Annotated in this window: 56 protein-coding genes and 1 tRNA gene (1 of these 57 running past the window's edge); 21 read left to right on the forward strand and 36 right to left on the reverse strand. The window is 65.3% G+C overall.

Features of this window, described 5'->3' with window-relative positions; translation table 11 throughout:
• Positions 1-65: 65 nt before the first annotated feature.
• Complete coding sequence (locus B3T59_RS06970; protein WP_287001829.1) at positions 66-326, reverse strand: hypothetical protein; 261 nt, start codon at positions 324-326, stop codon at positions 66-68.
• A 227-nt stretch (positions 327-553) separates the two neighbouring features.
• On the opposite strand from B3T59_RS06970, the gene B3T59_RS06975 reads away from it, so the two are divergent.
• A complete protein-coding gene (locus B3T59_RS06975) occupies positions 554-2,191 on the forward strand; it encodes a hypothetical protein (protein ID WP_287001830.1) in 1,638 nt (545 codons plus the stop codon).
• Positions 2,192-2,379: 188 nt separating this feature from the next.
• Complete coding sequence (locus B3T59_RS06980; RefSeq protein ID WP_287001831.1) at positions 2,380-4,698, forward strand: helix-turn-helix transcriptional regulator; 2,319 nt, start codon at positions 2,380-2,382, stop codon at positions 4,696-4,698.
• 27 nt (positions 4,699-4,725) lie between these two features.
• Here B3T59_RS06980 and B3T59_RS06985 read toward each other — a convergent pair whose 3' ends face one another.
• Positions 4,726-7,590 carry an AAA family ATPase gene (locus B3T59_RS06985; protein WP_287001832.1) on the reverse strand — a complete coding sequence of 955 codons (2,865 nt, stop codon included), beginning with the start codon at positions 7,588-7,590 and terminating at the stop codon, positions 4,726-4,728.
• A gap of 722 nt (positions 7,591-8,312) precedes the next feature.
• Between B3T59_RS06985 and B3T59_RS06990 the strand changes: the two genes are divergently transcribed.
• Together B3T59_RS06990 and B3T59_RS06995 are read left to right on the forward strand one after the other, a co-directional pair.
• Positions 8,313-8,891: a hypothetical protein gene (locus tag B3T59_RS06990; protein WP_064863144.1), complete on the forward strand. Its 579-nt coding sequence runs from the start codon at positions 8,313-8,315 to the stop codon at positions 8,889-8,891.
• 275 nt (positions 8,892-9,166) lie between these two features.
• Entirely contained in the window at positions 9,167-9,475 is a 309-nt protein-coding gene (locus tag B3T59_RS06995) for a hypothetical protein (protein WP_287001833.1), read from the forward strand.
• A 42-nt stretch (positions 9,476-9,517) separates the two neighbouring features.
• On the opposite strand, the gene B3T59_RS07000 is transcribed toward B3T59_RS06995, so the two are convergent.
• From B3T59_RS07000 to B3T59_RS07040, 9 genes are all read right to left on the reverse strand, one after another.
• Positions 9,518-10,021, reverse strand: a complete 504-nt coding sequence (locus tag B3T59_RS07000) for a hypothetical protein (protein ID WP_064863142.1) — start codon at positions 10,019-10,021, stop codon at positions 9,518-9,520.
• A gap of 160 nt (positions 10,022-10,181) precedes the next feature.
• Positions 10,182-10,598, reverse strand: coding sequence for an Rv3654c family TadE-like protein (locus B3T59_RS07005; RefSeq protein ID WP_064863141.1), 417 nt, complete (start codon positions 10,596-10,598; stop codon positions 10,182-10,184).
• Positions 10,595-10,972, reverse strand: a complete 378-nt coding sequence (locus B3T59_RS07010; RefSeq protein ID WP_064863140.1) for a TadE family type IV pilus minor pilin — start codon at positions 10,970-10,972, stop codon at positions 10,595-10,597. Before B3T59_RS07010 ends, B3T59_RS07005 begins: the two co-directional genes overlap by 4 nt.
• 1 nt (position 10,973) lies before the next feature.
• Positions 10,974-11,207, reverse strand: a complete 234-nt coding sequence (locus B3T59_RS07015; RefSeq protein WP_064863139.1) for a DUF4244 domain-containing protein — start codon at positions 11,205-11,207, stop codon at positions 10,974-10,976.
• A gap of 83 nt (positions 11,208-11,290) precedes the next feature.
• Complete coding sequence (locus B3T59_RS07020) at positions 11,291-11,899, reverse strand: type II secretion system F family protein (RefSeq protein WP_064903301.1); 609 nt, start codon at positions 11,897-11,899, stop codon at positions 11,291-11,293.
• On the reverse strand, positions 11,896-12,726 hold the full coding sequence (locus tag B3T59_RS07025; RefSeq protein WP_064903303.1) for a type II secretion system F family protein: 831 nt from the start codon (positions 12,724-12,726) through the stop codon (positions 11,896-11,898). The genes B3T59_RS07020 and B3T59_RS07025 overlap by 4 nt, the downstream gene beginning before the upstream one ends.
• Positions 12,723-13,937, reverse strand: a complete 1,215-nt coding sequence (locus B3T59_RS07030) for a TadA family conjugal transfer-associated ATPase (RefSeq protein ID WP_287001834.1) — start codon at positions 13,935-13,937, stop codon at positions 12,723-12,725. Before B3T59_RS07030 ends, B3T59_RS07025 begins: the two co-directional genes overlap by 4 nt.
• Positions 13,934-14,995, reverse strand: coding sequence for a septum site-determining protein Ssd (ssd, locus tag B3T59_RS07035; protein WP_064903305.1), 1,062 nt, complete (start codon positions 14,993-14,995; stop codon positions 13,934-13,936). Before ssd ends, B3T59_RS07030 begins: the two co-directional genes overlap by 4 nt.
• A gap of 1,187 nt (positions 14,996-16,182) precedes the next feature.
• Positions 16,183-16,938 carry an oxidoreductase gene (locus tag B3T59_RS07040; RefSeq protein WP_287001835.1) on the reverse strand — a complete coding sequence of 252 codons (756 nt, stop codon included), beginning with the start codon at positions 16,936-16,938 and terminating at the stop codon, positions 16,183-16,185.
• Between the two features lie 105 nt (positions 16,939-17,043).
• Here B3T59_RS07040 and B3T59_RS07045 point away from each other — a divergent pair, with 105 nt between their 5' ends.
• The 6 genes from B3T59_RS07045 to B3T59_RS07070 all read left to right on the forward strand — a co-directional run bounded on the left by B3T59_RS07045 (position 17,044) and on the right by B3T59_RS07070 (position 23,102).
• Positions 17,044-17,523, forward strand: coding sequence for a GyrI-like domain-containing protein (locus tag B3T59_RS07045; RefSeq protein WP_287001836.1), 480 nt, complete (start codon positions 17,044-17,046; stop codon positions 17,521-17,523).
• A 173-nt stretch (positions 17,524-17,696) separates the two neighbouring features.
• Positions 17,697-19,649 carry an acetate--CoA ligase gene (gene acs / locus B3T59_RS07050; protein ID WP_064903311.1) on the forward strand — a complete coding sequence of 651 codons (1,953 nt, stop codon included), beginning with the start codon at positions 17,697-17,699 and terminating at the stop codon, positions 19,647-19,649.
• A gap of 197 nt (positions 19,650-19,846) precedes the next feature.
• Positions 19,847-20,509 (forward strand): HEAT repeat domain-containing protein, encoded by a 663-nt coding sequence (locus tag B3T59_RS07055; RefSeq protein ID WP_287001837.1) that lies wholly within the window; start codon positions 19,847-19,849, stop codon positions 20,507-20,509.
• Positions 20,472-21,497: a MerR family transcriptional regulator gene (locus B3T59_RS07060; RefSeq protein WP_287001838.1), complete on the forward strand. Its 1,026-nt coding sequence runs from the start codon at positions 20,472-20,474 to the stop codon at positions 21,495-21,497. Before B3T59_RS07055 ends, B3T59_RS07060 begins: the two co-directional genes overlap by 38 nt.
• A 105-nt stretch (positions 21,498-21,602) precedes the next feature.
• The gene (locus B3T59_RS07065; protein ID WP_064861919.1) at positions 21,603-22,136 is read left to right on the forward strand and encodes a phage holin family protein; all 534 of its coding nucleotides are present in this window, start codon (positions 21,603-21,605) and stop codon (positions 22,134-22,136) included.
• A 3-nt stretch (positions 22,137-22,139) separates the two neighbouring features.
• Entirely contained in the window at positions 22,140-23,102 is a 963-nt protein-coding gene (locus tag B3T59_RS07070) for an alpha/beta fold hydrolase (protein WP_287001839.1), read from the forward strand.
• Between the two features lie 99 nt (positions 23,103-23,201).
• Here the strand turns inward: B3T59_RS07070 and B3T59_RS07075 are convergent, their stop codons facing one another.
• Genes B3T59_RS07075 through nth form a run of 4 tightly spaced genes read right to left on the reverse strand, consistent with a single transcriptional unit; the run spans position 23,202 to position 26,681 of the window.
• A complete protein-coding gene (locus B3T59_RS07075; RefSeq protein ID WP_287001840.1) occupies positions 23,202-24,404 on the reverse strand; it encodes a MarP family serine protease in 1,203 nt (400 codons plus the stop codon).
• On the reverse strand, positions 24,401-25,252 hold the full coding sequence (locus B3T59_RS07080) for an NUDIX hydrolase (RefSeq protein WP_287001841.1): 852 nt from the start codon (positions 25,250-25,252) through the stop codon (positions 24,401-24,403). Before B3T59_RS07080 ends, B3T59_RS07075 begins: the two co-directional genes overlap by 4 nt.
• Entirely contained in the window at positions 25,249-25,995 is a 747-nt protein-coding gene (locus tag B3T59_RS07085; protein ID WP_287001842.1) for a TlpA family protein disulfide reductase, read from the reverse strand. Before B3T59_RS07085 ends, B3T59_RS07080 begins: the two co-directional genes overlap by 4 nt.
• Positions 25,995-26,681 (reverse strand): endonuclease III, encoded by a 687-nt coding sequence (nth, locus tag B3T59_RS07090; protein WP_287001860.1) that lies wholly within the window; start codon positions 26,679-26,681, stop codon positions 25,995-25,997. The genes B3T59_RS07085 and nth overlap by 1 nt, the downstream gene beginning before the upstream one ends.
• A 189-nt stretch (positions 26,682-26,870) precedes the next feature.
• On the opposite strand from nth, the gene B3T59_RS07095 reads away from it, so the two are divergent.
• Together B3T59_RS07095 and B3T59_RS07100 are read left to right on the forward strand one after the other, a co-directional pair.
• A complete protein-coding gene (locus B3T59_RS07095) occupies positions 26,871-27,083 on the forward strand; it encodes a hypothetical protein (protein WP_005171585.1) in 213 nt (70 codons plus the stop codon).
• Positions 27,084-27,319: 236 nt separating this feature from the next.
• Positions 27,320-27,994, forward strand: a complete 675-nt coding sequence (locus B3T59_RS07100) for a Crp/Fnr family transcriptional regulator (RefSeq protein ID WP_005171581.1) — start codon at positions 27,320-27,322, stop codon at positions 27,992-27,994.
• Positions 27,995-28,023: 29 nt separating this feature from the next.
• Here B3T59_RS07100 and B3T59_RS07105 read toward each other — a convergent pair whose 3' ends face one another.
• The 6 genes from B3T59_RS07105 to B3T59_RS07130 form a co-directional block, all read right to left on the reverse strand.
• Positions 28,024-28,911: an MBL fold metallo-hydrolase gene (locus B3T59_RS07105; RefSeq protein WP_231894958.1), complete on the reverse strand. Its 888-nt coding sequence runs from the start codon at positions 28,909-28,911 to the stop codon at positions 28,024-28,026.
• Between the two features lie 83 nt (positions 28,912-28,994).
• On the reverse strand, positions 28,995-30,116 hold the full coding sequence (locus B3T59_RS07110; RefSeq protein ID WP_064861923.1) for a flotillin family protein: 1,122 nt from the start codon (positions 30,114-30,116) through the stop codon (positions 28,995-28,997).
• A gap of 150 nt (positions 30,117-30,266) precedes the next feature.
• Positions 30,267-30,476, reverse strand: a complete 210-nt coding sequence (locus B3T59_RS07115) for a hypothetical protein (protein WP_005208260.1) — start codon at positions 30,474-30,476, stop codon at positions 30,267-30,269.
• Positions 30,477-30,479: 3 nt separating this feature from the next.
• Positions 30,480-31,256 (reverse strand): sulfite exporter TauE/SafE family protein, encoded by a 777-nt coding sequence (locus B3T59_RS07120; protein WP_287001861.1) that lies wholly within the window; start codon positions 31,254-31,256, stop codon positions 30,480-30,482.
• A 19-nt stretch (positions 31,257-31,275) separates the two neighbouring features.
• On the reverse strand, positions 31,276-31,752 hold the full coding sequence (locus tag B3T59_RS07125; RefSeq protein WP_287001843.1) for a RidA family protein: 477 nt from the start codon (positions 31,750-31,752) through the stop codon (positions 31,276-31,278).
• A 10-nt stretch (positions 31,753-31,762) separates the two neighbouring features.
• The gene (locus B3T59_RS07130) at positions 31,763-31,927 is read right to left on the reverse strand and encodes a DUF4177 domain-containing protein (RefSeq protein ID WP_005208255.1); all 165 of its coding nucleotides are present in this window, start codon (positions 31,925-31,927) and stop codon (positions 31,763-31,765) included.
• 43 nt (positions 31,928-31,970) lie between these two features.
• Between B3T59_RS07130 and B3T59_RS07135 the strand changes: the two genes are divergently transcribed.
• From B3T59_RS07135 to B3T59_RS07145, 3 genes are read left to right on the forward strand one after another with little or no spacing between them, the layout of a single operon-like run.
• On the forward strand, positions 31,971-33,014 hold the full coding sequence (locus tag B3T59_RS07135; protein ID WP_287001844.1) for an ArsA family ATPase: 1,044 nt from the start codon (positions 31,971-31,973) through the stop codon (positions 33,012-33,014).
• Positions 33,014-34,123, forward strand: coding sequence for an ArsA family ATPase (locus B3T59_RS07140; RefSeq protein WP_287001846.1), 1,110 nt, complete (start codon positions 33,014-33,016; stop codon positions 34,121-34,123). Before B3T59_RS07135 ends, B3T59_RS07140 begins: the two co-directional genes overlap by 1 nt.
• Before the next feature lie 7 nt (positions 34,124-34,130).
• On the forward strand, positions 34,131-34,943 hold the full coding sequence (locus B3T59_RS07145; RefSeq protein ID WP_287001847.1) for an alpha/beta fold hydrolase: 813 nt from the start codon (positions 34,131-34,133) through the stop codon (positions 34,941-34,943).
• A gap of 14 nt (positions 34,944-34,957) precedes the next feature.
• Here the strand turns inward: B3T59_RS07145 and B3T59_RS07150 are convergent, their stop codons facing one another.
• Entirely contained in the window at positions 34,958-35,269 is a 312-nt protein-coding gene (locus B3T59_RS07150) for a WhiB family transcriptional regulator (RefSeq protein WP_005208251.1), read from the reverse strand.
• 404 nt (positions 35,270-35,673) lie between these two features.
• On the opposite strand from B3T59_RS07150, the gene B3T59_RS07155 reads away from it, so the two are divergent.
• On the forward strand, positions 35,674-38,127 hold the full coding sequence (locus tag B3T59_RS07155) for a penicillin-binding protein (protein WP_287001848.1): 2,454 nt from the start codon (positions 35,674-35,676) through the stop codon (positions 38,125-38,127).
• 155 nt (positions 38,128-38,282) lie between these two features.
• Positions 38,283-39,359 (forward strand): metallophosphoesterase, encoded by a 1,077-nt coding sequence (locus tag B3T59_RS07160; protein ID WP_287001849.1) that lies wholly within the window; start codon positions 38,283-38,285, stop codon positions 39,357-39,359.
• A 187-nt stretch (positions 39,360-39,546) separates the two neighbouring features.
• On the opposite strand, the gene B3T59_RS07165 is transcribed toward B3T59_RS07160, so the two are convergent.
• Positions 39,547-39,620, reverse strand: a tRNA-Pro gene (locus B3T59_RS07165).
• 315 nt (positions 39,621-39,935) lie between these two features.
• On the opposite strand from B3T59_RS07165, the gene B3T59_RS07170 reads away from it, so the two are divergent.
• The 3 genes from B3T59_RS07170 (at position 39,936) to B3T59_RS07180 (ending at position 42,372) form a co-directional block, all read left to right on the forward strand.
• Positions 39,936-40,343: a DUF7144 family membrane protein gene (locus B3T59_RS07170; protein ID WP_064861913.1), complete on the forward strand. Its 408-nt coding sequence runs from the start codon at positions 39,936-39,938 to the stop codon at positions 40,341-40,343.
• Between the two features lie 289 nt (positions 40,344-40,632).
• Positions 40,633-41,265, forward strand: a complete 633-nt coding sequence (locus tag B3T59_RS07175) for a lipocalin family protein (protein ID WP_287001850.1) — start codon at positions 40,633-40,635, stop codon at positions 41,263-41,265.
• A 60-nt stretch (positions 41,266-41,325) separates the two neighbouring features.
• Positions 41,326-42,372, forward strand: coding sequence for an acyl-CoA dehydrogenase family protein (locus B3T59_RS07180; RefSeq protein ID WP_287001851.1), 1,047 nt, complete (start codon positions 41,326-41,328; stop codon positions 42,370-42,372).
• Between the two features lie 7 nt (positions 42,373-42,379).
• Here the strand turns inward: B3T59_RS07180 and B3T59_RS07185 are convergent, their stop codons facing one another.
• From B3T59_RS07185 to B3T59_RS07240, 12 genes are all read right to left on the reverse strand, one after another.
• A complete protein-coding gene (locus B3T59_RS07185; protein ID WP_251722073.1) occupies positions 42,380-43,741 on the reverse strand; it encodes a dipeptidase in 1,362 nt (453 codons plus the stop codon).
• Between the two features lie 31 nt (positions 43,742-43,772).
• The gene (locus B3T59_RS07190) at positions 43,773-44,798 is read right to left on the reverse strand and encodes an AraC family transcriptional regulator (RefSeq protein ID WP_287001852.1); all 1,026 of its coding nucleotides are present in this window, start codon (positions 44,796-44,798) and stop codon (positions 43,773-43,775) included.
• The gene (locus tag B3T59_RS07195; RefSeq protein WP_287001853.1) at positions 44,791-45,783 is read right to left on the reverse strand and encodes an AraC family transcriptional regulator; all 993 of its coding nucleotides are present in this window, start codon (positions 45,781-45,783) and stop codon (positions 44,791-44,793) included. The genes B3T59_RS07190 and B3T59_RS07195 overlap by 8 nt, the downstream gene beginning before the upstream one ends.
• Positions 45,784-45,889: 106 nt before the next feature.
• A complete protein-coding gene (locus B3T59_RS07200; protein WP_251723854.1) occupies positions 45,890-46,981 on the reverse strand; it encodes a helix-turn-helix domain-containing protein in 1,092 nt (363 codons plus the stop codon).
• A gap of 4 nt (positions 46,982-46,985) precedes the next feature.
• The gene (locus B3T59_RS07205) at positions 46,986-47,993 is read right to left on the reverse strand and encodes a helix-turn-helix domain-containing protein (RefSeq protein WP_251723853.1); all 1,008 of its coding nucleotides are present in this window, start codon (positions 47,991-47,993) and stop codon (positions 46,986-46,988) included.
• A gap of 4 nt (positions 47,994-47,997) precedes the next feature.
• Entirely contained in the window at positions 47,998-48,666 is a 669-nt protein-coding gene (locus tag B3T59_RS07210; RefSeq protein WP_064861906.1) for a hypothetical protein, read from the reverse strand.
• Positions 48,667-48,864: 198 nt separating this feature from the next.
• On the reverse strand, positions 48,865-50,277 hold the full coding sequence (locus B3T59_RS07215) for a glutamate decarboxylase (protein ID WP_064861905.1): 1,413 nt from the start codon (positions 50,275-50,277) through the stop codon (positions 48,865-48,867).
• A gap of 74 nt (positions 50,278-50,351) precedes the next feature.
• The gene (locus B3T59_RS07220; protein WP_287001854.1) at positions 50,352-52,316 is read right to left on the reverse strand and encodes a YhgE/Pip domain-containing protein; all 1,965 of its coding nucleotides are present in this window, start codon (positions 52,314-52,316) and stop codon (positions 50,352-50,354) included.
• Position 52,317: 1 nt separating this feature from the next.
• Positions 52,318-53,091, reverse strand: coding sequence for an ATP-binding cassette domain-containing protein (locus tag B3T59_RS07225; RefSeq protein WP_231894957.1), 774 nt, complete (start codon positions 53,089-53,091; stop codon positions 52,318-52,320).
• A gap of 6 nt (positions 53,092-53,097) precedes the next feature.
• Complete coding sequence (locus B3T59_RS07230) at positions 53,098-54,414, reverse strand: metal-dependent hydrolase family protein (protein WP_287001855.1); 1,317 nt, start codon at positions 54,412-54,414, stop codon at positions 53,098-53,100.
• 323 nt (positions 54,415-54,737) lie between these two features.
• Positions 54,738-56,225 carry a hypothetical protein gene (locus B3T59_RS07235; RefSeq protein ID WP_287001856.1) on the reverse strand — a complete coding sequence of 496 codons (1,488 nt, stop codon included), beginning with the start codon at positions 56,223-56,225 and terminating at the stop codon, positions 54,738-54,740.
• 94 nt (positions 56,226-56,319) lie between these two features.
• Positions 56,320-56,562: a hypothetical protein gene (locus B3T59_RS07240; RefSeq protein WP_287001857.1), complete on the reverse strand. Its 243-nt coding sequence runs from the start codon at positions 56,560-56,562 to the stop codon at positions 56,320-56,322.
• Between the two features lie 82 nt (positions 56,563-56,644).
• On the opposite strand from B3T59_RS07240, the gene B3T59_RS07245 reads away from it, so the two are divergent.
• Positions 56,645-57,604, forward strand: a complete 960-nt coding sequence (locus tag B3T59_RS07245) for a GlxA family transcriptional regulator (RefSeq protein ID WP_287001858.1) — start codon at positions 56,645-56,647, stop codon at positions 57,602-57,604.
• Here the strand turns inward: B3T59_RS07245 and B3T59_RS07250 are convergent, their stop codons facing one another.
• Positions 57,605-57,671, reverse strand: partial view of a hypothetical protein gene (locus B3T59_RS07250; protein ID WP_287001862.1) — the 3' portion only. Its footprint extends 473 nt past the window's final position; 67 of the gene's 540 nt are visible here — the last part of the coding sequence; its start codon lies beyond the right edge, outside the window; it ends in the stop codon at positions 57,605-57,607.

Raw genomic sequence — 57,671 nt, forward strand, 5'->3', positions numbered from 1 at the left:
ACTTCTTCCGATGCGGCTGCGCCGACGACAACGGTTGCAGATGACACAGAGGCACCCGCCCAGCCTTACGGCGATAAGTCGGGCAGCGTCGAATCATCCAGCACCGCTGATGATTCGAGGTCCGCTACCGACTCGACGTCGAGCACTGCGGATTCGAAGGGAACCGGCTCGGCTGCCGACGCTGGTGCGGCGGACACCGAGAAGTCTGCGGACTCCGCGGCGTCGAAGTCCGGAGCGGACTCGGCAGGAAGTCCAGCGTCGAGCGACGCGAAATCCGACTCCACAGGGAGCTCGGCGTCGAGCGATAGCTGATCGACACCACTCACGACGCCTCGGCGCCCGCGGACACGTCTCCGCGGGCGTCGGGGCGTTTCGTGCGTCGTGTTCCACGTCACAAGCTGAGTCATGCGGCTACCGGCTTGCGCGCATCCCGTCATTCTGCAGTGCGAACGAGGCACTCTCGACGACGGCGCGTCGGGTGGTGGCGGCGCGCTGCAATCGGGTCGCTCGGGGGCGGACGAGGTTCTGGTGCCGCCACTGACAAGGAGTGACCATGAAGAACGTTGTCGTTCGCCCGGGGGTGGGCGCGTTGGCCCTCACGGGAATGTCCATCGCGAGTGCCGCAGTGATTGCAGCCGTCCCGGCAATGAGCCAGGCCGCAACGGTGGCCGCAACCGAGGGGGCAGCGTCGACGACACAGCTCGCCGCGGACACCGCAACCGTCGGCGCACATGCGGTGACCGCCCTGGCCACCGATGCCGACCCGACGCAGATCTACACGGACGCGATCCAGCGCGCACTCACGAACATCACAACGCTGCAGGCCAATTCGCCCGACACAGCACTGCCGATACTGAGCCAGGTGTTGGAGAACCAGCTCAATCTCGTCAAGGGCGTCGCCGACGGCGCTGTGCACGGCGAGTGGAAGGCGGGCACCAGCCCCGATTTCGCTGCGCTGTGGAAGCAGGCGACCGAGGCAGCCGGCGGCATCGGTCCAGGACTGTCCGGTGCGGCCCAGGACGTGGCCGACGCGCTGCGCAACGACGTCCCGCCGCTACTCGAAGCGGTCACCGAAGCGCTACGGGCGGGCGACATCGAGTCGGCGATGAACAACATGCTGATGGTGGCGGTGGTTCCGATCTTCGCGGCAGTCAACCCATCAGGCCCACTGCTACCTGCGTTGCAGAAGATCCTCGATGTGCCATTCGACCTGGGTCTGTCACTCGTGGGGGCGATCCCCAACGACCAGATCAGCACTGCTCTGGCCGAACCGTTCAACGCAGGCAAGCGGGTCGTCGGCCAGCTCCAAGAGGTCGCTCTGTTCGCGGGCATGGGCATCATCAGCCCATTGGGCGGCGGAATCGGAGCCCTCGGGCACGCGATTCAGACCGTCGCCGACGGCGTCGCAGCGGGAGACGTCTCCGCCGTCGCGACTGCACTGCTGCAGGCCCCGGGTGTCATGCTCGACGGCCTCCTCAACGGCGGCTACGGCCCCAGTGTCGGCGACATGATTGGCCTCGGTGATTATCCGGTGATCAACGGCGGACTGCTGGGTCCGAAACTCGACATCACGTTCGACGACGGCGAGCTCAAGATCTTCCTACCGGGCGCACTCGGTGCGCTCCAGTACATCCAGCAGCGGATCGCCGGAGTCCTGGCACCAGAGGAAGCAACGACCGCCTCGTATACCGTCGACGCGTCGTCGGTCACCAGCGCGCCGATCGTCAGCGCCACGGCTTCGAAGACGACAGAGAAGGCCCCGAGCGCAACGGATCTCGCGGAGTCGACAACCCCTTCGGAACCCTCGGACTCCGAATCCTCCGAGGCAGCGCCGGGTGAGAGCGTGGCGGGTGATGTAGTGGCAGGTGACGCGACGGGCACGGGCGGCGCCTATGCACCTGCCACCGGCGGCCTAGACACGGCTGGAGTGGACACGGCCGAAGCGACAGGCAACTCGCCCGCAGTCGACCCCGGCGCGACGAGCGGCACCGAAACAGGCGGCACGGGTTCTGCCGACACGAGCCCTACAGCCAACGGTTCTGCTGACGCCGGCTCTGCGGGCGCCGACACCGGAGGAGCTTCGAGTTCCGGCGCCACCGCCTCGGCGGACTCCGACTCCACGTCCTCACCGTCGTCGGCATCGGCATCGAGCAGCAACGCGTCGTCGACTAGCGGTTCCGCCTCGAAGTAGCAGTTCCAAGAACAACGCGGCGCCCACTACCACCACGGTCGTGGGCGTCGCTGTGTTCTGCCAGCCGGGCACGGCTTGACGTGCCGACTCCGACTTCGGGCAACCCGGACATCTGGGCGCCGCGTAGGTGAGCTACATTTCTCTTTGTACTCGGAAGTAACTTATCTCACAGGGGAGGTTCAGCAGCAGTGGTGTCACACGCCCTGACGGCGCGCGACCGACTCCTCGGATCACTGGGCGCATTCGTCTCGTCGCCGACCGACCATTCGGTAGCGCTCGTCGGCGAACCGGGAACCGGGCGCACCGCGCTGCTCGCCGCGGCCGAACGTATGGCGTCTGACGCCGGATACCGACTCGCACGACTGAACACGCGCGCAGGCTCCGAGTCGGTTCTGACCGAACTGGCAGCCCACCTCCGAGAATCCGCCACCTCCGAGCACCACTCGGGCATCGTCACAAACGACAACGCCGACGATCCGCGACAGACGTTGCTCAGCCTTGCCCGCCGGCCGCGATCCCACTCGCTTCTCATCGGACTCGACGACGCCGATCGGCTCGACGACGATGCCGCACAAACACTCTCGTACCTGAGTCGACGGCTGACCGGCAGCAGCGTCAAGCTCGTCACCACCTGCGTGCCGGGTGTCGCGGGTCTTCCCAGCCATGCGGTCGACGTCGCACTCGCGGTCCATCCGCTCGACGCAGCGGCGTCTGAAGACTTTCTGCGCCTGCACTTTCCGAGTCTCGATTCCGATGATCGTCGTCGAATCGTGCGTCGCGGAGACGGCCGGCCTCGCGAACTGGTCCGCGCGGGCTATCTCGCCATCGCTTCGACCGAGGCCCCACCATCGACGAGCGACCACACATCACTCGGGCTCGACCACGACGACCTCGCAGACCTCCTACAGCGATCCGCTGCTCAGGCCCTTCGCCACGGCGACTCCCATACAGCGGCACACACATTCCGCCTCAGCGCCGCACACACCACAGAGCCGCCTGCCAAGGCTCGACGGCTCGCCGCGGCGTCGGCCCTGGTATCCGCGGTGAGCGCCGATATCCCCACCGCCAGCGCACTTCTCGACGAAGCGGTGAGCATCGACACCGCGGCGACACGCTCACTCGAGGCGGTCGTCGCGCGCTCGTATCTGTCAGCAACAGCCCCGGAGTCGATCCGCGAAGCGCAACGGACTTTTGCACGAGCGATTCGCGCACATCCTTCGGAACCGGGCGATCGCATTCTCGACGATGCACTCTGGTCGCACTATCAGCTGTGCCATCTCGACGATCGGCCGGAACACTGGTCGGAATTCACCTCCCTGGTAGGCCAGCATGCGGCGATAGCGCCTGAGTGGGCACTGATTGCGGCGCAAACACTTTCACCCGACCGCGCATCGCATGCACACCTCGATACTCGACTCGACCGGCTGATCGACACCCTACAACACTCAGCCGATAGCGCAGATGTGGTGCGCAGCGCATTTGTCGCGACGTCGCGCAGCAGCAGCTACTGGTGGCGTGCCGCGTTGCATCGCGTATGGAGCGACCCCCGCTCGTCGGTCACCTCGTCGGTCTGCGCCGCTTGGATGCTCGGCTCCCACTATCTCGGCGCCGGACGTTGGGACGAGGCACAGCGGATTCTCGACGGCGGGATAGCCCTGTGCCGGAGGTCGGGCTTGCAACTCTACGCACAGGCATATCTGGTCAGCGCACGAAAACTGTTGTCGGCGTACCGCGGAGAGCTGCTCACGCCATCGGTTGCCTCACTCGCTGTACCCGAGTGGATATCCAAGGGGGTTGGCGTCGCCCGACACCATGGGCACCTCCAGGCAGTCACCGCTCTCGGTGCAGGCAATCCGCGGAGCGCGCTACGCATCTTCCGCGCATCGAAACATGGGCCCGCCGACGTCATCACTCGCGGCGACCGCGCCATCATCGACCTCGCCGAGGCCGCCGCCGAATGCGAATCACGGTCGGCAACAGTGGCGGTGGCGCAGGCATTGACCGCAGTCGGCCATGGACCCGATCTCCGGCTCGCTTTCCTGCGCGCGGGTTCGTATGCGATCGTCACCGACGATGTCGAGGCATATCGCTCTGCGATCGCAACGCCCGGCGCAGACCGATGGCCGTTCGACGTGGCGCGAGTGCGCTTGCATTTCGGGCGTCGGTTGCGCATGAACGGCCTCGGTCGCGCCGCGAGAGAAGAACTCTACCAATCTCTCTCGACGTTCACCGTGCTCGGCGCCGACCACTGGTCTGCCCGAACCGTCGATGAACTACGGTTGCTCGGCGAGTCGGTCACCACCTTCACGCCGCCACGTCGATCCCCACAGATCTCCGCCACGGCACACCGCATCGCCGAGATGGCCGCCTCGGGGATGTCCAACCGTGCCATCGCATCTCAGATGGGTATCGCGCCGAGTACGGTGGGCAGTCATCTCTCGCACGTATACCGCACCGTCGGAGTGAGATCCCGTACGGCGCTGCGTGATTGCGCGCTCTTCGCCTGACCTGTCGGTCGTACGATTACCGCGCTCTCATCTCGGGACTGCGAGCACCTCGCGCAGTTCCACCCGCGACGTCACACCCAATTTGGCGTAGATCCGATACAGATGATTGCCGACGGTCCGATGCGAGATGTCGAGTCGTTCCGCGACAGCCTTGTTGGTCAGGCCCGACGCCACCATGTCTGCGATACGTCGTTCATAGGCGGTCAACTCCGAGTCTGCCGCCGTCGCGTTGCGTGTCGGGGCAGTGGCGTCGAGTTCTGCCTCGGCGCGCGTGGCCCACGGTGTCGCACCGAGTTCGACGAACGTCGACAACGCAGCTCGCAGTTGCCTCCTCGCGGCAACGAGCTCCTGCTTGCGTCTCAGTTCCATGCCGTAGGTGTACTGAATACGCGCGTACTCGAAGACCCACTGACCGGAACCGGGTACCGCCAGCGCCTCCTCGAAGAGGCGACCCGAGTCGTCGTCGCTGATCATCGCCCGGCATGCCAGCGTAATCATGTTCAGTCGCGGTGAGATTCGGTCGAGCCGGGCTTCCTCGATGGCGGCGACATGCGCTCGCGCATCGTCGCCTCGACCGGTGCGTGTCGCCGATCGGACCAGATCCAATGCGATCATTCCCGACATCGAGACGTACGGTCCGACCTGACCCACCGGACTGACCGCCGTCGCGTGGGTGTACACCGAACCCACATCTCCGCGCCCACCTGCGACCATCGTCCACAGATGTTCGGCGAACCGGACGAGCACGAAGGCACGCCGCGGTAGTGCCCACGCACGCATGCGTGCCGCGAGTTGCTCCACCACATCGACCTCGCCACGAACCGCGGCAACCATGCCGAGCAGATAGTCGGCGAGCCAGCCGAGGTGATCGTGGCCGTCGACGTCGCAGACCGCCTTGGCCCGCTGAGCCAATTCTGTTGTGGTGGACCATCGCCCACGGTGGAACGCGTCCTGAGCCAGCTGCAGCATCGCCCACACCGCCGCGATCGACGGCCTGCTCGCTACGTCGCGGCGAGTGTCTACGCCGTCGACCAGTTCGTCGAGTACCGCACGACACTCATCGATCCGGTCGAATGTCGCAGCCATCTCGGCGATCTCACCGATCCAGAGCGGAGATTGGTCGACCGACAACCCGGTGATCAGCGCGTCCAGAGTTGTCTGCTGGACGACCGACAACGTCGACGGCCCCTTCCAGAGTGCCGCCACAAGTCCGAGCGCAGAGGACGCTTCGGGAGCGACCTCGTCGACGATCCGCCGATACCCCTCCCACAACTCCACACGCCCACCGAGCCAACACAACTCGCGCAACGCCTCGACGGCTTCGACGACCACCGGATCGTCGGGGTCATGCGGCGCAGTGCGTTCGAACGCATCCATCAGCATCCGGTAGGCAGTGTCGACGTCGCCGTCGTCATCGATGACGATGACCGCCGACGCGGCGAGTGCGTCGGTGATCGAGTTCTCGAAATGTCGCTGGCCTGTCTGCATTCCGACGAACATCTCCGCCGCCGCGCCACGATCGACGCGTGCGGCAACCTGCGTTGCGCGGGCCAGTCGTCGGTGACGCTCCCGGGGATCACCACTGAGCTCGACGGCCCGTCGGAGCCGGTCCAGCCCCGATCGCCACTCGCCTGTGCACAGATCCGCTTCCGCGGCCACTTCGAGTTGAGCTGCCAGAGCGTCGTCGAATGTGGTTCTTCCCGTTGACATATCGAGTGTGATCCCAGCCGAGCACTGCGGAACTCGCGCGAGTGACCGATACGCCGACGATCGCTCGTCGTCGGTCGCCGCGCTCATCAGCGCCGATCCGATGAGCGCTGGGGTGAAGTGAACTCGCGGCGGACGTGCCGACGGTGACTCGCCGTCGGCGACGCTCAGTTCGATGAGTCCCGCCGTGATCGCCGTGGTGACGACGTCCGAGCAGGTGCGACTGCCGAGCGTCGCGAGGAGATCAGCGATCGGAACGTCGGGAGCCAGCGCGTGCATCAACAGCAGGCGTCGCGTCGCGGCCGGAAGGTCGGGAATCTCGGGAACGAGTCTGTCGCGCAACACAGTTGACATCGGGATTACCGGCGGCAACGACGACGAACCGTCGATCTGGTCGTAGCGTAGTTCGGCGGGCAACGCACGCAGGGCGAGCGGATTGCCTTCGGCGAGTGCCAGGACTCGGCGCCTCACGTCGGGCGCCATACTCGGATGGTTCAGCGGGAGCAGCGTCGACGCGGCGTCGCCATCGAGCGGCCCGACATCGATGATCGTGCTCGGGCCGAACTCACACTGCGTGTGCGCAGGAGCGGTTGCCACGATGGCGACACGTGGTATCCGCGCCATCACGAGCGCCTCGAGCACCGCCGCCGAGCTCTCATCCGCGTGATGGAGATCGTCGACGACGATCACGACCGGTGCGCGAGTAGACATCTCGTCAACCAGGGAGACGGCCGCGCTCGCCAATACTGCGGGCGTTGGTGTTTCTCCGGCGTCGAGTCCGAGAGCGAGACGAAGCGTCGAGACATGCTGTGACGCAACCTGTGTCGGCCCATCGACGAGATTCAGCAGAAGCACCTGCAGAAGCGCATTGGAGAGGGACTGCTCGAAGGCGACCGCACGTCCGAGCAACACCGACGCCCCGGCTTTGCCCGCACCATCTGCTGCGGCAGTCACCAGCGCCGTCTTGCCGACGCCCGGTTCGCCGCGGACCAGGACGACTCCGGTGCCACCTGCGAACACGGAGTCAATGACATCGGCGAGTTCACGTTGCTCACGTTCGCGGCCGAGCAACGCTCCGCGACGCACTGGCCCAGGGGGCTCTGTGCGGTCGCCGGAACGCTCCGCGACGCATTCGGCCGACACCCGATCATCTCCCGTGGGCAACACTGCCCGTAACGAACTCAACAGACGAGAGCGGACCGGACCGGCACTCCCCGCAGAACGCCCGACCGCTGGTCACGACTTTATCGTCAGGCCGCTGCACTGGCGTCGGCGGGCATGGAGTCTCTGGACGTGGAGTCTTCGGACGTCGAGTCGACGGACGTGCTGTCTGCCGTGTCACCGATCTGGGTGATGTTGTCGACGACGCTGTTGACCACCTAATCGTGGAACTCGGCAGCACTTCCGGTGATCGCGGTGGGCGCGGCAGGCGCGCTGAGGGCGGCACGGTTCGGCTGCGGCGACTGCGGCGACCGCCGCCGCGGCGTGCGCAGACGGGGCTGTCGCGATCGTGACGGCGCTGGCCAATGCACCTGTCGCCGCGATTCCCGCGCCGATTCGGTTCCGTGTGTGAGAGCGGCTCATGACGTCCGTGTGCGTGACTTCTCCTCGACCCTGGATTTCGAACGGCTGTGGATTCCAACGGCTGTGGATTCGGGCGGTGTCGATTCGATCTGCCGAACGCATGCCGACAACGCTCGCCGCCGAAGTCTCAGAGAACTCTCAGGCAGTATCGGGCGAATGGCGAAAGCTCTGGCAAAACTACTCAGCGTGGACGCCTGACCAGTGACGTCTCGGTGGTAACTCACCCCAGGTCAGGCGCGGGTGAGGCCGGGCCGCGGCACGTCGAATTCGACGAATCCGGCCACTACCGCCTGTCACAGACTGTTCTCAGGGATACTTGAACGATGCATGAGGGGACCCCCGATCGCGTGACTCCGTCGCCGCTCATTACCCGTGCGCGTCCAGCGTTCTTCCTACTGGCGCGTCCGACGGGATCGGCCGACACTCTGCCCGCGTCGATCGGCGAGCCGGACGTGTTCTACTCCGAGGCGCAGGCGCTCGATGCACTCGACATCCACTTCGCCTGGTGTGCCGCCCGTTTCGACGCCGACGTCGTCGACAATGCGCAGTGGTACCTGCAGAGCGCGATGGTCGGTCCACGCATCGCCACGGCGCTCGGCGAGGTCTACCTCGCGGCCGACACCGACACCGGCGAGGTCCACGCCGCCGCAGGTGCGTTCCTCACCGAGGGCGAGGTGGTGCACTGGGCACCATTCGTCGACGCGGTGGCACCACGCATTCCGAACAGCCGCATCTCGAGCACCAACATTCTCGACGGCCCCAGCCCCAAGTCCGGGCCGGGCCGACTCCGACTCGCCTACCGCGGCGACGCCGAGGTCTCGTTCTCCCAGGTCTGGTTCGCCCCGATGGATTCGACACGGGTGTACCCCAAACGCATTCACATCGGCGACGACGCTCTCTGAGTTCCACTGCTCGAGCCCCGTCGACCTCGTGGCGGCCGTTCAGCCGAATGACCTGGTGTCACGTCACCGCGTTTCGCTGCGATAGTCGGTCAGAGGCCCACGCTTCGTCCGATTGAGTCACGATCGCCTGGTGACGTCCTCATCGGATCGAGTACCCATCGGGTCCAGTCATCGAGAGGAGCGGTCATGCGCATCGATCTACCCGAGACCCGACGACAGCGGACACGGCTTGCGAAGGTGTGCGTACCGGCGCGTGGGAGGGTCACACGCGAGACATGAACCTCAACGCCGACGGCACCGGCGACATGTCGGTATCGACCGGCGCCGCCGACGGCGAGAAGTGGGCTCTCACCTGGAGCACTGACTCCAGCGGAGTCACCATGACGCTGCGCGATCAGATCTCGAAGCACGGCGAAGGTCTGGGAGATAACTTGATGCACGCCGGCGTGGTCTATCACGTTGTGCTGGTGAAGGATTCACAAGCCGTCACCTATATGCAGATGGCCGGCTTCACCTCCGCCCAGCACTCACTGACCTGGTGCAACCCGGACAAGTACGGGTACTCGCGGGAGTGCGGAGCCTGATCAGGCCACGCAACATCAGCGACCCTTGCGGGGGATAGCGAATTACGCGCCGCAGTCGCGGGCGTAATCGTCTTTGCGGCAGAACGCAATCGAGTCCTGGCCGGGATGCAGCGACATCAACAGGACCGTGTGTCCTTCTCGTTTACCCAGCGCGCCCTCAAACGACTTTCCGGCGCCCAGTAGTCCATAGCTGCCCTGACCCAGCTTCTTGGTCTGCGTCTTGACCTCAGTCAGGATGCCGCAGTCGGGGAACACCGTGGTCTTCTGCGCCTTCCAGGCCAACGTCCACGTCTCGCTGTTCGACGCACCGCTGCCGAGTGTGATGGTTCCGGAACCGTTGTCGCGCAGATCGATCGCTCGCCCGTGCCCAACCCACTGTCCCGTGTACGGCGCACGATCCGAGCATGCCGAGGTCGGCGCCGACGATGCAGGGGGTGCCGCGTACCGCGGGTCCTTGGTCCCTCCTGCGTGTGCGGCAGCGGGCATCGACAGGACCACCGCGGCAGCACAGAGTGCAGCAGCGCCGGCGGAACGGGAGAACTTCATGGACAACCTCCGAGATTCGGACGAACGAGACAGTGGTGCGCCACTGGACGGTACCCAGCCCGATGCTGCATCGATGTAACTCGATCGGGTGAAAGCCGTCATTTGAGTACGAACGGACTACACGGACCGGCGCCTGACGGTGTCGCGGGTCGGGAAGTAGTCACGGGCCCTCTGCCGGGCCGGCTCGCGCCCGCGCCGACGCTGCTCGGACCCCCAACGCCCCCAGGGACACCGACACACGCACACCGACCACGACGTCCTCACCGACGACCGCGCACTCGAACACCTCCGCCCGCGGCCGCTGCTCGGCGGTGAGCGACTTGGCCGTGGCACACGGGTCAGCCCGCGCCGCAACATGATCGGCCGCCGCGGCCAATGCGGCGAGATCGGCGGCCGACTGCGCCCGATGACGAGCCAGCGTCGCCGCACCCACATAGATGACCAGCACGATCAGGGCTGCGATACCCGCGATTGCCCCGGCCGCGGCCACGGTGGCGTAGCCGCCCTCATCGCGGAGAAGTCGAGTGAAGCGTGAATCCCGCTGCGTCCGCGCCCCACCCGACCGGCGACAGGTCACCGCATCACCCCCGGCGCGACGTCGACCTGGTCGGCACCATCGGGCTCAGGGACGGCGACGGCCCGCGCAGACAATGTCAGACCCGGCACCATCGGCGCTCCGCGACGGACCTCGACGACTATCCGATCTGCCTGCGCCGCAACAGAGATCTGCGCACCCGGCACGATCTGCTCGCCTGCGGCGCGGGCATTATCGTCACCCGCGGCCGTCAGCCGAGCGACCTCGCGGGCGGCGTCGGCACAACGGACCTGAGTGGTTACCGCCATGACCACACCCACCGCGAGAATCACCACGATCACGACAGCCGAAATCGCGTACGCTCCCTCGATCGTGACCATCCCCGACTCGTCGTCGATAATCCGTCGCGGCCGCATCTCAACCCACCGACGTGTTGAGCGCCTTGGTGATGATCCCGGTCAGAGCGCTGACAATGTTGTCGCCACTGACCACCGTGTACAAGATCGCCCCGAACGCTGCGGCCGCAATCGTGCCGATTGCGTACTCCGCGGTGCTCATGCCTTCGTCGTCGGTCATCAATCTGGTCAGGTTCGCGTTGGTACGAACCGTGATTCGTTCGAATCCGCTTCGGGTCGCGTGGAGAATCTTCATGATGTGCCTTTCGGTTGAGGTGAAACTGATTGGTGCTGCACTGCTTTGACGTTGAGAACCCACGAAGAGATCCATCGAGTCTTCTAAAGACCGGAGAGTGTTGAGCCCGCGAGGCCGATCACAACCGGGACGATGCCGAGACACACGAACGCGGGGAGAAAACACAGGCCGAGCGGACCGCTCACCAGCACCCCTGCCCGCTCGGCACGAGCATGCGCGTCGTCGTGCGCTCGACGTCGGGTTTCGGTGGCGAGCTCACCCACCTGGGCCGACAGCGCCGACCCCGCACGAGCTGATCGCCGAGCGAGCATCGACAACTGCTCGAAATACTCGGTGTCGGAGGGTTTTCGGCGTGCTGGTCGAACTCCAAGTGGCGTCGACCACGCACGTTCGGGCTCGGCGCCGAGCTCGAGTAGCTCCGCCGTAGCGGTCAGCGGCTCCGCCAACGCCGTCGGTGCTGTCTGTGCGACGGCGAGTGCGGAGGCGGGGACCGTGAGACCTGCGCGCAGACACACTGCGAACAGGTCGAGGCCCGCGGCGATGGCAAACGGATCGTCGACCTCACGGTGCTTTCCGAGCCACCGCGCTTCTCCCGAGGGACTATCAGGCGGCTCGACGACCCGATACAGCAGCCACCGCCGCGGCGGCAGGATCAACACCGCTGCAGCGAGTAGCAGCAGCGACATCGTCATCCGCGCACCACTTTGTCGGTGATCCGTTCGGTCCACACCACGCCCGCAGCGACCAGCGCCGTGCCGATCACCAGCAGCATGCCGCCGAGACCCCCGCCGAGCAGCACCTGGATCGGGCGCGCGCCCGTCGCCTGACCCAGCCCTATCCCGAGGAGCGGAAGTCCTGCCAGCACAACGGCAGTCGCGCGCGCCCCCGCAAGGCCGGCACGCGTGCGCTCGGTGAACGCGCGTCGCGCGGCGAGGTCGGCGCGCAACGACTCGAGCAACTCCCCCATCGGGACGCCCGAGTGCTCCGCGGTTCGCCACGCGACGGCGATCCGGCGCCAGGACTGATCCGCAGAATCCGAACCAGATCCCTGCCCCCGGCTCTCAGACGCCCCATCGACGACGACGCTCCCCCCGAGTTCGGCTCGTGCGGCCAACACGGTCAGCCCTTCGGCCACCTCCGATGGATCATCCCTACCCTCCGAGATCTCGCGGGCTGCAACGGCACATGCGCGGGCGGGCGGAGCTCCCACCGAAAGCTCGGCGATCACCAGCGCCAGAGCGGTCAACATCTCGTCGCGCTGAACCTCGTGCTCGGCCGCACGACGTCTTCGCCGACGGAGCCAGACGACCAGCGCCACCACGATCGACGCCGCCACCGCACCCGAGATCCCTCCGACGAGCAGCGCCACCAGCGGCGCACAGACCAACCCACAAGCGCTCGGCTGCAACGGTGTCCATCGCGTGGCCGCCGTCCCGGTCAACATCGACACGCGATGCTCGACCCGACTCGTCGGCCACCACATCACCCCAATCGCAAGCGCCGCCAACACGATGCTCATGTGCGCTCCTCGACCAACGCGTCGAACTCCGCGCGGTGCTCGGTGAATCCACTGTTTCGCAGCCAAACCGGCCGGATCGTCACCCATCCATCGGCGTTCCGGGATACCATCCCGACTTCGACAATCCCCCGCGCTCCACCGGCTGTACGGCTGACCCCGACAACGATTCGGACGGCGGCCGCGAGCTGTGAGTGCAATGCTTCTCGGTTCATTCCCCCAAGTGCCGCAAGCGCTTCCATACGAGCAGGAACCTCCGAGGTCGAGTTGGCGTGCAACGTCCCGCCGCTCCCTTCATGGCCCGTGTTGAGTGCGGTGAGAAGGTCGATGACCTCGGCACCGCGAACCTCCCCGACGATGATGCGGTCAGGTCGCATCCGCAGCGCTTGTCGAACCAGGACTCGTACCGGAACCTCGCCCATCCCTTCGACATTCGACGTTCGTGCGACAAGACGCACCACATGTGGATGTGCCGGGGCGAGTTCCAACGCATCCTCGACGCACAGCACCCGATCAGTCGGGGCCATGGCACCGATCAACGCGTTCAGCAGAGTCGTCTTGCCCGACCCGGTTCCGCCGACGATGAGAAAGGCGAGACGTGCGGCGACCGTCGCTTCGAGCACCTCGACCAACTCGGGCGGGACCGCCCCCGACGCGATCAGTCCCGCCATATCCATTCCGGCCGTGCGCAATACCCGCAGAGAGATACATGTACCGTCCGCGGCCAGCGGAGGGATGACGGCGTGGAGCCGCACGGTGAGTCCGCGTCTGCCGAGCGACGTGAGCTGGGCGTCGACCCACGGTTGCGCGTCGTCGAGACGTCTGCCGGCGCCGAGCGCCAGCCGACTAGCGAGTCGTCGAACGGCCGCATCGTCGTCGAAGGTGATACCAGTCGGTTCGAGACCGCTGCCTCGATCGACCCAGACCCGCTGCGGGCCGACGACGAGCACGTCGGCGACGCCGGGCTCGGCGAGCAGTACCTCGAGTCGTCCCGCGCCGGTCAGTTCGGTCTGCAGATGCCGCAGTGCCGCAAGCAGGTCGGTGTCGCCGAGAACCCCACCCGATTCCGCGCGAATCGCCTCCGCGATGACCGCTGCCGTCGGTTCGGCCGACTCCTTGGCGAGGCGCTCACGCACCCGGTCGATCAGAGCGTCGTCGGACGTCGCGGTCACCGCCTGCACGCGTGAACTTCGCTGTGCCGCGGCACTACTCATGATGCCGCCACTCGAGCGTCGGCGAATCGTGAGTACACGGCCGACGCCGCCCGCCCCAACGGACTGCGCGGCGCGACCCGCAGACGTCCTGCTTCGAGACGCATGGCCAGGCGCGGGTCGGGCCGGCACGCGGCGATCAACGGCACACCAACCGCTTCGGCGATCTGCGCTGCCCGCAACCCGCCGGGAGACGGCCCGCGGATCACGAGTTCGACGCGCGGGCACGCCGGCAGCAATCGAGCGATCAGGAGACGTGCGGCGGCGGTACCTGCGACGGTCGGAGTGGTCACCACCACCACCAATTCGGCCGACTCTGCCACTGCGCGCACCACCGGGGTGTCGGCGCGTGGGAGATCCGCGATCACCAGGTCGCCGTGCGCACGACCGGCGTCTACCGCTGCGAGCACAGGGCCACGCGAAAGCGACCGGATGTCGTCACGCCTCCCGGTGACCAGCGCAAGCCTGTCGTTATACCGCGGCAACGCATTTCGGAGCGACGCACCGCTGACCGCACCCTCGTCGAAGGAAAGGTCTTGCCAGCGGAGCCCTTCGCGCGCTTCCACGCCGAGCGTGAGATCCAATCCGGCCCCGAGCTCGTCGATGTCGAGTAGCAACACCCGCTCGCCGCTGTCGACGGCTGCCAGCGCACTCGCCACGGCGAGCGTCGACGCTCCCGCCCCGCCGTGCGCCGGAATGAACGCCAATGCTCCTGCTTGGCGCGATGCCGGCAGTCTCAGTTCGGTGAGAATCCGCACCAGGTGGGACTCATCGTCGGGGAGCACAGCCGAATCGACGGCGCCGAGATCGAGCGCACCACGCCACGTCGCAGAGGCGGGTTCGACGTCGGAGATCAGCACGACGCCTCCGCGCCGTGGCAGCGAGCTCTGTGCGAGCGTGGCGACAGCGGGCGGATCGAGCACGACCGCACGAGTTCTCAACCAATCCCGCCGGCACTCACGCGCGTCACCGGGGATCAGCCGATAGCCCGCTGCGGCAGCGCACCGGGCAACGTCGTCGTGCAAGTGTTCGGCCACAAGGGCGAGGAGGTCGTCGGACATGAACTGAGCATGCGTCGCACCGCCGACCGGTACGCCCTGCTACCGCGATGCGTGGGCGCATCTGGGGACAGAGGCTTGCTTGTGGATGAGCGCCGCACGCGCAACGCAGCTCACCCGGCAAGTGTCGACGCAGCGGGATTTACTATGATGAATTATCGGTGCGATGGTGTACGCTAGGCACGTCTAACGCACCGGATCGACGCGGCGAGACCGTCTTGACGCGGCCAGACCGTCCAGCCCAGAGAGCAACCCAGCCCGGTTGCCGACAAAGAAGAGACCCCCAGACAGAGGACAACCCCGGCCAGGGGGGGAGGGGGCCGGGGTTGTCGCGTTTCAGCCCCGGGGGGTCGGGCTGAAAGGCGCCGGTTCAATAAAGAACCGGGTAGCACCGACTATACACACTCGAACGCCAGGTGAGAATACTGATTGCAGCATTTGCGATAGTTTGCCAAGCGGTCATTCGTCCCAAACGACCGTCGTGATGCGCGAGGCCTGGACCTGCGAGTACGTCGATTCGCCCCTCCGCTGGGCGGGTGACGTTAAAGATGTTTAACCGAATCGGCACGGGTGATGTGTGGGTCGGATGACCGGCGGGCATCTTTCGGCTTGATCCTGATCATCCGGATTCTCGCCCCGGAACCCGTCCGTCGAGCTCGCTTGCGGGAGTTTCCAGAGCGGCTCGCCAAGGGGCTTGATGTGACGCCGATCACGGTGTAGAACGTAAATCACGGAAAACTCGTCGAGCAAAGTCCGATCCGGAAGAGAAGGACCGAACCCCCCGGCGAGCACTCCCAGCACGGGCGGCAAGCACCCACGCGGAGCACGCCGCATGAGGCACAAGTGTTGTGCGCCTGCGACATCGCGGCTTCGAGCAACAACTCCGACAACTGCAGCGCCACGCCTGGCCCGAGAGTTCGTCCGGCACCGACATCGACGGATGCCGTGAGCGGGCCAGAGAGCAAGGGCAGCGCGACGGAGGAGACCTGTTCTCGCAGAACGTGATCCCTCGCCGAGGCGGTGACCACAACCCACCGCAGCACGCTTGGTAACTTGGGTCCGTGCTACGCGGGCGGCAACCTGTCGAGAGACAGGTGGGCCGCCCGCAGTGCTGTCTGGGGCGCAGTGCTGTCTGGGCAAGTCTTCGCCCGCTGGCAGCGTCCGGCCCCCCGGCACCAATCAGGCAGCCATCATCCCGCGCGAGCGGCGTCGGCGATCGACCTCGCCTCGGTCGCTCCGGCCACCATCGCCTCGCAGCAGAACACGATCCACGCGCCGAGCGCATCAGGCTGACCGGTGCCGAATCCCGTTGCCAGCGAGTGATATTCGTCGACCTTCTTGAACCAGGTCACCTCGGGTACGCCGAGGTTGTGCGGATCGAGGCCACTCGACGTCGACGTCAGGCGCGACGCCGCGCGGGCGACGACACCGCTGGCGCTTCCGAAGGCGTCGAGTGTCAGCAGTTCGCCGTGCACCACCGCGGCCAACACCGGTGCAGGCACCGACGTCGCACCGGTGATCAACTGGCCGAGGAGTTCGAGTCGCGTCGCGACGTCGGCTCCCGGTCGCGGGCGGCCGAGCAGGTCGGGGTCGTCGACGAGGTCGGCGGCGGCCAGCATATGCAACCGCGCGAACGCCTGCGCGGGCGCGCGTCGATACACCGCCGTCAACGCATCGAGCGAATCACCATCGAGCGCCTGGGCCACCCGCATCGCGCCGGCCAGGATCGGGTCGTCGAAGTCTCCGTCACGCCTCAGCTCGGCGCTCCCACCGTCAATCGCCGCAGACGATCGGCCGGCCCGCCACGACGCCTCGGTCGCGGTGTTGTTCCAACCACGCAGATTGGCCGGATGCCGGTGCACAGCGCCGAGCGCGTCGCGCGCACGGTCGGCGGCCTCGCGCACGCCGGGCAACTCCGTAAGCGGCGCAAGTGGGTCGGTAGTCACAGTTCGCCACGGTAATCGATTCCTGCGCTGCCAGATTCTGTGCCCCGCGGGCGCTCACCCAACGAACGCCCGGTCGGAGCCATGCAACCGTGACATCGTCGGTCTATGTCCGTCCTCACGCAGCACCCACAGATCACCACCGTCGACGCCGAGCAGCTGGCGCTGATCCGCGCGACCGTACCCTTTGACGCGCTACGCGGCTTCTACGACGACGCGTTCCGCAGACTGCCTGGGGCGATCGCGTCGTCGGGCCTGGCAATCACCGGACCGCCACGTGGGCTGACATTCGGACTCCCTACCGACGCCATCGACGTCGGTGTGGGCTTCCCCGTCGACGGAGTCGTCGAAGCGACCGATGACGTGACGCCGTTCCGAACCCCGGGAGGTCGCGCGGTCACCTACGACCACCGCGGCAACTACGACCATCTGTCCGACGTCTACGCGGAGTTGTTCGCGTGGATTGCCGATCACTCCCTGGTTCGCGGGGATGTCGTGTGGGAGATCTATCTGACTCAGCCGACTCCCGACGCCGATCCAGAGGACATGATCACCCAGATCTTTGTCCCGGTGACAGACGCGGTGTGAACCGTTCGTCGCGCACCATCGACAGCTCGGCGCGCGAGCTCTGCCGCCAGTCCCCCGGCGCCTGCAACGCCACCCCAACGTGACTACCCTCACAATGAGACCCCGGCACGCCCCACCTCACCGTGGGTGGAGTCGCGTGAATGCACACCGAGAGTGAAAGGCCCTGCTCAGAGATGTCCACAGCTGCACACCCCACCGCACAGGTGTATCCGCCGACGCCCGAGTTCGTCGCGCAGGCGAACGGCACCGCCGCGCTCTACGACCATGCCGACGCCGACCGCCTCGAGTTCTGGGCGGAGCAGGGCAGGCGCCTGGACTGGGACACCGATTTCGACCAGGTCCTCGACTGGTCGGATGCACCATTCGCGAAGTGGTTCGTCGGAGGCAAACTCAACGTGGCGGTCAACTGCGTCGACCGCCACGTCGCCGCGGGCAAGGGCGACCGTGTCGCGATCCACTGGGTCGGCGAGCCCGGCGATTCGCGTGACCTCACCTACAGCCAGCTCAAGGACGAGGTGTCCAAGGCGGCCAACTACTTCGCCTCGATCGGCCTGGTCCCCGGCGACCGCGTGGCCATCTACATGCCGATGGTCCCCGAGGCGCTCGTCTCGATGCTCGCGTGCGCACGCCTCGGCCTGACCCACTCGGTGGTGTTCGCCGGGTTCTCCGCAGGCGCGCTGCGCTCCCGCGTCGACGACGCCGAGGCCAAACTCGTCATCACCACCGACGGCCAGTTCCGCCGAGGCAAGCCCGCACCTCTCAAGACCGCCGTCGACGAAGCACTCGGCACCGGCGACGCCGCCGCGAAGTCTGTCGAGAAGGTCCTCGTCGTGCGTCGTACCAATCACGATCCCGATCTGAACTGGGTCGAAGGTCGCGACGTGTGGTGGGAGGACACCGTCGACGAGTCGTCGACTCATCACGAACCGGAAGCCTTCGACTCCGAGCACCCGCTGTTCCTGCTTTACACGTCGGGCACCACCGGTAAGCCCAAGGGCATCGTGCACACCTCGGGCGGTTACCTGACCCAGGCCAGCTACACCTTCCATTACGTCTTCGACCACAAGGAAGGCCGCGACGTCTTCTGGTGCGGCGCCGACATCGGCTGGGTCACCGGCCACTCGTACCTCGTCTACGGGCCGCTCTCCAACGGGGCGACCGAAGTGGTCTACGAGGGCACCCCCAACTCCCCCAACGAGCACCGTCACTTCGAGATCATCGAAAAATACGGTGTCACAACGTATTACATCGCTCCCACGCTGATCCGTACGTTCATGAAGTGGGGCCGCCAGATCCCCGACGCCCATGATCTGAGCTCCATCCGACTGCTCGGCAGCGTCGGCGAACCGATCAACCCCGAGGCGTGGAAGTGGTTCCGCGAGGTCATCGGAGCCAACTCGGCACCCATCGTCGACACCTGGTGGCAGACCGAGACCGGCGCCATCATGATCTCGCCGCTACCCGGCGTCACCGCGACCAAGCCAGGCTCGGCCATGGGACCGCTGCCCGGCATCTCGGCGAAGATCGTCGACGACAACGGCCAGCCTGTCGGCGCGGGCGAGCAGGGCTACCTGGTCCTCGACAAGCCGTGGCCGTCGATGCTTCGCGGCATCTGGGGCGACGACGAGCGCTACCGCGACACATACTGGTCGCGGTTCGCCGAACAGGGTTGGTACTTCGCCGGCGACGGCGCCCGCTACGACGACGACGGGGCACTCTGGGTCCTCGGCCGTGTCGACGACGTCATGAACATCTCCGGCCACCGCATCTCCACCGCGGAGGTCGAATCGGCCCTCGTCGGGCACTCCGGTGTCGCCGAAGCCGCCGTGATCGGAGCTGCCGATGAGACCACCGGGCAGGGCATCGTCGCGTTCGTGATCCTGCGCGAAGGCGTAGCGAACACCGGAGATCAGCTGATCAAGGAGCTCCGCGAGCAGGTGTCGGTGGAGATCTCCCCGATCGCCAAGCCGCGTGAGATCAACGTCGTGCCCGAACTGCCCAAGACCCGATCGGGCAAGATCATGCGACGTCTCCTCAAGGACGTCGCCGAAGGCCGCGAGCTCGGCGACACCTCGACACTGGTCGATCCCTCGGTGTTCGAGGCGATTCGCAGCCGAAAGGGCTGATCCGCACACAGTTGTTCGCCCGTTTTCAGTCATTCGGCGCGGCGCCGGCCGGCAAAAGCCCAGGTCGGCGTCGACGGTCGACGGAAAAATGACTGAAAACGGGCGGGCTGCGTCTGGAGATCTCGTTGTCCCGGCGGCCTTGCTCTTGACCCTGACACGGTGACAGGGTTTTGACTCAGGTCGTGGAGGTGATCACGATGACTCAGACACTCATCGACGCGCTGTCGGCGCCGGATCCGTCGATCCGGCTGCGCGCAGCACTGGCGGCGGGGACCGAACCCGATCCAGCGCTCGTCGACGCACTGGTACACCGCAGCGGCGTTGAATCCGACTTCTTCGTCCGCGACATGCTGACCTGGGCACTCACTCGGACGCCGCACGCAGCGACGGTGCCGCGAGTGGCCGCGGAGTTGGACTCGACGTCGGCGCAGGCGCGCAGCCAGGCATTACACACGCTGTCGAAGATCGGCGATCGCAGTGTCTATCAGCACATCACGGGCCTGCTGCACGATCCAGACGACGACGTAGCCCGGACAGCGTGGCGGACGGCGGTTGCGCTCGTTGCCGATGACGATGAGGACGTCTCCGATCTCGCAGCCGCCTTGGCCGCCGAACTCGGCCGCGGCGACCGAGAGGTGCAGCGCAGTCTCAGTCGTGCGCTGAGCGCGCTCGGCGAGGCAGCAATCGGCGTTCTAGACGCGGCGAGCACAAGCGGCCACGAGGCAGTGCGCATTCACGCCGACGCGACCCGGCGCCTGATGAACGACCCGGGCGGCGGCTTCGCCGACGCAGTCGAACAAGCAAAGCGCGCACTGACACTGCGTGGTGCACCCGTCCGCATCGACGATGCTGATCGGTGAGGTGTCGCGGCATTCGGGCGTGAGCGTCCGGATGCTGCGGCACTACGACCGGCTGGGGCTGGTGCGACCGGCGACCCGCACCGCGGGCGGGTACCGCGACTACTCCCCCGACGACATCGCGCGGCTGTTCCGCGTCGTCGGACTGCGCGCGCTCGGGGTGTCACTGGCAGGAATCAAGACACTGCTGGACACCCCGGGGACCGCCGAACCCGCAGACCTGGTCGACGAGCTCATCGCGAAGACGCGCCAACGCATCACGCGCGAGACCGAGTTGCTCACGCTCCTGACCCGCATCGCCGACGCCGCGCCGACCGACTGGGAGGACGTGCTGAACTCGGTGAAACTACTCCACGACCTCGACTCCGACTCCCCGGCCCTACGCCAGCGGGCAGCGCTGACCGCACACGGCGGGCGACTCTCGCCGGAGGCGCTCGCGAAAGCCGTTCTGGCCGAGCGCGATACGAATGTCGCCGGCACCCTCGTCTGGGCGCTCGCCGATTTCGCCGATCCCGCTGCGGAGGCCGCACTCGGTGCGGGTCTCCTCTCCCCAGACCCCGAGATCCGACGCCGTGCGGTCTCGGCGATCACGAAGCTGAACACCGACACGTCCGTCGAATTGCTGCGACGCACCGCACTCCGCGACACCGACCGTGCCGTCGCCGATGCCGCGTCGCTCGCCCTCGCAACGCGGGGTGACACTGCCATGATCCCGCGGTTGATCAACATGGTCGTCGACGGCAGTCATGACGTCGACGCCGCCGACGCGATCCGCGACCTCGCACACACCTCCGCAACCGCCGACGAGATCGCGATGGAACTCGGCAGGCTCCTCGATGGCGACCACGTCGATCCGCAGGCACGGAGCAGACTCGCCCAGGCACTCGTCGACCTGCCCGGCGAGGTGGCCGTGCACATCCTCGACGCGCACACCGACGACCGCGATCCCGCGGTGGCCGCACTCTCCACGCTGCGACAACACCGCTCCTGACCGGGTCGACCCGCCGCCACGCCACGTCGACGCGGCGGCGGGCACAACCGCGAAGACCCGCGCATGGCAACATATGGCAGGAGAACGCCAAAGACGGAGGATGCTGTGAGTGGAAACGAGTCCGGCCAGTCCGACTACCGCAACGCAGGGGGCAAGACACCGTCGATTCCGTTGAGCGACGCCGACCGCGATTCGTCCGGCGAAGCCAGCGTCGGAAGCCTGGTCAAGAACGCCACCGCGAGTGTCTCGACGCTGTTCCGGTCCGAGGTCGCGCTGGCCAAGGCGGAGCTGGTCGACGACGCGAAGAAAGCGGGGGCGGGCACCGCTCTGCTGATCGTGGCGGGCGTGATGGCTCTGTACGCGAGCTTCTTTTTCTTCTTCTTCCTCGCCGAACTGCTCGACGAGTGGGTCTCGCGCTGGCTCGCGTTCCTGATCGTGTTCGCGATCCTCGTTGTCATCACGCTGATCGCAGCCTTCGTCGGCTACCTCGTGTTCAAACGAGTTCGCGGTCCGAAGAAGACGATCAGCAGCGTCAAGGAGGTGCAGACCGTGCTGCCGGGCCGACACGACGACGGCCCCGGCTCGTCGCTCGGACACGGCGGCAGTCATCCTGCGATACCGCCCGCACGCGAGGCCTGAGATTTGGCCGCAGCCCCCGACCCGTCCAGTGTCCGGTTCGCCGGGCCCTGGCGTCATCTCGACGTACGTGCCAACGGGGTGCGGTTCCACGCGGTCGAGGCCGACGGCCCGGGTACGTCCTCGGAACATCCAGACCGCCCACTCGCCTTGCTGCTTCACGGTTTCGGTGAGTTCTGGTGGAGTTGGCGCCACCAACTGGCCGACCTGACCGAGGCCGGTTACCGAGCTGTCGCGGTCGATCTGCGCGGCTACGGCGACAGCGACAAACCTCCTCGCGGTTACGACGGTTGGACCCTGGCAGGCGATACCAACGGCCTCGTGCGCGCGCTCGGGCATACATCCGCGACGCTCATCGGCCACGCCGACGGCGGGCTGGCATGCTGGGCGACCGCCACGCTGCACCCACGTGCGGTGCGCGCGATCGCGGTCATCTCCTCACCTCATCCGCGGGTCCTGCGGCGCGACGTGTTGCGAGACGCCGAGCAGCGGTCGTCGTTTCTCGGAAACTTCTTGAGCAACCAGGTGCCGCGCATGGCCGAGCGACGACTGACCCGACACAACGGCGCATTCATCGGCGAATACTTCGCCGAGCGGTCGGGGCTCGCATGGCAGGACACCGACGACTACACCGACACTGTCGACAAGAACCGATCCGCGATCCAGATTCCCGGCGCCGCACACTGCAGCCTGGAGTACCAGCGCTGGGTGTTCCGGTCGCAATTTCGACCCGACGGCGTCCGCTTCATGGACCTCATGGAGAAGCGGCTGTCCATCCCGGTCCTCGCGGTGCGCGGCGTCGACGATCCCTACATCACCGACGAATCAGTCGGTGCCGGTGCCGAATGGGCCTCGGACTTTGACTATCGCCCCATCCCCGGCAGCGGTCACTTCGCCCACCAGGAGCGGCCGAGTGAGGTCAGCAAGCTGCTCGGCGACCTCCTCGCCGGCACCGGCCGCGACGACTAGCGCACGCTCGACGTCCCGCGGCGCACAGTCGGCAGGCTCGAGCGCACAGTCGATCGCAAACCCCTCGCCGACCGTGCGCTTCCTACGGCCGAGTGTGCGTCAGGAGTGCACGCACTCGCCCGTGCTCACGCGCGCGGTGCGGCGTTCGGAGGCGTCGAGGTCGGACTTCACCTGCTTGGCGGTGAGCACGAAGCCGGTGTTGTCCGCGGTGTCCTCGGCGGCGCCGAACACGACGCCGAGCACGTCGCCGTCCGGAGTGATCATCGGCCCGCCGGAGTTGCCCTGGCGGATGGTGCCACGCACCGTGTACACCTCGCGCAGCACCTGGTTGGTGCGGTAGATGTCGGGTCCCGACAGGTTGATCGTCTCGCGCACCCGCACCGCGGTCGACGTGAACGGACCGGCCTCGGGATAGCCGAGCACGATCGCGTCGGCTCCCGGCTTCGCCGACGAGTCGTCGAATTGCAGTGCCTTGGCGCTCAATCCGGGGACGTCGAGGACCGCGATGTCGGTGCGGCTGTCGAAGAGCACCACCTTGGCGGCGAGCGAGTCGCCGCCCTCGGTCTGCACCGTCAATCGGCGGGTTCCGGCGACGACGTGCGCGTTGGTCATGACCCGCTCGGGCGCCACGACGAATCCGCTGCCCTCCAACGCCTGCTGGCAGCTCGGGGCAACACCCTCGATCTTCACCACGCTCTGCTGTACTCGCGACACCACCGCGGAATTCTCCAGCGACGTGTCGGGTGGGTCGACGTTCGCGACAGGAGTCTGCACGAAGGGGCCGATCACCTCGGGCAGACCCGAATCGTCGAGCATCGGTCCGAGTTCGCGGGTCGGGAAATCGCGCAGCCACGTCGGGGCGACGGAATCGACACCGCGCAGAATCGTGGATCCGCGCACCGCGCTTGCGATTTCGGGCGACGACGCGCGTCCGAGCGGAATCGCCAGCAGCCAGGCCGCGACCAACACCGCGATGACCTGCAGCATCAGCCCGATCACGCTGTCGACGTGCCGCAGCGCCGTCGACCTGATGCCACCGCGGGCCGCTCGTCCGAGCACCATGCCCGACGTCTCGCCGATGATGACCAGCACCACGAGCAGCGCAACCCCGACGACGAGCCGCATACTTCGATCGTCGATACGTGAAAGTATGTGGGGCGCAATCAAAACGCCTGCCACCGCGCCGAGAATCACGCCGACGACCGCCAGTCCCGACGCCACCGCGCCCTGCCGCCAGCCACTGAGCGCGGCCAGCAGTGCGAGCACGATGACGATCACGTCAACCCATGTCGATCCGCTCACCGGGCGGCATCCTCGGACGCCTCGGTATCTCCGTCGCCGGAATCAGCCGCGCGACGCAGCGTCGGAAATCCGCTCAGCTGAGGCGATCCCGCGCGGGCGATCGCCTCCTCGAGCGGGCGGACGTCGTCGTGGTTCCACGGGACGTCCCACCCCGACGCATCGCTGATCGCCGCGAGGAGTCCACCGGTGAAACCCCACACCAGAAGTCCGTCGACGAAGAATGCCGGACCGCGATAGGCGCGCGCACCCAGCACCGACCGCTGCACCTGAAAACGGTTCTGCGGTGCCAACATCTCGCGCAGATTCACGCGCACAACGCGCGACGTCTCGCCTGCGTCGACGACGCCGACCGGTCCCGGTTCACGCCAGTGCGCGACAACCGGGGTCACCTCGAAGTTCGAGACGGGTACGGGAAAGCTCGGCAGATTGGCGAGGACGTCGACGCTGCTCGCCTCGAGTCCGGTCTCCTCGGTGGCTTCGCGCAGCGCGGTGCCGACGGGATAGTCGTCGCCCGGATCGAACGAGCCGCCGGGGAAAGCCACCTGCCCGCTGTGCTGGCGCAACGTCGGGGCTCGCTCGGTGAGCAGCACCTGTGCGTCGGCGGGCAGGCCGCCCGGATGGTCGGGGTCGGCATCCCACGAGCCGGAGAACAAGATCAGCACCGACGCCGCGCGGCGGTCGCGACGCAGCATCGACGCCCAGCGCGAGCGGTCGCCACCGCGATCGAGCACGCTGTCGGTCACGGCCGAGACATTGCCGGTGAGCTGCCGCAACCACGGAGGAATCTTCGCTGTGTCGACGAGCTGCCCGACGTGTGGCTCCTGCGACGGCTGTTCGGTGCGCGTCACGTGGCGACACCGGTGGCGTCGCGCACGGCGTCGGCAACCTCGTCGACGCTGCCGAACTCCTTGGGAAGTGTTGTGGCAATGGTTCCGTCGGCGCGGAGCAGGATGGTCGACGGGAAGACTCTCGGTGCCCGTAGTGCTGCCGCGACCTTGCCGTCGACGTCGAGGACCGTCGGGAGATGGACGCCGACCTCGCGCAGGAACGTCAACACCGCGAACGGATTACCCGCGCCCTGTTCGGCATGCACGGTGAGCACCGTAACCCGATCGCCCGCGCGCCGCGCGTACTCGGCGAGTACCGGCAGCTCGCGCCGACACGGCAGGCACCACACCGCCCACATATTGATGAGCACGGGCTTTCCCGCAGTTCCGGCCCCGAGGTTGTAGGCGTTGCCGGTTGCCAGACACGGCGCGACGACCCCCGCCAGTGCCGCGCCGGACGATTCCGGCAACCCGGCGTTCGGGCATGGTTCGACGGCGGCGTCGGCGCGGGCCTTCGCGAGCGTGGCGTCGTCGACCTTGGCGTCGGGGACCGCCGCGACGCCGGAGTTGTCGGTCGGCGAACCGAGACTGTTCGACGATCCCGAATCGCGCGGCCAGATGGCGACGATCAACGCGACCATGACGACGAAGAAGACCAGCGTCCAGCGCAACGACGTCGGAAAACGGCTGCGTCGACGCTGGGGTGGCGGGTCGTCGTGCGGGCTCGGTGCGTCGGGGCCCGACGTCGTCGCGGATGTGCCCACTACGCGGAGATCCCTGCGAGCTCGAGGATGTGGTCGGTCTCCGGACCCTTCACGAGCTTTGCCGCCTCGGCTTTGTCCATCGGACCGAGTCCGACGGACGGACAGTCATGCGCGAGCACACAGACGCCACACGCGGGCTTGCGCGCATGACACACGCGCCTGCCGTGGAAGATCACGCGATGCGAGAGGTTGGTCCACTCCTTGCGCTCGAAGAGCTCTCCGACGGCGTGCTCGATCTTGACCGGATCGGTTTCGGTGGTCCACCCCCATCGCTGTACGAGACGCGAGAAGTGGGTGTCGACGGTGATGCCCGGGATGTCGAAGGCGTTGCCGAGCACGACGTTGGCGGTCTTGCGACCGAATCCGGGTAAGCTGACCAGCTCTTTCAGCGTGTGCGGAACCGTGGAGTCGAAACGTTCGACGAGCGCCTGCCCCAGCCCGATGATCGAGTTGGCCTTGTTCCGGTAGAAGCCCGTCGAGCGGATCATCTCCTCGAGTTCGGTGCGATCGGCCCCCGCGTAGTCGGCGGCGGTGCGGTATTTGGCGAACAGCGCGGGTGTCACCTGGTTCACGCGGACGTCGGTGCACTGCGCCGACAGGATGGTCGCGACGGACAATTCGAGCGGGTTGGTGAAGTCCAACTCGCAGTACACGTGCGGGAACTCGACCTTGAGTGCACGGTTCATGCGGCGTGCACGGCGAACCAGACCGAGATGGGTTTCTGTCCTGGCTCCCGCAGCCGACTTACGTGCACTCACACGCTTCAGGTTAGCGATCGACTCCGACCAGGTCGGTGGCGACGGCTTGATAACAAGTCAGTGAAGGCGACGATTCCAGTTATGAGCCTCGTCGGCGGTCGGTGTTTACTGATCGGTATGCAAGGACTCGCCGCACTGCTCTTCCCTGCTGTGTTGATGCTTTTCGCACTCGCGATGGAGAAGGTTCAGCACCACACGGACCGGCTCAGCGTCTCCCGCGACAACGTCGAGGAGTTTCTGCAATCAGCTGAGTCCCAGCACGTGGACACGCTGGCCAGGGACGGATTTCCCGCAGCGCTCGACGAGCTGCGCGAGCGTCGCGCGAGCTGAGCGCAACCCCAGACCGCCACACGAAACGAACTACGTCGACGTCGTCGACCACTCGACGATCACGCCCTCAAGGGCGATCCTCATGATCCACACGGCCCCGCCACAACATCAATTCAGCACGCGCAACACGGCCCCAAAGTGGCGCTAGTGACCCATCCAACACATATGCTTCAGGGCGAGAGTAGCGTTGCTGAGTGCGTGTGTCGTTCACGCGGCCGATGAGAAAGGTTCCTTAGGTGGAGGAAGTACTGGCGCGGGCGGGAATTTTCCAGGGTGTGGAGCCCTCCGCTGTCGCGGCGCTGACCAAGCAACTACAGCCCGTGGATTTTCCGCGCGGACACGTGATCTTCCATGAGGGAGAGCCAGGAGACCGCCTCTACATCATCCTGTCGGGCAAGGTGAAGGTCGGACGACGCTCACCCGACGGACGCGAGAACCTGCTGACCATCATGGGACCGTCCGACATGTTCGGCGAGCTCTCCATCTTCGACCCGGGCCCGCGCACGTCGTCGGCCACCACGGTCACCGAGGTCCGTGCCGTGTCGATGGACCGCGACGCGCTGCGCGCCTGGATCAAGGATCGCCCCGAGATCGCCGAGCAGTTGCTGCGCGTGTTGGCCCGACGCCTGCGTCGCACCAACAACAACCTCGCCGACCTGATCTTCACCGACGTCCCCGGACGCGTTGCCAAGCAGCTCCTGCAGCTCGCACAGCGCTTCGGCACCCAGGAGGGCGGCGCACTGCGCGTCACCCACGACCTGACGCAGGAAGAGATCGCCCAGCTCGTCGGCGCATCCCGCGAAACCGTGAACAAGGCGCTCGCCGACTTCGCACAGCGCGGCTGGCTGCGCCTCGAAGGCAAGAGCGTCCTGATCGCCGACTCCGAGCGACTCGCGCGCCGCGCGCGGTAGTTTCTGGGGGGTTGCACTCGCAACACCATTCACGCCTCCCGCAGGTACTCCAACTGCGCCTTGACCGACATACGGGCGGCAGGCCAGAGCTTCTTGTCGACGTCGGCGTAGACCTTGCGAACCACCTTCATGGGCTTCGCATTCTTCGCCGAGACACCCATCTCTTCGAGCGCGGCCACTATCTGGTCGAGCCGATCCTCACGGTGCTTCTTGTAGTACCGCGCCACGGGCCCGAGGTCGGGATGGTCGGGGCCGTGCGCGGGCAGTAACGTCGCGCCCTCACCCTCGACGATCAACCGGTTCAACGAGTTCAGGTAGTCGCGCAGCGTGCCGTCGCTGGGATCCAGCACGGTGGTGCCACTTCCGAGGATCGTGTCACCGGTGAGAACCGCGCGCTGGTCCTCCCACTCGACGAGAAAGCTCACCGAATCGCCGGTGTGCCCCGGCGTGTGCAGCACCGTGATCTTCAGCCCGGCGACCTCGATGACCTCGCGGTCGGCGAGAGGTGCTGCGCCACGCGAGTGTTCGGCAAGCCGCGCCCGCGTCGGCCCGCCGGTGTGCTTGTGCAGCGTCTTGATCGCGCCGGTGTGGTCGCCGTGCCGGTGTGTGATCAGCGTCAACGCGATTCCGGGTTGCTCGGCGATGCGCTTGACATGCTTCTTGTGCTTACGCGGGCCTGGGTCGACGACGACGCACTCGGCACTACCCGGAGCACGCAGCACCCAGGTGTTGGTGCCGTCGAGTTCCATCATTCCGGGGTTGTCGCACAACAGAACCGACGCAAACGGCGTCACCTCGCGCAGCACCCCGTACGCGGGATGCTGCGCGGCAGAGGCGTCGGACGCCGTGGGAGTTTCGGATTCAGCGGCATCGGATGCAGCGGCGGCAGGGGCGTCACGATCGCCTGGACTCGTCATGCACACAGCGTAATGCGGCTCACACCGCCCGAATCCGACCGCCCTCCCCCGGCGCACTCACGCTGCACACCAACCCGTACCGACTACTGGCCGGAACCGTTCTGACTCTGCTCGGCGGCGGGCCCCACCTGCAGCTGGTCCTGCAGGCTGCGCAGCAGACCGGCGCCCTGGGTGATCACGCCGGTCATGATCTCGTTGACCCCCTCGGCGCCGTTGTACACGGTCAGATTGGCCGAACCGAGCCCCTTGGCGACCTCGGCGACGAGGTCGGGCAACTGCTCGATCAACTGCTGGTCGAGCGCGATCCGGTTGTTCTTCGCCGCCGCCTCCGACGAGATCTCGACGGCCTTCGCCTCGGCCTCGGCGAGGATCTGGGTGCGTCGGGCCTCGGCTTCGGCAGGCTTCACGACCTCCGAGATCAGTTGCTGCTCACGGAGATCGGCCTGCGCCTGCGCCAACACCGACTGCTCGCGGATGATCTCCTGATTCACGCGCGCCTCTGCCAACGGACCCGCCTGCGCCGCCTCGGCATTGGCCTTGTCGGTCTCCGACTTGATCTGCGCGCGCTTGATCGACGTCTCACGCTCGTAGTCGGCCTGGTTGCGCAGTGATTCCTGCTGCGCCTTGGCGGCCTCCTGGTCGGCGCGGGCACGCTCGACGGCGGCCTCACGCTGAACCTTGGCGATGTTCGGTGCAGCAAGGGCGTTGATGTACCCCGAATCCATGTCGTCGATCGACTGGATCTGGAAGGAGTCGACGACCAGCCCGATCGACCCCATCTCACGCTTCGACGCCTCGAGCACCTGACGGGCGAGCGTGTCACGCTCACGGATGATCTGCTCGACGGTCATCGAGCCGACGATCGAACGCAAGTGACCTGAAAAGACTTGTCCGGTGAGCTGATTCATCTCGGCCTCCTGCTCGGAGATGAAACGCTGCCCGGCGTTCACGATGGACACGACGTCGCCGCCGACTTTGTGTGCGATCACCGCGCGCACATTCAACTGGATGCCCTGCGTCGTCACACACACCTCGCGTATCGACGCCTCGTGTAACGCCATAGACAAGTAGCGCACCTTGCGGAAGAAGGGCATCACCCATTTGCCGTGTCCGACAACGACAACGAACGGCGCGCCTTCGTCACCGGACTTCTTGCCCGAGATCAACATCGCCTCGTCCGGTTCGGGAACGTGGTAGCCGAGCATGAACACTCCTCTGCGTTGGGTCGGGTACAGCATGCCGTAACCGACGCGACAACCATCCACCGCGTCGTTCCTTTGTCCGACGCCCCGCACACTGCAGCCCGGGATCACATTGCGGCCGGCGTACGGCAGCTCCTGAAGACGGCGGAACCTCTACACACCATCGGGCGGGGCGATCCACCGTTCGACGTCGACGACGCGCCCGGGCAGCACGCCGATCACGAGGATGTTCTCGCCCTCGTCGATGGCCTCGCGCGCCTGCGCGAGGTACCGTTCGGTGCCTCCGGCGATGCGCAACTCGACCTCACCGAGCGAGTCGCCACCGCCGATGCCGAGCGTCACGATGCCGATCGCACCGACCATGCTTCACCCCCGACTTCGATCCGGTGTGCCGACCATATCGAAGCCGAGCTTCGCGACCATCACGACGACCACCACGAGCAGCACCCACCGCACGAACGAGCTCCCTCGCCCCAGCGCCATATGCGATCCCAGTTGGGCGCCTGCGATGTTCCCGACGGCCAGTGCCAGTCCGAGGAGCCACATCACGTGCCCCTGCGCCGCGAACACCGCGAGCGCACCAAGGTTGGTTCCGGTGTTGATGACCTTGGCCATCGCGGAGCTCTCCAGAAAGCTCGTGCCGACGAGCGCTGTGAGCGTGATGATCAGGAACGTGCCGGTACCGGGACCGAGCACGCCGTCGTAGAAGGCTATGACGACACCGCAGGTCACCAACCCGAGAACGATGGACCGGCGCGACTTTCCCGTCACGTCGTGGGAGCCGAAACGCGGGTTGAGTGCGACGAACAAGCCCACCGCGACCAGCAGGACCAGCACGATCGGGGTGAACACGTCGGCGGGCAGCAGACCCGCGACGAGCGCACCCAGAGCCGAAAAGACGACCGCACAGGCGAAGACCGGGGCGAGGCGTCGAACATCCATCGGTACCCGACGCGAGTAGCGCCATGCGGCAGACGACGTCCCGAAGATCGCCATCAGCTTGTTGGTGCCCAGCGCCGTCGCAGGAACCAGACCGGGGTTGGTGATCAGTAGCGCCGGAATCATGATCAGCCCGCCACCGCCGACGACGGCGTCGACCCAACCCGCGGCGACGGCCGCGACGAGGAGGACTACAACGTCGATACTCACCAGTTGGTGGGTATCACGACTCGGGCGTGACCTCGACGATCAGCTCGACCTCGACCGGCGACGCCAGCGGGAGTTCGGCGACGCCGACAGCCGAGCGCGCGTGGACGCCGGCTTCCCCGAAGATGTCGGCGAGCAGATCCGACGCCCCGTTGAGCACCTGCGGCTGGCCGGAGAAGCCCGGACCGGAGGAGACGTATCCGGTCACCTTCACGATGCGAGTGATCGAGTCGAGCCCGACGAGCGCGTCGATCGCCGACAGCGCATTGAGTGTGCACTGCCTGGCAGCACTGACCGCCTGCTCCGGCGTGACAGTGCCGTCTGCACCCTCGTGGACCTTGCCCCGGAACTCGAGTTTGCCCGACACGAAGGGCAACTGCCCCGACGTGTAGACCAGGTTCCCGATGCGCACGGCCGGGACGTAGTTGGCCACCGGCTTGGCTGCGGGGGGCAGGACGATGCCGATCTGCGGAAGTCGCTCACTCCAGCTCATGAATCGCTCCTCAGCCCTTCGGTCGCTTGAGATATGCCACGTGTTGTTCGCCGGTCGGGCCGGGCAGCACGCTGACCAGTTCCCATCCGTCGGCACCCCAGGTGTCGAGGATCTGTTTCGTGGCGTGCGTCAGCAGCGGCACCGTCGCGTACTCCCAGGCGGTCACTTCAGTCATGGACCCACCCTAACCCGAGCCACCCAGCATCTAAGGTGAAGCTGTGGCCGACAAAACAGCCGACGGGGAGTCGACGCCAGGCACCGCCGACGAAGCGGAGAACACCTGGCCCGAGAGCGCTTCACACGCACGCCTGCACTTCGTCTCGGGCAAGGGCGGAACCGGTAAGACGACCGTCGCCGCGGCGCTCGCATTGGCGTTGGCCGCCGACGGGAAGCGGGTGCTGCTCGTCGAATGCGAGGGTCGTCAGGGAATCGCCCAGCTCTTCGACATTCCGCCGCTCCCCCCGAACGACACACGGATCGCGACCGCCGAGGGCGGTGGCGAGGTGTGGGCACTCGCGATCGACATCGAGCACGCCCTGCTCGAGTACCTCGACATGTTCTACAACCTGGGGTTCGCCGGGCGCGCGATGAAGCGCATAGGCGCAATCGATTTCGTGACCACGGTTGCGCCCGGCCTACGCGACGTGCTGCTCACCGGCAAGATCAAAGAGCGCATCATCCACACCGACAAGGCGGGCAACCGCGTGTACGACGCAGTGGTCGTCGACGCCCCGCCGACCGGCCGGATCGGCAACTTCCTCGACGTCACCACCGCGATGGCCGACCTCGCGAAGACCGGTCCGATCCGCAACCAGAGCGACGGCGTGGCGCGGCTCCTGCACTCCGACGAGACCGTCGTCCACCTGGTGACGCTCCTCGAGGCGATGCCGATCCAGGAGACCGTCGAGGCCGTCGACGACCTGCGGTCCAAGAACGTCAACGTCGGCACCCTCATCATCAACAAGGTCAGCCCCGTCTACCTGCCCGCCGACCAGATCGACGCGATCGCCGAGGGAGTCATCGACGCGCCGAGGATCGCCTCGAGTCTCGCCGACGCACAGATGCCGGTCTCCGACACCGACCTCGCGGGTCTGCTCACCGAGAGCATCGAGCACGCGACGCGCCTACAGGCCCAGCAGATCGCCAAGGCTCAGCTCGACGAGGTCGAAGTGCCGACACTCGAGCTACCACTGCTCGACGAGGGCATCGACCTCGGCTCGCTTTATGAATTGGCCAACCTGCTGCAGAAAGCCGGTGCGTGATGCCGCTCGACCTCAAGATGGGCTCGGTCCTCACCGATCCGGAGACCCGCGTCGTAATCTGTTGTGGCGCAGGCGGTGTCGGCAAGACGACGACTGCTGCCGCGATGGCCGTCTACGCCGCGGAGCACGGCCGCAACGTCGCGGTTCTCACCATCGACCCCGCTCGACGGCTCGCACAGTCGCTCGGCATGACCGAGCTGACCAACGACCCTCAGCCGGTCAGCGTCTCACCGCTCACCGCCGACGGCTCCGGTTCACTCGACGCCATGATGCTCGACATGCGGCGCACCTTCGACGACATGGTGCTCGAACATTCGACGCCCGAGCGCGCGGCGGCGATCATGGAGAACTCCTTCTATCAGACGGTCGCGTCGTCGTTCTCCGGCACGCAGGAGTACATGGCGATGGAGAAGCTCGGCAAGCTGCTCGAGCAGGACCGCTGGGACCTCATCGTCGTCGACACCCCGCCGTCGCGGAATGCACTCGACTTCCTCGACGCCCCGCAACGCCTCGGGTCGTTCTTGTCGGGGCGCCTGATGAAGGTGCTCGTCGGCGGCGGGCGCGGCGTCGGGCGCATGGTCACCGGCGCGATGAGCCTCGCGATGCGTGGTGTGTCGACGATCATCGGCGGCGACATGCTGCGCGACGTCGCGACATTCGTACAATCGCTGGATTCGATGTTCGGCGGCTTCCAGGAGCGCGCACTGCGCACCTATGAGCTGCTCAAGCAACCCGGCACCCGGTTTGCGGTGGTCGCGGCGGCCGAGCCCGACGCCCTGCGCGAGGCAGCGTTCTTCGTCGACCGACTCAGCGAGGAGTCGATGCCGTTGGCGGGCTTGATCCTCAACCGCACGCATCCCAACCTGACGAGCATCTCCGAAGAGGCCGCCCACGTCGCACTCGAGAGAGTCTCCGACGACCTCACCGAAGGCGTGCTGAGACTGCACGCAGCGCGCGCGGCAACCGGCAAACGCGAACTGCATCTCCTGCAACGGTTTACCGCGTCGCACCCGACGGTTCCGATCGTCGGCGTTCCGTCGCTGCCGTTCGAGGTCGCCGACCTCGACGCCCTGCACGCTGTCGCGGAAGAGATCACCGGCAGGGGCTGAGTATCTGATGGCGCAACGTCGGCGAGCACGCACGCAGCCGACCCCGACGCTCCGCGGATTCGCAGGGTCCTACGTCGACGTCGCGGGCCATCGCGAATGGCACGAGGTCGCGGGGAGCGGACCGCCCGTCGTCCTGCTGCACGGCGGGTACGGCGGGGCGTCGTCGTGGGCGCTCACCGCGCCGGTGTTGGTCGGGGCCGGATTCCGGGTGCACGTCCCCGAACGTCGGGGGCACGCGCGGACGCCCGACGTCGACGGCCCGATCACATATCAGGCGATGGCCGACGACACGATCGCCTATCTCGAGAATCACGTCGAGGGTCCGGCACATCTCGTCGGCTGGAGCGACGGTGCCGCTGTTGCCGTGCTGGCCGCGCGCGAGCGCGCCGACCTGATCACGCGCATGGTGTTGATCGGCCAGTATTACAACGACGACGGCAAGGTTGCCGACAGCGCACTGACCGAACTGCTCGATTCCGGGAGTGCGATGGCGGGCCTGCGGTCGCAGTACGCGGCCCTGTCGCCCGATGGCGCCGACCATTTCACGACGTTCGACGCAAAGATGAAGCACCTGTTCGCCACTGAACCGCAGATAGATCTGGATTCGTTGGCGTCGATCACGACTTCGACGATGATTCTGCAGGGCGATCGCGACGAGGTCACCCTCGAGCACAGTTCGGCGGTCGTGGCCGCACTCCCGCACGCGCGTCTGGCGGTACTGCCGGGCAGTCACATGGTGCCGGCGGAGCAACCCGACGCACTCAACACGTTGCTGATCTCGTTCTTGCGCAACGGGTTTCCCCGTTCACCCTGGGGTTGAACCCGGGGGCGAGATCAACCGACAGATACCTCGCGGCGGCGACGCTGAGCCGCGAAGAACTCTGCCCACGAGGTCACCTCGGGATGCTGACGCAACAACGCACGACGCTGACGTTCGGTCATGCCACCCCACACACCGAACTCGACGCGGTTGTCGAGGGCGTCGGCTCCACATTCGAGTTGCACCGGGCAGTGACGGCAGATGACTGCGGCCTTCCGTTGAGCCGCTCCACGAACGAAGAGCTCGTCGGGGTCCTCACCGCGGCAGCGTGCCCGTGCCACCCACGTCAGTCGAGTTTCGTTGGTCGATACCGCCGATGTCGCCATGAGCCGACCCCTGTCTTTTGTCGTTGCGCGCTGTGCGCGACCCGTGCCCGGCACAACGACCCTGCGTCGTTGCCGGCGAATGCTCGCCTCCCACACCACGTCACCGATTTCTGAGGCGGTCGAACGATTCAGAGATGCTCGTGCCACTTCTCGTCGCTGTTGTTATGTGAGTCACATTCTGCACTCAATCTAAGGATCTGTGCATGTGACCGCAACCCCTGAGCCGGAGAAAAATGGCACAACCGTGCAAACTCGCAGGGAAACCGACAAAAGCGTCCCGACAAACCCCCGTCGGTTCGACGCCGAGCGTCGATTCATGCCGACGGAGCGTTCAGTCTGAGACCATCGGGCACCTCACCGGCGGGCCAAACGGTTGTCTCAGAAATCACACGTATCCTGTCCGAGTGCCGAAGTCGAAGAAGCTGTGGTCGCTCGCAGGGGCATGCGTGCTGGCCGGCGTGCTCGTAGCCGGATTGCTCTATCCCGTGGCCAGCGGTGTGGGTATCGCGTCGAATCGCGCGGCGTCGGCAGTGGAGAACGTCTCGTCGGAGTTGCTCAGCGGAACACTGCCCGAGGTCACCACGATGACCGACGCGGCGGGGACACCCATCGCACGACTCTTCGACCAGTACAGATACCAGGTCGGATACAATGACATCTCCCCCGACATGATCCGCGCGATCATCTCGATCGAGGACAGACGCTTCCTCGAGCACGACGGCGTCGACTGGAAGGGCACGATCCGCGCCTTCCTCAAGAACTCGTCGTCGGGCGAGGTCCAGCAGGGTGCGTCGACGCTGGATCAGCAGTACATCAAGAACTACCAGCTCCTCGTACTCGCCCGCACCGAGGCCGACCGGCAGGCAGCCATCGAGACGACCCCCGCCCGCAAGCTGCGTGAGGTGCGCATGGCGCTCACGATGGAGCAGTCGCTGCGCGACGAGGCCAAACGAAAGGGCCTCGACGACGCCGCGGCCAAGCAGGAGGCGAAGAAGCAGATCGTCACCCGCTATCTCAACGTCGTGCCGTTCGGCAACAACGCCTACGGCATCGAAGCCGCTGCCCAGACCTACTTCGGCAAGAGCGCCAAGGATCTCAACGTCGGAGAGTCAGCGCTACTGGCAGGCATGGTGCAGTCGAGTTCGGCGCTGAACCCCTACAGCAATCCCGAGGCCGCGACCGTGCGGCGCAACACCGTCCTCGACACGATGATCGCCAACTTCCCCGACCGACGCGTCGAGCTCGAAGCCGCCAAGAAGGCGCCCCTCGGAGTTCTTCCCCAGCCGCGGACGCCGGTGCAGGGCTGCATCGGTGCCGACAACAACGGCTTCTTCTGCGACTACGCACTGCAGTTCCTGGCCGAGAACGGCATGTCGCGGTCGTCTGTGACCCGCGGCGGCTACATCATCCAGACCACTCTCGAGCCCGAGGTGCAGCGCAACAGCGTGCGGTCGGCACAGGCCAATGTCAGCCCCGACGCCGACGGTGTCGCCGCGGTCATGAGCGTGATCCGGCCGGGCACCAAGTCGCACGACGTCCTGTCGATGGCGTCGAGCCGCAACTACGGACTCAATGCCAACGCAATGCAGACCGTGCAGCCACAACCCTTCTCGCTGGTCGGCGACGGCGCGGGCTCGGTCTTCAAGATCTTCACCGTCGCCGCGGGCCTCGAGAAGGGATTGCCGGGAAACTCGAACATCCCCGTTCCCGGCAGCATCGCCGTCGAGGGTATGGGCGACAGCGGCGGAGCCTTCGGCTGCCCGGTCAACTATTACTGCGTCAAGAACGACGGTAAGTATCCGGCGTCCATGTCGATCACGCAGGCGCTCGCGCAGTCGCCCAACACGGCATTCGTGAAGCTGCTGCAGCAGGTAGGCGTCAAGCCCGCGGTCGACATGGCCGTCCGCCTCGGCATGCGTTCGTACACGGTGCCCGGCTCGTCGGGTTTCGGCGACAAGAGCATTGCCCAGTACGTCAAGGACGGCAACCTGGGTTCGTTCACCCTCGGCCCCTGGCCGGTCAACGCCATCGAGCTCTCGAACGTGGCCGCGACGCTCGGCTCCGGCGGCATGTGGTGTCCGCCGAACCCGGTCAAGTCGATCAGCAAGATCAAGCGTGACCAGTACGGCAACCCGGTCCTCGACCCCGACGGCAAGCCCGCGACCACTCCGGTCGCGTTCAATCCGCCCGCATGCGAACGGGTCGTCGAACCCGGCATGGCCAACACGATGGCCAATCTGATGAGCCAGGACGACAGGGGCGGCGGCACGTCCGCGGGCGCGGCAGGCGCAGCGGGCTGGAACCTTCCGGTGTCGGGCAAGACCGGTACGACGGAAGCGCACCGCTCGGCAGCATTCGTCGGATTCACCAACCAGATGGCCGCAGCCACCTACGTCTACTCCGACGGTCCCAACCCGTCGGGTGTGTGTTCCGGGCCGGCACGACTGTGCGGCGAGGGCGATATTTACGGCGGCATGGAGCCCGCTCGAACGTGGTACTCGGCGCTCACCCCGATCGCGACGAAGTTCGGTCCGGTCAGCCTCCCGCCCGCCGACCCGCGCTACATGAACGGCAACAACAGCGGCCGAATACCGCAGGTCACGGGGCTGCCTGCCAGCGACGCGACGTCGCGTCTGCAAGAAGCGGGCTTCAAGGTGAACCAACTCGAGGTCGACAGCAGCAGGCAGCAGGGCACGGTGGTGTTCACAGCGCCGTCCGACTCTGCGATGCCGGGCAGCACCGTCACGATCTACGTCAGCAACGGCCGAAAGAACGACAGCGGCGACAGCCCCGGCCCGACTCAGACCACCGTCCAGGTGCCTGGCGTCGGCCCGGTGGTGATCCAGCTCCCCGGCTGACACCGACCGGTGAGCTCTCCCGGCTGACGCCGACCGGTGAGCTCTCCCGGCTGACGCCGATCGGTGGGCTGCCTACTGGCAGCCCGCTGGTGCGGGCTCGTCGAAGCGTGCCGTTGAGGTGGTTGGCCTACCACGGTGGCGCGTATCCTGGGTGAATGTCTGATGTCCACACGGATGCCGCATCACGCGTGCGGGCCGCACTCTCGTCTATCGCGTCCTCTTCTGTCGCGTCGTCGTCTATCGGTTCGTTGTCTCCGTCTGGGTCTGTCCGCAAACAACTGTCGTCGCATCGCACCGCGCGTGCCCTCGGCGCGGCGGCGGGCCTCGCCGCGGGCGGACTCTTCTATTCGACGGTGATCGAGCGCAACGCCTTCACGTTGCGGCACGCCACCATGTCGGTCCTCGAACCGGGCGCCGCTCCGCTGCGCGTCCTGCACATCAGCGATCTCCACATGATGCCTAATCAACGTCTCAAGCAGGCGTGGGTATCTGAACTCGAATCGCTCGAACCCGACCTCGTCGTCAACACCGGCGACAACCTCGCCCACCCCGGCGCGGTACCCGCCGTGATTCAGTCGCTTGGCGGATTGCTCTCGCGCCCAGGGCTTTTCGTATTCGGTTCCAACGATTACTTCGGGCCGAGCCCCAAGAACCCGCTCAAGTACTTCAAGACCGATCACGAGCGCACCCACGGCACCCCACTGCCCTGGCAGGATCTGCGTGCGGCGTTCATCGAGCGCGGCTGGCTCGACGCAACGCACTCCGTGCGCGAGCTCGAGGTGTCCGGGGTCCGCGTCGTCGCATCGGGCGTCGACGACCCGCACATCGAGCGCGACCGCTACGACACGATCGCAGGCCGGCCCAACCCGCTTGCGCACCTGCGCCTGGGATTGACGCACTCGCCCGAGCCACGCGTCCTCGACCGCTTCGCCGACGACGGCTACGACCTCGTGATGGCGGGCCACACGCACGGCGGACAGCTCTGCCTGCCCGGCATCGGGGCCATCGTCACCAATTGCCACCTCGACCGTTCCCGCGTCAAGGGACCGTCGAATTGGGGCACGTCGATGAAGTTGCACGTCAGTGCCGGACTCGGCACCTCGCCGTGGGCGCCTGCTCGGTTCTGCTGCCGCCCTGAGGCCAGCCTGCTGACCCTCACTCCGGTCTCACACGGCGACGCCGAGTTCGACGAAGACCACTCGCTGCCGCAGCTGGCCTCCGAGACGAGCTGACAGCTCGATAAGGACTGACGGCTCGATACGGACGTCCCAACAGAAACCGGGGACAGAAACCGGGGACAGAAACACGGGATAGCCCCAGAAACGAGGAGGCCCTGACCTGGATCACTCCGGGTCAGGGCCTACTACTACTTCTCAACCACAAGAAGCTTTGTCGGTTCCGGTTCAACCAGATCCGTTGTCGGGGTGGCGGGATTCGAACCCACGACCTCTTCGTCCCGAACGAAGCGCGCTACCAAGCTGCGCCACACCCCGTGTGCAACCTGCGATAGCTTACCCCCGCGACCGCCCAGCTACTAAATCGCCTGGTCAGAGTGCCGATTGCAGCCGGCGCGAACAGGCGATCGGCAGCGCGAATCCAGACGCGGACACGAGAAGCACGGAGCACAATCCGACCACCCATGGTCGCCCGAGGACTCAGAACAACGCATTCTGAGACAAGGTTTGGCATCACTACCACACAAAAAGGACCCATCTGTCCATGTGGTCACTAGTGTCCACACCAGAACAATCACCTCTCGACAAGCGCGACCAATTCATCAGAATCGACCATGCGAAAGGTACGGGCACATGAGTAGTGAGTTCGAGAAGTATGAGGCGAAACAAGGCACCGCATTCGGAATCACCGTCGTGGCCGCTGCACTTCTGTTCGTAGCCGGCATCGTCGGAGTATTCGCGGGAATCTCCGCGATCGCAGGCGACAATCTCTATGTCGCCACTCCCGACTACATCTACAAATTCAATCTCACCACGTGGGGCTGGATTCATCTGATCATCGGCATCATCGCGATCATCATCGCGGGCGGCCTGGCGGTCGGCTCCGGATGGGCGCGAGTCTCGGCCATCATCATCGCGTCCCTCTCGATCATCGCGCAGTTCCTCTGGCTGCCCTACAACCCGTGGTGGGCGATTCTGATCATCGTCCTCGACATCGTTGTCATCTGGGCCGTGTCCACCTGGGAACCCGACGTCGTCTGACGCCGATCTCCTGACCTGCCAATTCACACCAAAAAGCGGGCGAGCCCTGGACAAGGGCTCGCCCGTTTTCAGTCAATCGGCGCGGTACCGACCAGGAAAAGCCCAGGTCGGCGTCGACGGTCGGCAAGAAAATGACTGAAAACGGGAGGGCGCTGACCGGCCGCCGGCTTCGTGCGTGACAAACCCGGCTTCTTGCGAGACAAAGTCGGCGCGCGAACCCATCCGCCGTGTCTTCGGTGTCGAATCCTGCAACGTTCCCAGAACACCACCCGACCCCAGGAGTCGTCCGATGCACACGCAGCGTCCCGTCCGGATTCTCGTCGTACTCGCCACAGCACTGCTCGCCGCCATGACATCGCTGCTGTCGATGCCCGCACCCGCTCGCGCCGACACCACGCTCCAGCCGGTCAAGAATCTCGACGTCGAGCGCTACCTCGGTACCTGGTGGCAGCAGGCAACCATCCCGGCGTTCTACGGAATTCGCTGCGCCAAGGACACCAACGCCACATACACACTGATCAATTCGACGACGGTCGGTGTCGACAACAAATGCACCAGCTTCACCGGGCAACCCGACGGCATCAAGGGAAAAGCGACAGTCGTCGACCCGAAGAAGAGCAATGCCGCGCTGGCGGTTTCCTTTCCGGGAATCCCGAACACGATCAACACCGGCTCGTTCCCCAATTACGTGATCGCGTGGGTCGCGGATGGCAAGAATCCGAAGGGCCCGTATGAGTACGCCATTGTCGGCGACCCGTACCGGCTGTCGGGTTTCGTGCTGAGCCGACAAAAGGTCGTGAGCAACGAGCAGCTGCACATGCTGCGGCTCAAGACGGAGTCGTTGGGCTTCAACTCGTGCACCTTCCTGATCTCCCCCATCACGGGTGGCCGCTCGGACTACTCGCCGCTCTGCACCGTGTGATCGACCGGCCCGGCGGTGAACTCGGCTCGAGTTCACCGCCGGGCCGATTACCCTGAACGCGTGGACACCGCGCCAAGCCCCACCGCGCTCATCGCCGCCGCGTACCGCATCGCCGACGACCTCCTCTTTCCCGACGCCGCAGAGGTCGACCGCACCGGTGAGGTCCCCGCCACCCACTGGACGGCACTCGCCGACGCCGGGCTGTACGGCATCGCAGCACCGCAAGCAGTAGGCGGGCCGGGGCTCGAGCTCACCCAGGTCATCGAGATCATCGAGGTCCTCACCAGTGGCTGTCTCTCCACGGCCTTCACCTGGCTACAGCATCACGGTGTCGTCATCTCGCTGGCAGGCACCACCAACGACGCCCTGCGGGACGAACTCCTCGACGACGCCGTGTCCGGCCGCATCCGCGCAGGCGTCGCCTACGCGGGTGCGGTACCGACACCGCCGAGGATGAGCGCGTGGCGTACCGCCGGCGGCTGGGTCTTCTCGGGATACGCACCGTTCGTCAGCGGGTGGGGCCACATCGACGTGCTGCAGATCTCGGCGCGCGACGTCGACTCCGACGACGTCATCGCGGCAATCGTTCCCACACACCCGATGTCGGCAGCCATCACGGTCTCGCCGATGCGACTCACCGCGGGCAACGCATCGCACACCGTCAGCCTGCGCGTGGATTCGCTTCCTGTTCTCGACGCCCTCGTGGTCAGCAGGGTCGCGCTCGACGACTTCTTCGCCACCCAGAACATCGGCATCCGACTCAACGGCGCGCTGCCGTTCGGCATCCTCCGCCGCTGCACAGCACTGCTCGACCGGGGAGGCGCAACCGCGCAGGCCCGACGACTCCGCGAGCGCGGCAGCGAGATCCGCACCCGCCTCGACACCTCACTCGCCGACGCCGACGCACTGCTCGCCGCGCGCGCCGACGGGGCGCAGCTGGCAGTCGATGCCGCCGCAGCGCTCGTGGCAGCAGACGGCGGCCGTGCGCTGGTCGTCGGAAGCGACGCCGACCGCCTCTCCCGCGAGGCGACGTTCACCCTCGTCGCCGCTAGTCGCCCCGAATTGAAAGGCTTACTGCTGCAACGCTTCAGCGGAGAGAGCGAGTGATCGTCGACTATTCGGGCCGCACGAAGTCGCGCAGGAACAATGCCTCGGCGATGGCGAGATTCTCGATCTCCGACGGGTCGACGCTCTCGTTCGGCGCGTGGATCAGACACGACGGCTCTTCGACGCCGAGCAGCATGATCTCGGCGTCGGGGAAGGTCTGCTGCAGCACCGTACACAGCGGAATCGATCCACCCTGCCCCTGCATCACCACGTCGCGCCCGTAGGCGGAGCTCATCGCGTCGACCAACGCGTCGAAAGCAGGCCCCTCGGTCGATCCGGAGAACGGCGCCCCGATGGCCTCGCGCTCGATCGAGATCTTCACATGCCAGGGCGCGACCCCTTCGAGGTGCGCGATCAGCGCGTCCTGAGCAACCTTCGCGTCCATGCCGGGCGGAACCCGCAGGTTGATGCGTGCACGTGCACGCGGGGTCACCGCAGCCGACGACCCGACGACCGGCGAACAGTCGATGCCGAGCACCGTTGCGGCCGGGCGCGCCCACACCATGTCCGAAATACGGCCGGAGCCAACGACATCCACGCCGTCGAGCACGGTGGCGTCGCGCCGGAAGTTCTCCGCGGGGTAGTCGATACCGTCGAATTCCTGTGTGGCATCCAGCCCGCGAACAGTGGTGTTGCCGTGCTCGTCACGCAGACTCGCGAGCATCGAGATCAACGCCGCCAAGGCGTCGGGAGCCGCACCACCGAACATGCCCGAATGCATTGCGGATTCCAATGTTTCGACGCTCACGACCACATTGGCGACACCACGAAGACTCGTCGTCAAAGTCGGTTGTCCCACAGTGCAATTGCCGGAGTCGCAGATGAGAATGGCGTCGGCGTCGAGCAATTCGGGATGCTTCGGCACGAAGTCCTCGATACCTCCCGACCCCTGCTCTTCCGAGCCTTCGCCGATGATCTTGATGTTCACTCCGGCCTCGCCCGCGAGTGCGCGCAGCGCGGTGAGGTGGACGGCGATGTTGCCCTTGCAATCTGCTGCACCCCGCCCGTACCAGCGGCCGTCGCGTTCGGTGAGTTCCCAAGCGGGAGACTTCCACGCGTCGGGATCCATCGGCGGTTGGACGTCGTGGTGAAAGTAGAGCAGCACGGTCGGGGCGCCTGCCGGACCCGGGATGTGCCCGGTCACGGCCTTGCTTCCGTCGGCGGTCACATGCGCTTCGACGTCGTGCACCCCGACCTCGGTGAACGCCGCGATCAGCCACTCGACCATCGCGTCGCAGTCGGGCGGAGGCTCACCCGCGGGGTCGTAGACGGATTTGAAGGCAACCATCTCGGCGAGATCGCTGCGAGCCTGCGGCATCAGCTCATGGACTCGAGCACGAATGGGGTCGACAGCCGTGGAATCGGTCATGCTTCGAGTAACTCACATCGCGGGGATCGTGTCACGTCGAGGGCGCAGTACCGCGGTCGACTTGCGGTAGCGCGGTGGCCACACCGGCGCGATACTCGCTGGGAGTCATCTTGAACTCGTCACGAAAATGCTTGCGCAGCAAAGCGGCGGACGTAAAGCCCGACTTCGCAGCAATGACGTCGAGCGCCGACGAATCGTGTTCGTCGAGCAGTTCACGAACGTACGCGACCCGTCGTGCCACGATGAGTTCTGCAGGCGACTGTTCCGCATGGACGAAGTGTCGGTAGAGCTGTCGCCGACCGATCCCCAGCATTTCGGCCATCACGTCTGCAGTGAACTCCGGATCGGCGAAGTGCCGCTCGGTTGCCTCCCGTGCGGCAGCGATGACTACTCGTGTGTTGTCGACGTGGTGAGCGCCAATGTAGCCGATGGTGCTACGAATCAGGCTGATCGCGGCCCACTCGTCCTCTTCGGACACGGGCTGATTGCGCACCGCGGCGTCGACGGCAAAAGCTCGCACGAATCCCGCCGTCGCCAGACCTAACGTCGTCTCCTCGATCGTCGGCAACATCCCGCTACGCGCGGACGTGAGGCCGTCGTCGATCTTGTGTGCCGGGATCATCAGCATCGTCGACTCGCACACGGCCGCGAACTCGCCCACGAACGGGCTGGCCGTCGTGATCAGTGCCAGTTGGTTGGAAAGGTAGCGTTTCGTCCTCCCGAACTGGCGAAATCGCAGTGTTCCGGCCAGGCGATGTACCGCGGCAATCACCAGCGGCGGCCCCTCCTGCGCCGCTACGTCGTCTACCGTGCGTTCCGTACGCCGCGGAGTCGACAGTTCGCAAAGCGCGTGCACCGTCGACAACGGACGGTAGAACACCGACGCGACGAACGACGCCGGTTCCGCGACGGTGAGTCTTCCGAACCCGGCCGAATAGGCGTCGACACCCGACTCACCGCACAACAGCGTGGAGGTGTCCGGGCGTGACGCCTCCAGCTCACGTTTCCATGCCTCGACCGCTCGGCTGTCCAGTCGCGTCGGCGTGGCCTCAGCCATCGCTCGAGCCATCGTCGTGTATGAGGCCCGTGATGTCGTCGTTCGCCTGCACACGACGTCGGAACTCCTGTGGCGTGACGCCGTAGCGGGCCCGAAACCTGTTGCGCAGCGCGTTGGCCGACGGAAAACCGGAAAACTGTGCAAGGCGGGCGATGCTGATGTCGGCCTCGCCGCTCAACAGCTCTCGTGCACACTCGAGCCGACGTTCGACGATCATCTCCGCGGGCGAGTGTCCCGACGGCGCGAGATACCGGTAGAGCTGACGCCTGCTCAGATACAGCCGGCGGGCGAGCACATCAACGTCGAAATCAGAATCCCAATAGTTCTGATCTATGAGCCTGCGCGTCGCAACCCGCGCGAATCGCGCATCGCTCTCTTCGCGCAAGGAGCTCAGGTCGGATTGCCGGATGGCGGTTCGGATCAGATCGACCGCACTCATCTCGGTTTCTGAGTCGATGTGCTTCCCGCGCACCGCGGCTTCCCGGACAAATGTGACCAAGAATGCCGCAATCGCCGAACCAAGAGTCGACCCCATGATCATCGGCGCGAATGATTGCTGCCCCGGCAGGAAATCATTACCCAATAGTTCTGCTGGTACCCACATTCCCAGCGGATCGGTGATGTCGAAGGATTCCACCTCGATCGGCGACCGATTATCGATGACGACGAGTCGATCCGACTGCCCAAAGCGGTATGTGCGGCCGCCGTGGCGGATCTGACCGGACATCGGTAGCTGCTGTGTCGCCACCAAGACGTAATCCGAGCGGTGATGCTTGATCAGTTCGACGGTGCGCGCCGTCGTACAAGGTGTGCGGAGCAGCGCGAATACCGAAGTCACACCCAACGTGCGCCAGAAGACATGCTGCTGCAGTTCCGTCCCGTGCAGCGGCCTGACCGACAGGGCCGAGATGAAGTCCGATGCTCCACTGTCGGCCAAGCAGGTGTGTCGCGACAGCTTCTCCCTCTGCGTCTCGGAAGCGCCCATTCGCTTGTACCAGTCAGCAACGACCTCCGGGTTCAACCGGTATCTCGCCGGCCCGCGCATACGACCCGCTTCAGCATTCGGTCCGCCATCAGTTTTTGGGGTGCCGTCAAACATATCGCTGTCGGACATCGTCACCTGGCTCGAAGTCAGTGTCGTGGATCGGAATCCCCGGAGGGCCGATGTGATTCTCCCAAACAGACGGAACATCCGCTTGCTCAATCGCGAACTCGCTGAATTGTCGAGGCGCGATTCCGAACTCGGACTTGAACCTGTTTCTCAATGTACTGACCGACGTGTATCCCGACCGATGCGCCACTTCGTCGAGGAGTATCGTTTCATCGCCACTCAGAATCTCGCGTGCGCGCCTGAGTCTCCGTTGGTTGATCAACCTCGACGGTGTCGTTCCCGTGTCGTCGAAATGCCGGTAGAGCTGACGCCGGCTCATGAACAACTCCTGCGCAATGGAATCCGGGGAGAAGGAGGGGTCTGTGTACCGGTCCTCGATCATGTCGCGCACGCGTTGACGAACAACGGGCGCGCTTGTCGACGGGTGTCGACCGAGCCGGTTGCCGTGGGTGACGGTGGCGCGCAGTAGTTCGACGACGATGCGTTCGGCCTCTCCACCAACGGCCCGATTCGCGGTTGCGGCATCGGCGACGAAACGTCGCACAAACGCAGCGACCGTGTGAGGGAGTAGTCCATCCGAGCGACCCGGGAGTACCGCATCCGCGACCCCGAGAGCCTCCTCGCGCACCAGCAGGATCGTCAGGTCCGTGACCGCCGTCGTCCAGAGCGCGAAGGGTGTGTGAGTCGGGATCACCGCCATCTGTCCTGGCCGCAGCGTGGCCACTTCGTCGCCGACTCTGACGTGACTGCATGCGCTCACACCATGAACGACAACGACGACCTCGCCCCCCGTTGCGCGCCCAGCTCCCGCCCCGCGCGTCAGTCGAAACGGGGTGGCCAGACACGCGTAGGCGCGCAGCATCGACATGGTCCGCTGATAGCTGAGCGCCTCGAAACCACTCTGGCCTTCTGCGGCTGCGATGGCCGCATCCGAGAACTGCGCCAATCCGTTTCGCCCCGACAGCGCCCGCGGCGCACGCCCGGTGAGCCCGACCCCGAGGCCCCGCTTCCACCGCACGACGGCATCCTGGGACAGCGACTGCGAGACGTCCCCGGATCGAATGCTGTTCATCGCCTCACCAACCATCGCTGACTTCTCTCGCATACTCGAGGGGCGTGATTCCGTACCGCGCCGTGAAACGATTCCGAAGGGTGGCCACGGACGAGAACCCCGAGGCGTGCGCGATTCCGCTAAGGCCATAGGAACCGCCACGCGCGATCAACTCCCGCGCCCTGTCGAGCCGACGCTGCGCGATCATCTCCGCTGGGGATTCGTCGAACTCAGCGAGCCGACGGTAGAGCTGGCGTCGACTGAGATGTAACAGACCGGCGAGCGACTCGGCGTCGAAGTCAGGATTCCGGTAGTTGCGGTCGATCGCATCGGTCACCCGTTCACGCAGCACAGCCGGGCTGTCGACGGTGTACGTCTCCCGCGACCTGTGTGGATTGAGGGTGGACCGAAGGAGGTCGATCGCCGCCATCTCGGCGTCGAGTTCGACGTCGGCGCCCCGCACCGCGACGTCGTAGGCAAAGTTGCGCAGGAAGACCGCCGTGGCCCGACTCAGCGGCGAATCCTCCATCACGGGATCGGCCTCGGCGAGGTCGGCGTCGTTGACCATGTCGGCGGGCACCCAGACGCTCGCATACTCGGCGGTGGTCGTGTTGGTGATCGAGAAGGTCTCCGACATCGACAGCGCGGCAAGTGGATTGGAGTAGGTGAACGAGTATTGGCGATCGTCGGAGGTCACAAAACCATCCGTGATGGAGTCGGTTGTACCGAACAGAACGAAGTCAGAGTTGTACTCCGAAATGCACTGGGTTGTCCTGTGCATCGTGGACGGCGTGCGGAGCAGCACGTAGGTGAGGACGAACGACAGCGGACGCCAGAAGAGATACTCGTCGAAATTCTCTGCTCCGTCATGCGGTTCCAGCACAAAAGTCGGCATGTAGTTCGCGGCGTCGCCCGCTCCGCTGCGATGTAGATGCCGCGACGAGGCGCTTCCGAGTTGCGGTGACGTGCCCACTCGCCGGTACCAGTCGTTCAGACGTCCGGTATCGAATCGCTTACCCGCGCTCTTGCTCATTCACCTACGCCCGTTCAGAAGTTCGACGCGGCAAGACGATCATCGACGAGACGAAGAAGCAGACGGCACCGATGAACGTGCAACTGTTCGCCAGGACGTCGTCGACGGTATTGCCGTCGGGTGTGATGTACGCACCCACTGCGCTCACGCCGAAAGCGATGCAACCCAACAAGTTGATCTGCGCCGACCACCATCCGACATCACTGGGATTCCACGCCTTGCTGGTGTGGTTGTACGCGACGAGCACGAGTATTCCGCTGACGAGAAACATCACCGAGCCTGCGGCATCCGGCGACCATACGAGATGCTTCTCCGATGCGATGTTGCGCGCGGACAGTGCGGCCGCAGTGCTGGTGTTGAACATCAGAGTGCCGAAGAATTGTGTAGCTGCCGCAAGCCATTCCGCACGCACCATCGTTCCCGGCGCGTAGTCGACGGGCACAGTGACCGCGCCGCTGCGCAGCAATTGCACCAACGCCGCGGCCGTGAAGAACCACGCGCCGATGAAGTAACAGATGTTCGCATTTGCAGCGCCCATCCATATGCCGATCCACGGCGCTGATCCCAACGCGAAGAGCGCGGAGCCGATCATGAAGCCCCAACACTGCTTGGTCAGCGTTGGTGTCAATAACACGCGATGCCAGTCGGGGGTCTCCACAGCGGCAGAGGTCACGACAACTGCTCCTTTCTGTCAGGTACCGAGTTTCGGGCACGTACCGAGACGCACACGCCCTGATCCGTACCTTCTGCCGTCACCACGGCGCTCGGCTGTGGGTGAGCGGGTATCCACTCCCCGCAGCCCGAGAGCCGGAGGTGACAGTGCTCGGCAACGAAGCCGATCAGCAGTGGTGCCGATCGACTACGCCGGCGATCAGTGGTGGAAGTGCGAGCCGGTTCCTTCGCGCGGCATCGCCGTCTCAAGCTTGTCGAGGAAGGCCACTTCGCTCTCGATGTCGGCGAGCAGCGCAGCGGCCAAGTCGTGACTCAGTCCCGCTCGTACCACAATTCGCTGCAGCGTCCAGTCCGCCAGGCCGTCGGCCATGGGATAGGCAGGGACGAGCCAGCCCTTGAGCCGCAAGCGATCTGAGAGATCGTAGAGCGACCACTTGTCGGTGTAACCGTCCTTCAGCTTCCACGCGAACACCGGGATCGTGTCACCGTGGCTGACGAGATCGAACGGCCCCATATCCGCGATCGCGTGCGAGAGGAACAGCGCTACGTCGATGGAACCCTGCTGAATCGCCCGGTATCCTTCGCGTCCGAGTCGCAGGAAGTTGTAGTACTGCAATAGAACCTGGGCGCCGGGACGCGAGAAGTTGAGGGCGAGAGTTGGCATGTCGCCGCCTAGGTAGCTGCAGTGGAACACCATGCTCTCGGGCAACGCCTCGGTGTCGCGCCACACGATCCATCCGAGGCCGGGATAGACCAGCCCGTACTTGTGGCCGGACGTGTTGATCGACACCACCCGCGGTACGCGGAAGTCCCATTCGAGCTCAGGCTGACAGAAAGGCGCAACCATTGCTCCCGACGCCCCGTCGACGTGGATCTTGACGTCGAGTCCGGTGGATGCCTGGATCTCGTCGAGCTTTTCCGAGATCTGTTTGACCGGTTCGTACAGCCCGTTGTAGGTGACGCCGAGGATGGCGACGACTCCGATGGTGTTCTCGTCGACGTACTTTTCGAGATCGTGGCCGTCGAACACGAAGTGTTCTTCGGAGACGGGGACCCAGCGCGGCTCTACCTCGAAGTAGTTGAGGAACTTCTCCCAACACACCTGTACCGCGGTGGACAGCACCAGGTTGGGCTTGTCGATCGGCTTGTTCTCTGCCTTACGTCGATGCTGCCAATGGCGTTTGAGCGCAAGGCCTCCGAGCATCGCGGCTTCGGACGAACCGATGGTCGACGTTCCGATCGCTGCTTCGACGTCGGGCACATGCCACAGATCGGCGATGGTCTTCCAGCATCGGTCTTCGATCGCGGCGGTCGCCGGATACTCGTCCTTGTCGATCATGTTCTTGTCGTAGGTTTCCGAGTACAGCTTCCGTGCTTCGTCATCCATCCACGTCGAGACGAACGTCGCCAGGTTCAGCCGGGCGTTGCCGTCGAGCATCGCCTCGTCGTGGACGATCTGATAGGCGGTCTCGGGCAGACTCATCGAGTCCGGGATGGTGAACTTCGGGAACTCGGTCGCCTCTCCCGGTCGCGCGAATACCGGGTTGAGGACGATGTTCTCGGTGGTGTTGGTGGTCGCACGCGCGTTGGTGTGTTTGCGTGACTTGGTCATTGAGATCTCCTCGATTTCGTTGTGCTTGTGCTTCGGGGGGGACGTCAGAAGGCGAGGTTCGTAGGCTGTCACTCCTACACTTCGACCGGCGGGTACAGGCGATCCATGTTGTACTGCCTGTTTCTTCGCGCGGCCAATGTCGAGACGGCGAGGAACAGGCATGTCAGGCCGATGACGACAGCCAGTGCGATCCAGAATCGACTGTCGACGCCACCGACGGTGAGTTGTCTCAGTCCGGTGACCGTGTACGTCATCGGGTCTACCCAGTGGATGTATTGGAACGGTTTCGTCGTCGTCGGCACGGGATAGATACCTCCCGCGGACGTCAACATGATCATCAGGAAGGCCAGTGTGACAACGCGGCCGACAGCCGGGCCGAATAGCGCGTTGAACATCTGGATCATTGCCATGAACATCGCCACCATCAGAAGCATGAAACCGAAGGTGGCCCAGGGGTGTGTCGGACGAAGCCCGATGGCGAACACGACCACCAGATACAAGATCGCGGCCTGCAAGACTCCGACCACGAGGGTCGGTGCGTAGGAAGCAAGGATCACACGGAATGAGTTGAGTCCCTGAGCAATCGGTCGCGCCTGCAATGGTGTGAACAGCATCCACGCGATGATGCTCCCGACGAACAGTGCCAACCCGAAGAAGAAGGGTGTGAAGCCGGTGCCGAACGTCTTGGCCTCATTGAGAGTGTTCTCCTCGAGCGCGACAGGCTGCGCAAGCGACTTCGCGAACTGCTCCTTTTGCTTCTCAGACCACTTCGGTATGTCCGAAACGCCGTCGTTGACCTTGCCTGCCAGTTGCTGCGTACCATTCGCCAGTTGCGTAGTACCACTGGACAATTGGTCCGCACCGTTACTCAGCTCCACGAGACCGGTACTGAGTTGGGTCGCGCCGCTGCTGAGCTCGTTCGCCGCACCCCGCGCAGACATGATGTCGCTCTTGAGCTTTCCGCTCTCGAGGAGGGTGAGCGCCTGCCTCACCGGACTCTGCGGATCGCTCATCTGCGCCGAGACCACGGCTGCATCGCTCTTCACCTGTGTCAGTTGATTGTTCGCGTCCGGACCGAGTCCCTGCGTCTTGAGGAAGCTCTGGACCGGACTCAGCGCGCCTGCGAGCGCCCTGATATTGGGATCGGTGCTCTGTGCCAGCTGCGCGACGGTGTTGTCGACGAGTGTGCTCGCCTGAGATTGGGTCGTAGAGGCAGTGTTCAACTGTGCCGACACCGCCTGGGAGTTGGTCCCGAGCCGATCGGCCGCCGCTGTCAGTTCGGCTGTCGAGAGTCCGCTGCCTCCAGCGTTGTTCAGCGCCGCAAGAATCGGATCCGTCGCCGAGGTGACAGCCGAGTCGAGTTCATTCAGTCCCCCAGCGAGTTCTCCTGCTCCGTTCTTCGCGGTGACGAGGTTGGTGGAGAGTTCGTGCGCGCCCTGGTTCGCGGTCTTCATGCCGGCATTGAGCTGATTGACTCCTGCCTGCGCTTCTTTGAGCTTGGGGATCAGCTTGCTCACATCGCTGAGCACGATATCGAACGTCTGAGCACCCACCTGCGCGCTCACCTTGTTGACCACCTGTTGGGCCGCATCCTGCCCCATCACCGTCGACAGGTAGTTGTTGGCATCGTTGTAGGTGAAGATCAAACGCGCCGAACGCGGATTGTCGCCGGTCGGCGACGCGACGGACTCGCTGAAGTCGCTGGGCAGCGTGATGGAGAAGTAGTACTTCCCGTCACGCACGCCGTCTGCCGCGTCCTTTTCCGAAACCTCATGCAGATCAAGCTGTTTCGAGTCGACGAGTCCTTGCGCGACCTGCGCACCGGCGTCGAGCTTTTGTCCCTGCACCGTGGTACCGGCGTCGGCATTGACCAACGCGACGGGGATCTTGTCGACCGTATTGAACGGATTCCAGAAGGCCCAGAGATAGAGCGCGCCATACATCAGGGGCATGAGGATGATGACGATGAGTGCGAGGCGGGGCATCCGGCCGCGGTAGTAGCGTTTGAAATCGCTACCCGGAGAGAAGGCTGCGAGCATGTCAGACACGGTCCTCGGTCTCGAGTTGCACGAACTCGTTGTCGGTCAAATTGTGAACCTCGATCACGTCTCGCACGTGAGCGTCAGGGAATGTCCCGTTGACATCTGCGGTGATAACCGTCTGTTGCTCACCGAGTGCCGCTAGTCGATCGAGGAGTTTCTGCGCGCTGTCGATTCGGGTCAGCCGATCGATTCCGCCGACCACAAGGAGTGGGGGCTTGCGTATGTTTGCCACCGCAATCCGCAACATCGCGGCGGTGAGCTCGGGGAGTTCCTCCACGTAGTCGTCGATGTCCGGCAGGGAGTATGGGCCGAAGACGGGTCGGCAGATTCGTTCCATGTCATCAGGCGTTGCACGACCTACCCACTTGTACCACTTTGCCGCCCAACGTATTTGCTCGGTGATAACGTCACTCACCCGAATGGTCTGTTCGATGCCGTCAACCTCGTCGATCCATGCGATCGCCGAGCGGGAGAACAAGTGTTGGGCATTGTTGACCTTGCCGAACGCGTGCAGCTCTCCCGACGACGGTCGCATACGTCCGGCCAGAGTCAGCAGCAGCGATGTTCGACCGCGCCCACCGGAACCGACGAGCACCGTGACGCCACCTCGCCGAATCGTCACATCGGTCGGGCCGAAGATGTGGCCCCACGACGCGCGTACACCGATTCCGTCGGCCCGCAGCAGGGTCTCGTCATCGACACCCACGGCGTCGCCGACGCCAGTGGACTTTTGCACCGCAATGGGCGCGGTCACTGGATCACCGTCTGTCATCACCACTCAATTCACTGGCGCGGCAGCGCCGGACTCGAGAATGGGCAGACCATTCTTCACGGCCGAGCCGTTCTTCATGATCAACGAGAAGTTCTTCTCCGGGTCGGAGATGAGCGAGATGTCGGCAATCGGATCCCCGTCGACGACGAGGAGGTCGGCCCAGGCGCCCTCTGCGATGACACCGAGCGGCGCGGAACCGTAGGGATCGCGATTACCCGCCATGGCAAACAGCTCGGCGTTGCCCGATGTGAGCATCTTGAGCGCCTGTTTGTTCGGGTAGAACTCGCCGAGGCGCGCGGCCATTTCACTTTGCCGCGGAGCTGATTCGGGTTCGAGCAGGAGGTCGGTTCCCCAGGCGGTCTTCACCCCGTACTTCTTGGCCCACGCATACACATCGGCTGTGCCGTTGCAGATTTCGCGATTCTTGCCTGCACGGTCGGCATCGGGATAGCTGTGATCGTGCTCGAAGAACGGCTGCATCGACAACCAGATCTCCTTCTCCGCGATGAGGGCGACCGTCTGCTCGTCTGCGAGATGCCCGTGCTCGATCGAGCGCACACCGGCCTCGATCGCGCGTCGGATTCCCGAGACTGTGTAGACATGCGTCGCGACATAGGTGCCGTAGTCCTCGGCAGCCTGAACCGCCGCGCGCATCTCTTCCGGTGTGAACTGCAGCGTGTAGAGCGGGTCGTACATCGACGCCGCGCCACCGCCAATGGTCAGTTTGATCTGCGAGGCACCCTTGCGGAGTTGTTCACGCACCGCTGTCAGGACATGCGCAACACCATCGGCGACGCGGGTGAAACCGATCGAGTCGGTACGGCTTGGGCCTCCGTCGAACTCGTAAGGGATCTCGTAGACGAAAGCGAAATCGCCGTGACCCGAAGTCTGGGAAATCATCGCCTGGCTGGGATAGATTCGCGGTCCCTCGAACTCACCCTTGTCGATGAGGCTCTTCACCGGAGCTGTATCGCCGCCCATGTCCCGGACAGTGGTGAAACCGCGGAGCAGCATGCGACGAGCTTCGGCAATCGTGTTGCCGAATAGCAGGCCGGTCGCGCCCATCACGAAATCGAGATAGTTGTTGGCATTTCCCATCAGGTGGACGTGGGCGTCTGTGAGCCCTGGCATCAAAAAGCGTCCGCCACCGTCAATGACAGTCGTCGGAGTTCCCGGTGTCTCGCCAACGGGCGAGTCGGAAATGGCACTGATTCGCGATCCCTCGACGACCACATCGGAGTTCTGTCGTACCGAATCGCTGACAGCATCGAATACATTCACATTGCGAATAACTGTCCTCGGTGAGGATTTCTGGCTAGGCATGGGCCAGAGATTAGCGTCGAATTTGTGACGACGTCCATCTCCGTGCCTAGGTGACACATATCCGACCAAATGCGGGACTTATTACCCTAGGAAGAATTTCACAGCCATTTGGCAGCGGAATTGAGCGCACGACAAAGCGGCCGAGACTCTACGGAGCCACAGCCGAACGCCCACCGACCCAGCGCGGGCTCAGAGGTCTAATGTCCACTGCTCACTTTCATGTTCAACGTAACCCACTCAGCTTCGAGGAGATCAGGACCCCTCGAATCCGACACAAAAAGTGAGCCATCGCGTCACGAAAGCAACGGTTGCGATTCGGCGGCCTACTGGAACGAGACGAAGAATGGACTTGGCTCCACATTCATCGTCTGCGCAGGAGTGAGCATCGGTGTGTCCTCGGTATAGAAGTTCTTCCACCCCATCACCACGTTCGGCGGTAGATCCACCAGAATTCGACGCCATGTGTCCATCTTGACCGAGGGAATCCCGTGCCCGTCGGCGTGGATCACGGTCTGCAGTTCCGGTCGTGTGGTCACGATCTGCCGACGGTTCGCGAGCATGTCGGTGTCGAACTCGTGCAGCACGAACAACTTCTGCGGCAACCGATGCTCACGCGTGAGGCCCGCGAGCCAGTCCGACGTCGCGTTGACCTCTGCGGCTCCGACCGAACCGATCTGGGTGAGGTGTACCTGGTCGGGTTTGAGCCGCCACTCGGGGTCGAGTGCGAGTCCGACATGCGGAATCGCCAGGAGATCTGCGTAGCGCTTGGCCTGTGTCAGGAAGTTCATCCGCCCAGGCTGCAGATCCAGCGTGACATAGACGCCTGCCCGGCCCGCAGCCTCGACCCACGGTCGAATCTGCGCGGGATCGATCATCGAGGTGTACGCGCCGCCGTCGCCCGGCGACGCCGATGCGACGGTCACGATGATCTCGAAGGCAGGCACCACCAGTTCGCGGCTCACCCGTTGATACTGCGCTGCGATGCCCTTGACCCGCGCGATTGTCGCAGCAATGTCCTGGCGGCCGAGTGGTCCGAGCGACGGCGCGGCGGGAGAACCGTATAGCGCCACCATGCGCCTGCCGGATGCCACGAGTTGCCCGCCGCCCGGGATCTCCGGCACGGTGACCGCCTCGTCGACACTCCGGGCGAACGTCGGTGTGTCGCCGAACGCCCGTCCCAACGCGATCACGGGAACCGTGCCACGAGCCTCACGCAGTGCGCGCACCGACTCGCCACTCGCTCGCGGGTCCGGCACTGCGACGTCGACGAGTCGTGTTCCGCCTGCCGCGGCGGTGGCGGCCAGGTCGGGGTCGAGCGGCCCCGTTGCAAAGACGACCGGCCTGCGGCCGCCGGGGGCCGGGTTGCCGCGCACCCTGTCGAGACCATCAGAGTGCGTCGTCGACACCAGCGTCGTCGAAAATTGTGACGTCGCGTGCAGGCCCGTATCGCCGGCACCAACCACCCACACCGACCGTGTGCCGAGTCGACGCAACTCGGCTTCGACGCCTGAGCTGGTCGCCGGGCGCGCGGCGAAGACCGGGACATGCTTTGTCGCTGCGGTCTCGGAGATCTGTTTCCAGTCCTCGCCGGTCGCGGAGTCGGTGACCACGATGGCGTCACTGGAACTGCGAAATAGCTTGCTGCTCAATGAAATTGCGGGAGAGCTCGGCACATCGACAACCTGCGGCCCGATCGCCGGGGTGGCGAAGACCGCGACGTCGGGTATGCGTGGGAGCGTCGACGCGGTCGTCAGGAGCGCGATTACGACGAGTGCCGCCAGGAGGGCGACGGCTCGTCCGCGTGAGACCACCGATGCGTCACTCCCCTCGCGATTGCCTACGACCCGTGCCGACGTGCCTTACCAACGTAACAACCCCGTGCCTGCCCGGACTCCATTCGGTTCGTCACGCGGAGTCGCGGCGGTGCAGCCGCAGCACAGACAGCTCGTCGGCGATGCGTTGCGCGTCAGCGTCGGCCGACGGTGTCACCGAGCCGCGCGCCCAGTCGCCGTGTCCGTCGGAGTGATCGAAGCCGAACGGTATGGCAGGCAGCTCGCGGTCCCAGTGCACGCGGATAACCGCGTAGACGACCGGAACCACAAAGACCAGGACGAGAAAGACCAGGAGGAGAGCGTCTGAGAATGTCATGTCAGAAATTGTCTGCCCACTCAAATTCCGCCACCAGTGGCACTAAAGCCAACGTTCGACAATTTTCTGCCATACTGGGTACGTGCTCAACAAGGTGGCAGCGATCCTGCACGGCAACGTCGCACTCTTTGAATTCGGCGTGCTCAACGAGGTGTTCGGCCTCGATCGCACGGGTTACGGCGGCCCGCCATTCGACTTCCGCGTCTGCGCACCCGACCCCTCCCAGCCGCTCAGTATCGGCAACGGCGCGAGCATCGTCGCAACGCATGGACTCGACGCCGCGCGCGACGTCGACCTCGCCGCCATCCCGGGCGGCAGTACGAGTGGCGAGTACCCCGAGGAGGTCCTCGACACCGTGCGCGCGGTCGTCGACAACGGCGGGCGGGTCCTGACAGTGTGCTCGGGCGCATTCGTCGCGGCGGCCGCCGGACTACTCGACGGCCGACGCTGCACCACTCACTGGGCCTACGGCGAGAAGCTCGCCAGCATGTACCCGGCGGCCCGCGTCGACACCGACGTACTGTTCGTCGACGACGGCCCGGTCACCACCAGCGCCGGCACCGCGGCGGGCATCGACGCCGCGCTGCATCTCGTCCGCGAAGAAATCGGGCACGAGGCAGCCAATCTGATCGCGCGACGCATGGTGGTTCCGCCGCATCGCGACGGCGGTCAACGACAGTTCGTCGACACCCCGATCCCCGAGTGCGGCTCAAAAGGCTTCGCCGAGATGCTCGACTGGCTCGTCGAGAACCTCGACCGCGAGGTCCGGGTCGACGAGATGGCTGCCCGCATGCACATGTCGCCGCGGACCTTCGCCAGACGCTTCGGCGACGAGGTGGGCGTATCCCCGCACAAATGGCTCACCGAACAGCGCGTCGCGCACGCGCGTCGGCTGCTGGAGACCACATCGCTGCCGATGGAACAGATCGCCACGCAGGCGGGATTCGGGTCGGCGACGCTGCTGCGTCACCACTTCGCGTCAGCGGTCGGCGTCTCACCCGCGACCTATCGCCGACGCTTCGCCGCCCAACAGGCCGGCTAGCTAGGCGTCGTTCTTCGAGGCTGTGTCAGTAGTTGACGCCTTTTCAGGAGTCGATGCCTTTTCGAGC

This window comes from Gordonia sp. UBA7860 (genome assembly GCF_002500165.1).
Classification (GTDB): Bacteria; Actinomycetota; Actinomycetes; order Mycobacteriales; family Mycobacteriaceae; genus Gordonia; species Gordonia sputi.

Bases quoted from the DNA above. Each gene is read 5' to 3' on its own strand.
- B3T59_RS06975 (WP_287001830.1), top strand. From the start codon at position 554: ATGAAGAACGTTGTCGTTCGCCCGGGGGTGGGCGCGTTGGCCCTCACG.
- B3T59_RS06990 (WP_064863144.1), top strand. From the start codon at position 8,313: ATGCATGAGGGGACCCCCGATCGCGTGACTCCGTCGCCGCTCATTACC.
- B3T59_RS06995 (WP_287001833.1), top strand. From the start codon at position 9,167: ATGAACCTCAACGCCGACGGCACCGGCGACATGTCGGTATCGACCGGC.
- B3T59_RS07000 (WP_064863142.1), bottom strand. From the start codon at position 10,021: ATGAAGTTCTCCCGTTCCGCCGGCGCTGCTGCACTCTGTGCTGCCGCG.
- B3T59_RS07010 (WP_064863140.1), bottom strand. From the start codon at position 10,972: ATGCGGCCGCGACGGATTATCGACGACGAGTCGGGGATGGTCACGATC.
- B3T59_RS07015 (WP_064863139.1), bottom strand. From the start codon at position 11,207: ATGAAGATTCTCCACGCGACCCGAAGCGGATTCGAACGAATCACGGTT.
- B3T59_RS07020 (WP_064903301.1), bottom strand. From the start codon at position 11,899: ATGACGATGTCGCTGCTGCTACTCGCTGCAGCGGTGTTGATCCTGCCG.
- B3T59_RS07025 (WP_064903303.1), bottom strand. From the start codon at position 12,726: ATGAGCATCGTGTTGGCGGCGCTTGCGATTGGGGTGATGTGGTGGCCG.
- B3T59_RS07030 (WP_287001834.1), bottom strand. From the start codon at position 13,937: ATGAGTAGTGCCGCGGCACAGCGAAGTTCACGCGTGCAGGCGGTGACC.
- ssd (WP_064903305.1), bottom strand. From the start codon at position 14,995: ATGTCCGACGACCTCCTCGCCCTTGTGGCCGAACACTTGCACGACGAC.
- B3T59_RS07045 (WP_287001836.1), top strand. From the start codon at position 17,044: ATGTCCGTCCTCACGCAGCACCCACAGATCACCACCGTCGACGCCGAG.
- acs (WP_064903311.1), top strand. From the start codon at position 17,697: ATGTCCACAGCTGCACACCCCACCGCACAGGTGTATCCGCCGACGCCC.
- B3T59_RS07055 (WP_287001837.1), top strand. From the start codon at position 19,847: ATGACTCAGACACTCATCGACGCGCTGTCGGCGCCGGATCCGTCGATC.
- nth (WP_287001860.1), bottom strand. From the start codon at position 26,681: ATGAACCGTGCACTCAAGGTCGAGTTCCCGCACGTGTACTGCGAGTTG.
- B3T59_RS07095 (WP_005171585.1), top strand. From the start codon at position 26,871: ATGCAAGGACTCGCCGCACTGCTCTTCCCTGCTGTGTTGATGCTTTTC.
- B3T59_RS07105 (WP_231894958.1), bottom strand. From the start codon at position 28,911: ATGACGAGTCCAGGCGATCGTGACGCCCCTGCCGCCGCTGCATCCGAT.
- B3T59_RS07110 (WP_064861923.1), bottom strand. From the start codon at position 30,116: ATGCTCGGCTACCACGTTCCCGAACCGGACGAGGCGATGTTGATCTCG.
- B3T59_RS07115 (WP_005208260.1), bottom strand. From the start codon at position 30,476: ATGGTCGGTGCGATCGGCATCGTGACGCTCGGCATCGGCGGTGGCGAC.
- B3T59_RS07125 (WP_287001843.1), bottom strand. From the start codon at position 31,752: ATGAGCTGGAGTGAGCGACTTCCGCAGATCGGCATCGTCCTGCCCCCC.
- B3T59_RS07130 (WP_005208255.1), bottom strand. From the start codon at position 31,927: ATGACTGAAGTGACCGCCTGGGAGTACGCGACGGTGCCGCTGCTGACG.
- B3T59_RS07140 (WP_287001846.1), top strand. From the start codon at position 33,014: ATGCCGCTCGACCTCAAGATGGGCTCGGTCCTCACCGATCCGGAGACC.
- B3T59_RS07145 (WP_287001847.1), top strand. From the start codon at position 34,131: ATGGCGCAACGTCGGCGAGCACGCACGCAGCCGACCCCGACGCTCCGC.
- B3T59_RS07150 (WP_005208251.1), bottom strand. From the start codon at position 35,269: ATGGCGACATCGGCGGTATCGACCAACGAAACTCGACTGACGTGGGTG.
- B3T59_RS07160 (WP_287001849.1), top strand. From the start codon at position 38,283: ATGTCTGATGTCCACACGGATGCCGCATCACGCGTGCGGGCCGCACTC.
- B3T59_RS07170 (WP_064861913.1), top strand. From the start codon at position 39,936: ATGAGTAGTGAGTTCGAGAAGTATGAGGCGAAACAAGGCACCGCATTC.
- B3T59_RS07175 (WP_287001850.1), top strand. From the start codon at position 40,633: ATGCACACGCAGCGTCCCGTCCGGATTCTCGTCGTACTCGCCACAGCA.
- B3T59_RS07185 (WP_251722073.1), bottom strand. From the start codon at position 43,741: ATGACCGATTCCACGGCTGTCGACCCCATTCGTGCTCGAGTCCATGAG.
- B3T59_RS07190 (WP_287001852.1), bottom strand. From the start codon at position 44,798: ATGGCTGAGGCCACGCCGACGCGACTGGACAGCCGAGCGGTCGAGGCA.
- B3T59_RS07195 (WP_287001853.1), bottom strand. From the start codon at position 45,783: ATGGGCGCTTCCGAGACGCAGAGGGAGAAGCTGTCGCGACACACCTGC.
- B3T59_RS07200 (WP_251723854.1), bottom strand. From the start codon at position 46,981: ATGAACAGCATTCGATCCGGGGACGTCTCGCAGTCGCTGTCCCAGGAT.
- B3T59_RS07205 (WP_251723853.1), bottom strand. From the start codon at position 47,993: ATGAGCAAGAGCGCGGGTAAGCGATTCGATACCGGACGTCTGAACGAC.
- B3T59_RS07215 (WP_064861905.1), bottom strand. From the start codon at position 50,277: ATGACCAAGTCACGCAAACACACCAACGCGCGTGCGACCACCAACACC.
- B3T59_RS07220 (WP_287001854.1), bottom strand. From the start codon at position 52,316: ATGCTCGCAGCCTTCTCTCCGGGTAGCGATTTCAAACGCTACTACCGC.
- B3T59_RS07225 (WP_231894957.1), bottom strand. From the start codon at position 53,091: ATGACAGACGGTGATCCAGTGACCGCGCCCATTGCGGTGCAAAAGTCC.
- B3T59_RS07230 (WP_287001855.1), bottom strand. From the start codon at position 54,414: ATGCCTAGCCAGAAATCCTCACCGAGGACAGTTATTCGCAATGTGAAT.
- B3T59_RS07240 (WP_287001857.1), bottom strand. From the start codon at position 56,562: ATGACATTCTCAGACGCTCTCCTCCTGGTCTTTCTCGTCCTGGTCTTT.